Source organism: Lysinibacillus sp. NPDC098008, from assembly GCF_044760715.1.
GTDB lineage: Bacteria > Bacillota > Bacilli > Bacillales_A > Planococcaceae > Lysinibacillus.
Genome location: NZ_JBIWBA010000027.1, coordinates 1 through 42735, shown reverse-complemented (window position 1 = coordinate 42735; position 42735 = coordinate 1). Strand labels below are relative to the sequence as shown.

31 protein-coding genes, 5 pseudogenes and 3 riboswitches are annotated in these 42735 nt (G+C 35.2%); of the genes and pseudogenes, 28 read left to right on the top strand and 8 right to left on the bottom strand.

The window, feature by feature from the left end; all coding sequences use genetic code 11:
- Positions 1–81: 81 nt before the first annotated feature.
- On the bottom strand, positions 82–369 hold the full coding sequence (locus ACIQVU_RS17875; protein ID WP_402896574.1) for a MerR family transcriptional regulator: 288 nt from the start codon (positions 367–369) through the stop codon (positions 82–84).
- A 173-nt stretch (positions 370–542) separates the two neighbouring features.
- Positions 543–1028, bottom strand: a complete 486-nt coding sequence (locus tag ACIQVU_RS17870) for a hypothetical protein (RefSeq protein ID WP_402896572.1) — start codon at positions 1026–1028, stop codon at positions 543–545.
- 198 nt (positions 1029–1226) lie between these two features.
- On the opposite strand from ACIQVU_RS17870, the gene ACIQVU_RS17865 reads away from it, so the two are divergent.
- From ACIQVU_RS17865 to ACIQVU_RS17855, 3 genes are all read left to right on the top strand, one after another.
- A complete protein-coding gene (locus tag ACIQVU_RS17865) occupies positions 1227–1358 on the top strand; it encodes a hypothetical protein (RefSeq protein ID WP_340806473.1) in 132 nt (43 codons plus the stop codon).
- 151 nt (positions 1359–1509) lie between these two features.
- Positions 1510–3600: a methyl-accepting chemotaxis protein gene (locus ACIQVU_RS17860; protein WP_402896569.1), complete on the top strand. Its 2091-nt coding sequence runs from the start codon at positions 1510–1512 to the stop codon at positions 3598–3600.
- Between the two features lie 138 nt (positions 3601–3738).
- Positions 3739–5832: a methyl-accepting chemotaxis protein gene (locus ACIQVU_RS17855; RefSeq protein WP_402896567.1), complete on the top strand. Its 2094-nt coding sequence runs from the start codon at positions 3739–3741 to the stop codon at positions 5830–5832.
- A gap of 44 nt (positions 5833–5876) precedes the next feature.
- Here ACIQVU_RS17855 and ACIQVU_RS17850 read toward each other — a convergent pair whose 3' ends face one another.
- The 4 genes from ACIQVU_RS17850 to ACIQVU_RS17835 all read right to left on the bottom strand — a co-directional run bounded on the left by ACIQVU_RS17850 (position 5877) and on the right by ACIQVU_RS17835 (position 8593).
- Complete coding sequence (locus ACIQVU_RS17850; protein WP_340806468.1) at positions 5877–6449, bottom strand: 5' nucleotidase, NT5C type; 573 nt, start codon at positions 6447–6449, stop codon at positions 5877–5879.
- A gap of 13 nt (positions 6450–6462) precedes the next feature.
- Complete coding sequence (gene ispG, locus ACIQVU_RS17845; protein WP_402896564.1) at positions 6463–7578, bottom strand: flavodoxin-dependent (E)-4-hydroxy-3-methylbut-2-enyl-diphosphate synthase; 1116 nt, start codon at positions 7576–7578, stop codon at positions 6463–6465.
- A 96-nt stretch (positions 7579–7674) separates the two neighbouring features.
- Positions 7675–8022, bottom strand: coding sequence for a hypothetical protein (locus ACIQVU_RS17840; RefSeq protein WP_340806464.1), 348 nt, complete (start codon positions 8020–8022; stop codon positions 7675–7677).
- Between the two features lie 52 nt (positions 8023–8074).
- The gene (locus ACIQVU_RS17835; RefSeq protein WP_340806462.1) at positions 8075–8593 is read right to left on the bottom strand and encodes a DUF1189 family protein; all 519 of its coding nucleotides are present in this window, start codon (positions 8591–8593) and stop codon (positions 8075–8077) included.
- A 171-nt stretch (positions 8594–8764) separates the two neighbouring features.
- Between ACIQVU_RS17835 and ACIQVU_RS17830 the strand changes: the two genes are divergently transcribed.
- The 19 genes and pseudogenes from ACIQVU_RS17830 (at position 8765) to ACIQVU_RS17740 (ending at position 31384) form a co-directional block, all read left to right on the top strand.
- Positions 8765–10396 (top strand): Na/Pi cotransporter family protein, encoded by a 1632-nt coding sequence (locus tag ACIQVU_RS17830; RefSeq protein ID WP_340806461.1) that lies wholly within the window; start codon positions 8765–8767, stop codon positions 10394–10396.
- 67 nt (positions 10397–10463) lie between these two features.
- Positions 10464–10943: a DUF456 domain-containing protein gene (locus ACIQVU_RS17825; protein ID WP_340808587.1), complete on the top strand. Its 480-nt coding sequence runs from the start codon at positions 10464–10466 to the stop codon at positions 10941–10943.
- Positions 10944–11108: 165 nt separating this feature from the next.
- The gene (locus tag ACIQVU_RS17820) at positions 11109–11714 is read left to right on the top strand and encodes a superoxide dismutase (protein ID WP_340806460.1); all 606 of its coding nucleotides are present in this window, start codon (positions 11109–11111) and stop codon (positions 11712–11714) included.
- Positions 11715–12735: 1021 nt separating this feature from the next.
- Positions 12736–14049 carry a hypothetical protein gene (locus ACIQVU_RS17815; protein WP_402896561.1) on the top strand — a complete coding sequence of 438 codons (1314 nt, stop codon included), beginning with the start codon at positions 12736–12738 and terminating at the stop codon, positions 14047–14049.
- A gap of 87 nt (positions 14050–14136) precedes the next feature.
- Positions 14137–14400: a hypothetical protein gene (locus ACIQVU_RS17810; RefSeq protein WP_402896559.1), complete on the top strand. Its 264-nt coding sequence runs from the start codon at positions 14137–14139 to the stop codon at positions 14398–14400.
- A 29-nt stretch (positions 14401–14429) separates the two neighbouring features.
- The gene (locus ACIQVU_RS17805) at positions 14430–14738 is read left to right on the top strand and encodes an HNH endonuclease (RefSeq protein ID WP_402896557.1); all 309 of its coding nucleotides are present in this window, start codon (positions 14430–14432) and stop codon (positions 14736–14738) included.
- A gap of 52 nt (positions 14739–14790) precedes the next feature.
- Positions 14791–15207 (top strand): hypothetical protein, encoded by a 417-nt coding sequence (locus ACIQVU_RS17800; RefSeq protein WP_402896555.1) that lies wholly within the window; start codon positions 14791–14793, stop codon positions 15205–15207.
- A gap of 134 nt (positions 15208–15341) precedes the next feature.
- The gene (locus ACIQVU_RS17795) at positions 15342–15599 is read left to right on the top strand and encodes a hypothetical protein (RefSeq protein ID WP_402896553.1); all 258 of its coding nucleotides are present in this window, start codon (positions 15342–15344) and stop codon (positions 15597–15599) included.
- A 1638-nt stretch (positions 15600–17237) separates the two neighbouring features.
- Positions 17238–17366: pseudogene (locus tag ACIQVU_RS17790) on the top strand (PAS domain S-box protein); the annotation flags it as partial.
- A 27-nt stretch (positions 17367–17393) separates the two neighbouring features.
- Positions 17394–17792, top strand: a pseudogene (locus ACIQVU_RS17785) (PAS domain S-box protein); the annotation flags it as partial.
- 513 nt (positions 17793–18305) lie between these two features.
- Positions 18306–20021 carry a methyl-accepting chemotaxis protein gene (locus ACIQVU_RS17780; RefSeq protein ID WP_402896551.1) on the top strand — a complete coding sequence of 572 codons (1716 nt, stop codon included), beginning with the start codon at positions 18306–18308 and terminating at the stop codon, positions 20019–20021.
- Between the two features lie 130 nt (positions 20022–20151).
- Entirely contained in the window at positions 20152–20730 is a 579-nt protein-coding gene (locus tag ACIQVU_RS17775) for a DNA-binding protein (protein ID WP_402896549.1), read from the top strand.
- 2170 nt (positions 20731–22900) lie between these two features.
- Positions 22901–24841 carry an EAL domain-containing protein gene (locus ACIQVU_RS17770; protein WP_402896547.1) on the top strand — a complete coding sequence of 647 codons (1941 nt, stop codon included), beginning with the start codon at positions 22901–22903 and terminating at the stop codon, positions 24839–24841.
- Between the two features lie 111 nt (positions 24842–24952).
- Entirely contained in the window at positions 24953–25123 is a 171-nt protein-coding gene (locus ACIQVU_RS17765; RefSeq protein ID WP_402896545.1) for a hypothetical protein, read from the top strand.
- Positions 25124–25138: 15 nt separating this feature from the next.
- Positions 25139–25222, top strand: a riboswitch (cyclic di-GMP riboswitch).
- A gap of 15 nt (positions 25223–25237) precedes the next feature.
- The gene (locus tag ACIQVU_RS17760; RefSeq protein WP_402896544.1) at positions 25238–28009 is read left to right on the top strand and encodes a PAS domain S-box protein; all 2772 of its coding nucleotides are present in this window, start codon (positions 25238–25240) and stop codon (positions 28007–28009) included.
- Between the two features lie 12 nt (positions 28010–28021).
- Positions 28022–28107, top strand: a riboswitch (cyclic di-GMP riboswitch).
- Between the two features lie 308 nt (positions 28108–28415).
- A pseudogene (locus ACIQVU_RS17755) lies at positions 28416–28514 on the top strand (HAMP domain-containing protein); the annotation flags it as partial.
- A 12-nt stretch (positions 28515–28526) separates the two neighbouring features.
- Positions 28527–29210 carry a methyl-accepting chemotaxis protein gene (locus tag ACIQVU_RS17750; protein ID WP_402896542.1) on the top strand — a complete coding sequence of 228 codons (684 nt, stop codon included), beginning with the start codon at positions 28527–28529 and terminating at the stop codon, positions 29208–29210.
- Positions 29211–29732: 522 nt separating this feature from the next.
- A complete protein-coding gene (locus tag ACIQVU_RS17745; RefSeq protein ID WP_402896540.1) occupies positions 29733–31025 on the top strand; it encodes a methyl-accepting chemotaxis protein in 1293 nt (430 codons plus the stop codon).
- Positions 31026–31138: 113 nt separating this feature from the next.
- A complete protein-coding gene (locus ACIQVU_RS17740) occupies positions 31139–31384 on the top strand; it encodes an STAS domain-containing protein (protein WP_402896538.1) in 246 nt (81 codons plus the stop codon).
- Between the two features lie 43 nt (positions 31385–31427).
- On the opposite strand, the pseudogene ACIQVU_RS17735 reads toward ACIQVU_RS17740, so the two are convergent.
- A pseudogene (locus ACIQVU_RS17735) lies at positions 31428–31915 on the bottom strand (HD-GYP domain-containing protein).
- Between the two features lie 330 nt (positions 31916–32245).
- Positions 32246–32604: pseudogene (locus ACIQVU_RS17730) on the bottom strand (response regulator).
- A gap of 71 nt (positions 32605–32675) precedes the next feature.
- A riboswitch (cyclic di-GMP riboswitch) is annotated at positions 32676–32762 on the bottom strand.
- Between the two features lie 700 nt (positions 32763–33462).
- On the opposite strand from ACIQVU_RS17730, the gene ACIQVU_RS17725 reads away from it, so the two are divergent.
- The 6 genes from ACIQVU_RS17725 (at position 33463) to pglX (ending at position 42662) form a co-directional block, all read left to right on the top strand.
- Complete coding sequence (locus ACIQVU_RS17725) at positions 33463–35436, top strand: DEAD/DEAH box helicase (RefSeq protein ID WP_402896536.1); 1974 nt, start codon at positions 33463–33465, stop codon at positions 35434–35436.
- A gap of 383 nt (positions 35437–35819) precedes the next feature.
- Positions 35820–36074, top strand: coding sequence for a TIGR04540 family protein (locus tag ACIQVU_RS17720; RefSeq protein ID WP_402896534.1), 255 nt, complete (start codon positions 35820–35822; stop codon positions 36072–36074).
- Between the two features lie 13 nt (positions 36075–36087).
- Positions 36088–36684, top strand: a complete 597-nt coding sequence (locus ACIQVU_RS17715; RefSeq protein ID WP_402896532.1) for a DUF1819 family protein — start codon at positions 36088–36090, stop codon at positions 36682–36684.
- Positions 36685–36688: 4 nt separating this feature from the next.
- The gene (locus ACIQVU_RS17710) at positions 36689–37255 is read left to right on the top strand and encodes a DUF1788 domain-containing protein (RefSeq protein WP_402896530.1); all 567 of its coding nucleotides are present in this window, start codon (positions 36689–36691) and stop codon (positions 37253–37255) included.
- A gap of 14 nt (positions 37256–37269) precedes the next feature.
- Positions 37270–40851, top strand: coding sequence for a BREX system P-loop protein BrxC (brxC, locus tag ACIQVU_RS17705; RefSeq protein WP_402896528.1), 3582 nt, complete (start codon positions 37270–37272; stop codon positions 40849–40851).
- Positions 40852–40862: 11 nt separating this feature from the next.
- Positions 40863–42662 carry a BREX-1 system adenine-specific DNA-methyltransferase PglX gene (gene pglX / locus ACIQVU_RS17700; protein WP_402896526.1) on the top strand — a complete coding sequence of 600 codons (1800 nt, stop codon included), beginning with the start codon at positions 40863–40865 and terminating at the stop codon, positions 42660–42662.
- The last annotated feature ends 73 nt before the right edge of the window (positions 42663–42735 follow it).

Below are 42735 nucleotides of genomic sequence, written 5' to 3'. Positions count from 1 at the left end.
CTGTCCAAGGCTTTATCCAAATGATTAATCAAACACCTGAAAATACGGTGAATAGGCTGTGCTTGAAACTCTAATTTTCTTTCACCGTATATATAGCAGAGAAGCTACATCATGCTCTAGGTCTTGCATTTTTAAACGAAGCATTTGGACATCGATTTCTTCATATGGTGTGATATTTAATTCATGTTGAATTTCGACAAGTGAAAGCCCTTGTTGTTTACGTTGTTCAATAAAGTGTAATCGTTCAATCATCGTTGGATCATAATAGCGATAGTTTGTGACAGAACGCTCTGCATCCAACAATCCAATATTTGTATAATAATCGATTGTTCGTTTTGTAATGCCCGTTTTTTCTGCAAGCTCACCAATTTTTAATTTCTCTGTCCCAATACAAACACCTCCAAACCATCACGTGATACTTTTATTATAACGTGATGGTTTTTATTTATTCAAATAATCACTATAAATCTTTCAGAATTGTAAGACTTCGACCTAAAAAAATTGCGATTCTGCCATTATTGCTGACAGAATCGCGCAAGGATTTAAAAATGTAAAAAAGTATCGTAGAGATGATGAAGGGCTTCTTCGCCACTTTTTTCGAAAATAATTTCATGATTATAGCTTAATGTAATGATTGTATGTGCGCTATCGAGCGTATCATCTGCAATTTTGCATCGCACATGGACGATTCCTTCCTCAGCAAGTTTTTTTATCATCTGCTGATCCCATGCCTGATCTGAAAATAGCGGGGGTTGCCAAGTGCCTCTCACAGATAGCTCATTTTTTTCAAGGTCATAATCCCAGCGGATATCACGTAAAATAGTTTTAAATAGATCATTAACTGTAAAAGCTGTGTCTTGATAGTTAATGTCCATAGCGCGTATTGCATGAACATCTCGACTAACAGCATTTGCTGCGGAGTTTGCTGCTGTGTTGATGCCTGAAGCTGCATCTTTAATTTCAGACAATCGCTCACCACAGCCTGACAATAGTGTGCAGATGCATGTCATACAAGCTATCTTTATCATCCATTTCACAAGTAGTCCCTCCAGTTTGGCAAGTTGTTACTACTATCTTATCGAAAAGAAAAATACGAAGAAAGGGCATGAAGGCGGCAGATTGTGACGGTTTTGCAACGATGCGACCTCCACTCGATTGTTCGGTATTTGGGACGTATTAAAGACTGAAAATTTAGTAAAGTACAAGGAGAAAGGGTGCGGTTTGTGATGAAAATTAATGATGAAATTCTTGAGCGATTAGGAACATATTTTGTTTATCATAGTGTTTATGAAAATTATGGAATTACCTTTGAAAATTTTGTAGAGCGCTGGTTAAGAGGATTACTTGAGGTTCAGTAAATAATATAGAACTTTTATATCGGTATTATTTATCTAAAAAAAAGACATAAATCCCTCTATATTAGATACTATTATCATAATAACTGGTGGTATAATTAATTTAATTCACTGCTGGATTATTACTTTGTATCTAAAAGGGGGAGCTATACATATGAATTTATTGGCAAGAATTCTCACAACTGTTATTGGCACAATGCTTGTTGTATTAGCAGTGATAACGACCGTAAATGTTTATCAAACGAAAAATTTAACGGTTGGGGCAGCGCAAAAAATGGTGCAGGCTGAAACGTCTGACCATGCTTATCAGCTTCAAATTCAACTTGATTATGCGATGGATACGGCGCGCACGCTAGCTGCCAACTTAACAACAATGGTAGAGGAGAACAAGGCTGATCGTGCTTTAACAGATGCAATGTTTCAGCGTATTTTAGCGAGCAATGAGCAGTTTATGGGTGTATGGGCTGTATGGGAGCCAAATGCCTTTGATGGACAAGACGAACATTACGCAAATACAGAGCGACATGATGCAACAGGACGTTATTTACCATTTTGGACACGTGATGGTAGCATGATCGTTCATTCCCCTATTATAGATTATGATACAGCTGACTTTTATACGCTGCCTAAACAAAAAGGGCAGGAAATGATTTTAGAACCGTTTGTCTATCCTGTTGCTGGCAAGGATGTTTTATTAACATCTATCATTGTGCCAGTTATGATTGATCATGATTTTCAAGGCATTGTTGCTGTCGATATGAGCTTAGAAACATTAGCTGAATTAAGCCAACAAGTAAAATTATTTGATAGTGGTTTTGGCTCCATTATTTCGAATGAGGGGATGTTTGTGACACATCCAAATAATAATTATCTAACAATGCCACTAGCTGAGCATGAGCCTTATACGAATATGGGAGAGATACAGACTGCTATTCAACAAGGCAATGCTACTATTGTGGAGGATTTTTCAAATTATTTACAAGAGGATAGTTATATTGTTACCGCACCCATTCATATTGGAGAAACGGCAACACCTTGGTCATTACTTGCGACAGTACCAACTGGGGAAGTATTAGCACAAACAACAAAGCTAACATGGACAATGATTATGATAGGCATTGCTGGTATAATTTATCTTTCCATTGTTTTAACATGGCTTATTCGTCGTATTGTTAAACCTATTACATTAACAGTGGCACAGGTGCAAGAGATTGCAGCTGGCAATTTAGCTGTGGAGCCATTAGCGGAGGATAGAAAGGACGAGCTTGGTCAATTAGCACAGGCTGTTAATACAATGACAAGTCATACACGTACATTGATTCAAGAAGCCGCACAAATCTCTCATCAAGCTAATACATATAGTGATCAGCTAATGTCCTCGACAAATCATATGAGCGTGAATATTGAGCAAGTGCTGACAACAACAGGTGAGCTTGCAACAGGAGCCTCCGTACAGGCAGAGCAAGCAGCTTCTACATTGAGCGTTACACAAGAGGTTGAACAAAAGCTACAAGCGATTCAAGCAGCGATTAAGGAAATGACGCATCGTTCTCAGCAAACAACACAGGCATCCAAGCAAGGGTTAGCCCATGCAGAGCAGTCCATCCAGGGTATGGAGATGATGTCAGAGCAAGTTACATTAACAGCAAATGTCGTTCAGCAGCTTAGCAATCAGTCGACTGAAATTAATCGGATTTTACAAGTGATTGATGCAATTGCAGGCCAAACAGACTTACTAGCACTAAATGCAGCGATTGAAGCGGCTCGTGCAGGTGAACATGGCAAGGGCTTTTCAGTTGTCGCAGAGGAAGTACGCAAGCTTGCTGAAGAATCTGCGAAATCAACAAGTCAAATTGCAGCGATTATTGATACAGTCGTAAAAGAGGCTGTGAAGGCAAGTGATGCTATGCAACATGTTGTGGCTGCTGTACAGACAAATACCCAGTATATTGATGCCAATAAGCAGGCGCTTGATGCGATTTTACAGCATATCGTGGATACTGTTGCACAAATTGATGAGGTAACAAATGCCTCTCATTTAATTCAACAGGAAACTGTAGAAGTTGTACGAGCAGTTGAAAATATGACAGCAGTTAGTGAGCAATCCTCAGCAGGAACAGAGGAGTTGTTAGCAACGATGGAGCAGCAAAATAACGCTGTTCATGAGGTACAAAGCATGGCGAAAAATTTAACAGCTATGACTAATTCTTTACAACAAACATTAGCAAAATTTCATTACGAATAGAAAATAGCTGCCGTATATCATCTTACTTGCGAAAGTAGCATGATATACGGCTTTATCAAAAGCTTATATTTATAAAAAACTGAAAATTCTGTTTTTTGTTATAATAATATGATAGATAGGTAAGGAGCTGATTGAATTATGAAGTTATTATACAAAATCTTACTAACAATATTATCAACAATAATGATTGTTTTCGTGATTATTTTAAGTGTCAATATTGTAAAGACGAATACATTAGCAGTCTATGATGCACAGCAGCTTGCTCAATCGCGTGCCTCTGAAAGTGCCTATAAAATGCAGATGGAGCTTAATTATGCAATGGATACAACCAGAACATTAGCGACAACTCTCCAAACAATGGTGGCAAACAATAAGGGGGATCGTGATTTAGTAAACGATATGCTTCAGCAATTATTAGCACAAAATAACACCTTTCTTGGGGTATGGACGATTTGGGAGCCAAATGCCTTTGATGAACAAGATCACCTCTTTATCAATCAAGAGGGGCATGATGCAACAGGACGCTTCCTTCCTTATTGGGCACGGAGTAATAATAATATAACGGTTGCAGCGCTTGAAGATTATGAAACAAGTGATTATTATCTACTACCTAAAACGCTTAAGCAGGAGATTATTTTAGAACCGCTTGCTTATCCGATTGATGGCCATGAGGTGCTGATGACTTCAACAGCTATTCCGATTGAAATAGAGGGGCAGGTTGTTGGTGTTGTTGGGGTTGATATTAGCTTAGAAACTTTGATAGCTTTGAACAATGAAATTACCTTATACGATACAGGCTATAGTGCGGTTGTGTCCTATCAAGGGACATTTGTCGCACATCCATCCGCTGATTATATCAATCAACCAGTCACTAGCATGGAAAAATATGGAAAAACAGATAAAATTTTAAGTGCTATTGAACAAGGCAGCTCCTATATAGTAGAGGATTATGCTACTTATTTGCAAAAAGCCTCCTTTGTTGCAGTTGCTCCTATCCAAATTGGTCAAACAACGACCCCATGGGCATTGCAGGTTACAATTCCAGCGGATGAGGTTAAAGCAGGGGCAAATGAAACGATGTGGCTATCCATTTTATTAGCTGTTATCGGTATTATTATTTTAGTTGTAGCTATTATTTGGATTGCTAGACGTATTGTAAAGCCTATCATTCAGACGGCGGAGCAAGTAAAAATAATCGCTGCTGGCAATTTAGCAGTTGAGCCATTGCAAGTGCACTCAAAGGATGAAATTGGTGAGCTTGCACAAGCCATGAACCAGATGACAGATAATATGCGTGAGCTTATCCAAGCGGCTGCTGATATTTCCGACCAGGTGCAGCTCTATAGCGATGAGCTACAATCCTCTACGAATGAGATGGGCATAAGTATTGACCAAGTCGTAACAACAACGAGCGAACTTGCAACAGGTGTAACGTTACAGGCTGAGCAAGCAACAACAACATTGGGGGTTACACAGGAAGTCGAGCAAAAATTACAAACCATTCAGATGGCAATTGAAGAAATGCAGCAGCATTCTCAGCAAACAACCGAGTCTTCCAAGCAAGGATTGCTTCATGCAGAGCAATCTATTGAAGGGATGGGGACAATGTCAGCGCAAGTGACAGCAACGGCTAATGTTGTTCAGCGGCTAAGTGACCAGTCCACAGAAATTAATCGTATTTTACAGGTTATTGATGCGATTGCAAGCCAAACAGATTTATTGGCATTGAATGCAGCAATTGAGGCGGCTCGTGCTGGTGAGCATGGCAAAGGCTTCTCAATTGTGGCAGAGGAGGTGCGTAAGCTTGCGGAGGAATCTGCGCAAGCTACAAGTCAAATCGCAGTGATTATTGATATGGTTGTAAAAGAAGCAGTAACGGCAAGCGATGCTATGCAGCAGGTGGTCACGGCGATGCAAACAAATACCGAGTATATTGCTGCCAATAAACAGGCGCTTGATACGATTTTACAGCATATTGTTGATACGGTTGCACAAATTAATCATGTTACTGTCGCTGCTACTATGATTCAGCAGGAAACACAGGAGGCTGTGCGAGCAGTAGAGAATATGACAGCAGTGAGTGAGCAATCCTCAGCAGGCACTGAGGAGCTACTAGCAACGATGGAACAGCAAAATTTAGCGGTTCATGCAATTAATAGCAAGGCACAGCAATTGGCATCTATGGCTGATACCTTGCATTTAGCACTTGCTAAATTTCAATATGAAAAATAATAAAGAGCTGTGCAAAAAAGTGAAAATCTTTTTGCACAGCTCTGTTATTTGAAGTAATTTGTAATAAATTGATTGGCTTCCTGCCAGTTATAGACACGCACCACATTATCAGGTACGGCTAGACGATTATAAGGTGTATCAAATAAGACAACAGGTATTTTTAGCTCTTCTGCTAGCATAACGGCATTATCGTGCTTATCCTCAAAGAAGGCTTCCACCGCATATTTTTTAGCGGCTGCTAGCTTATCATGGCTACCAAGCAGCTCGATATGGTCGTAGGGAATTGCTTGTGTTTGAAACCAATCTACTGTAATATCTGCTACATTTTCGCCTCGTGCCGAAATATAGTAAAGCTCAAAATCATTTTTCCAAGCTGTTAAAATATTTTTGGCATCCTTTGCTACCTCTGACACTTTATACATATAAGGCTCATTTTCCTTAAACCATGTATTAAATGCACCTCGATCAACAGGATGTGGGAAGGCAGATAAAAAATCATACTCACAAACATCATCGAGTGTAATATTGACATTATACTCTTTATTAATATGTGGAATGAGTGTGCTTGGACATGTAACTGTTCCATCAATATCAATCCCAAAGCGGGGCTTTTGCATACGTAGCACCTCCTTAGGCATTTGCTTGTTGTGCCTCTTCAGCTGCTCGCTTTTCTGCCATTTCAGCCGCTAATTTGTCAATTTCTTTTTTCAATTCCTCTACCATTGTTTCTTCAGGTACTTTACGAACGGTTTTCCCCTTCATAAATAGCAGACCCTCGCCACGCGCGCCAGCAATTCCAATATCTGCTTCACGTGCTTCACCAGGACCGTTTACGGCACAGCCAAGCACGGCTACCTTTAATGGCACATTTAACGTTGAAATATATTCTTCCACTTCATTCGCAATCGAAATTAAGTCAATTTCAATACGCCCGCATGTTGGGCAGGAAATGAGTGTTGCCATATTAGAAGCTAGGCCAAAAGATTTGAGTAGCTCGCGCGCTACTTTTACTTCCTCTACAGGGTCAGCCGAAAGGGAGATACGCAATGTATTCCCAATACCTTTTGATAGAATCGCTCCAAGTCCTGCTGCTGATTTTACTGTACCAGCAAAAAGTGTACCTGATTCTGTAATGCCTAAATGCAGCGGATAATTAAAGGCTTTAGCTGCTTTTTCATAGGCTTCAATCGCAAGGTTTACATCAGATGCCTTCATCGACACAATAATATCATGGAAGTCCAAGTCTTCTAAAATTTTAATATGATGGAGGGCAGATTCTACCATACCATCGGCTGTAGGATAGCCATATTTCTCTAAAATATGACGCTCCAATGAACCAGCATTTACACCAATACGAATTGGGATACCTTTTGTTTTTGCTGCATTGACAACAGCCTCTACTTTTTCTTTACGACCAATATTCCCCGGGTTAATACGCACTTTATCAATACCATTTTCAATGGCCTTTAATGCTAATTTATAGTCAAAATGAATATCAGCTACTAATGGAATATGAATACGCTTTTTAATATCGGCAATTGCATTCGCTGCACGCTCATCTGGCACTGCAACACGAACAATTTGACAGCCCGCTTCCTCAAGGCGCAGAATTTCTGCAACCGTTGCTTCTACATCATGTGTCTTTGTTGTACACATACTTTGAATGAATAATTCATTACTACCACCAATTGTTAAGTTACCGACACGTACGGGACGTGTATTTGAACGGTGACAAATTTCACTCATTAACTTTCTCTCCTTTTCGGGCCACTATTTTCAGCCGTCACTGTCATTTATTTTAGCAGTGTAAGAAAATAAGGACAAGGAAGAAACGCTAACTTTTCATTTTCCGCAATGATTAGCCAATTCAAACGAGAGTGGAAGCTTAATATTTTCACCCGAACTGATTTCCTGTAATTGTAAATGAGGGTTTAATTGATAAAAAAGCTGTAAGCGTTCAGGAAAGGTCATGGGCACTTTTGCAGGGTGTAGGGCAAATAAGCTATGGATGGTATCTCCTTCAATTGTTTGTACAGTAATATAATTGGGCTCACGTTGTTTTTCACAAGGGCGTGTATCCTCTGTATTTTTAGTTTGTAGGTTTGTCAGCGGTATGGACCCTTCTGTTAAATCTACTTTTACAACAAAGGCGATAATAATAATAATGGCTGTTAGAATAAGTGCTCGCAAAAAATCCCCTCCTTTTCTACACTATATTGAGCAGAGAGGGGATTCATGCCTATTATTTTGCGGTTGGTTGTTTTGGATATTTTGTCAAAGCTATTATTAATAGAATAATTGTTACAAATACAGAAATCACAGAGATAATAACTTTATAAGCTGGTAGATATTCTGCCAGCATAGATAATAAAGTTGCCCATGTAATGGCAAAGGTTGTTGTTCGCCATAGATGACGATATTCTCCGCGACGTTTCGTGATTTTTAAGATAAATAAACCAGCTAATGCATAAATAGCAATTTGACCAAAAATAAGCATCGTCGTCACAATAAAAAGCATTAAGAAGGTAAAGGGGTATAAAAGCCATTTAATATTCTCTATATAGTCAGTTAAACCATGTAAGCTATCCATATCAAATGTATCCACAGACATTCCTGTAACAAATCGACCTAAAGAGAATACTGCGACAATGGTAATGAGTAGGAAGGTATATTGAATAACCTTTCCAATAGGTAGTAAACGATAGGCTGCTAGTTTTTTAGGGTGAATAAGGCTATCGATAAAAAGCTGTGAGTGTTTCATACTATCTCCTCCAAACGATATTTTAACATGTTCAAGGAGGACAAGATATGAAAGAAATAGATTCATGTTAAAATGTTAACATTATGTAAAGAAATGAAGGGATTTCTTTACTTTTTGTTTGTAATCCTTTAATGATTACAAATAGAGATGTAGGAATTGGAGCGAAAACAATTGACAATAGATTGGCAAAGTATACTTTTTCAGTTTTTAGGTGGGCTAGGCGTTTTTTTATTTTCCATTAAATTAATGGGAGATGGACTGCAAAAGTCAGCAGATGAGCGTTTACGTGAATGGTTAAATCGCTTTACAACCAACCCTATTATGGGCGTTTTAGTCGGTATATTTGTAACGGTTTGTATCCAATCGAGTTCTGCTACAACGGTTATTACAGTTGGCTTGGTAAGCGCAGGCTTTTTAACATTACGTCAAGCAATTGGTGTGATTATGGGTGCTAATATTGGTACAACGATAACAGCCTTTATTATTGGCATTAATGTAGGTATTTATTTTTATCCATTACTAGCGCTCGGTGCAGGCTGTATATTCTTCTTTAAAAAATCTATGTATCAGCACATTGGTCAAATTATGTTTGGCTTTGGAGGATTATTTTTAGGATTAGAGTTAATGAGTGTAAGTATGCAGTCCTTTCATAAATTAGCAGATGTGGCGGAATTAACCGTTCAACTAAGTCAACAGCCAATAATCGGTGTGTTTTTAGGAACATTATTAACATTGCTTGTACAAAGCTCAACCGCAACAGTTGGTGTGCTGCAAGGCTTATATGCTGAACAATTAATTGATTTAGATAGTGCATTACCGATTTTATTTGGTGAAAATATTGGCACGACCGTGACGGCTGTTTTAGCATCGCTTGGTGCTTCCATCTATGCCAAACGAGCAGCAGCTGTGCATGTTCTCTTTAATGTGATTGGTACAGTGATTTTTATGATATTTTTTACGCCCTTTCTGCACTATGTGCAATGGGTAAGCGAATTATTTCAGCTAGGGCCCCGTATGCAAATTGCTGTAGCACATGGCTCCTTCAATATATTTAATATGATGATTCAGCTTCCCTTTATCGCTGGCTTAGCTGCTTTAGTCACAAAATTGTTGCCAGGTTCTGATGGACATATTAATGTTACAACAAAGCATTTAGACCCCTCTTTTATCGACTCATCTCCAGCGATTGCACTTGGCCAAGCAAAGGAAGAAGTGTTACGCATGGGTGAGCATGCCCTGCGAGGATTAGAAGAAACATTCCTCTATATGAAAACAGGCGAGGCTGAGCATATTCCAACAGTTGTACAATTAGAGGCTGGGCTAAATCATTTAGATAATGAAATTACCAATTACTTGGTGATGGTGTCTAAGCAGCCGCTTTCTCGTGCAGACTCAGTAAGGCATCATACATTATTAACGAATGTCAGAGATTTTGAACGAATTGGCGATCATTTTGAAAATATTTTAGAGCTGCTACAATACAAGGCACATCATGAGGTCAGCTTAAGCAAATCAGCGCGACAAGATTTAATTGGAATGTTTAGCTTAGCAATAGAGGCGGTACGAAAAAGTATCGAGGCATTGGATACGGCAAGCTTAAGCTTAGCGCAAGAGGTGACGGAGCTAGAAAGCTTAATCGATGATATGGAAGATAAATTGCGCCAAAAGCATATTGCTAGATTAAATACTAATGAATGCAGTGGTGCAGCAGGGATGGTTTATATGGATATTGTTAGTAATTTAGAGCGTATTGGTGACCATGCTGTAAATATTGCAGACTCCATTTTAGGTATTCGTCATTAATAGAGTGAAACTTTTAGCTGGTAGCTTCCGTATAAAAGGCAATGCACAATAAAAGGAGAGAAACTTGATGGAAGTGATTGGCTGGATTTTAGTAATTGCCTGTTTTGTAATTTCATTTATTGGTTTAGTATATCCAATTATTCCAGGCGTACTGTTTTTACTTGGTGGATTTTTAGTATATGGCTTATTTTTCTCATTTGCAGAGCTAAGCTGGTGGTTCTGGGTAATTGAAATATTATTTGTCGTGCTGCTATTTGGCGCTGATACAATTGCAAATGCTGTTGGCATTAAAAAATTTGGTGGCTCTAATGCAGGTATGTGGGGCAGTACCATTGGTTTATTAATTGGCCCATTCGTTATTCCTGTGGCAGGTATTTTAGTTGGTCCATTTTTAGGGGCAGTCATTGCAGAGCTCATTGTGGAGAAAAGAACATTTAGCGAGGCTGTTAAAAGCGGTGTTGGCTCATTAATTGGATTTTTAACATCTACTCTTGCAAAGGCAGTTATTCAAATTGTAATGATTATTTTATTCTTCATTATGATTTAAAGAAGGTTTAATGTTAAAAGGAACAGGGTAGGATAGTAAACGTATCGGTTTTTCAGTCAAAAGGCTGAAATCGACAAATTGAAGCTTTTTTCGTTGAATGGTTTGACCAATTTTGATAATCTAATAATGTACTAATTATTTCTTATTTTAGGGAGGAACTTAACAATGGCTTATGAATTACCACAATTAACTTACGCTTATGACGCATTAGAACCACATATCGATGCAAAAACAATGGAAATCCATCACACAAAACACCACCAAACGTATATCACAAACGTGAATGCTGCACTAGAAGGTACAGAATTTGCAGATAAAGATGTGAATGAATTAATCGCAAACCTTGATGCACTTCCAGCTGATAAGCAAACGGCAGTACGTAACAATGGTGGCGGACATGCTAACCATACATTATTCTGGGAAGTAATCGCACCAGGCGGTTCAAATACGCCAGTTGGTGAAGTAGCAAAAGCAATCGATGCTAAATTCGGTTCTTTCGATGCTTTCAAAGAAGAATTTGCTAAAGCTGCTACAACTCGCTTCGGTTCAGGTTGGGCTTGGTTAATCGTTGATGGTGACTCAGTTGCTGTTACGTCTACTCCAAACCAAGACTCTCCAGTAATGGAAGGTAAAACGCCAATTTTAGGCTTAGACGTTTGGGAGCATGCATACTACTTAAACTACCAAAACCGTCGTCCAGATTACATCGGTGCATTCTGGAACGTAGTAAACTGGGATGTAGTAGAAGCGAAATTCCAAGCTGCAAAATAATTGTCTCCTCGTTTTTAAGTTCTTCCTTCTGTAACAAAGTTGGTATCTGCTGATATTAAGTTGGTACTTCAAGTAGGAAGAAATGCGGGAGCAGACAATAGAATTAGTTTGAAAAGGAATCAGGAACGTACCATCGGTACGCTTTCCTGGTTCTTTTTGTTATGCCTGAAAAAAGCTGATGTACAAAGGGTTTGTTGCTACAAAGCCTGATAAAAATGTTCGAAGAAAAGCCTGATAAAAACGCCTGAGAGCCATTCCTATCCTCTTAAACCTTATCTCTATTCAGTTCCAACTTATTTACATTTTACGCTCGATCAAATACCTGAAAAAGAGCCTGAAAAGGCGTAAAACAGGGAAGAACTTAATATCAGATTTGGAGTAAGGAAAAAGGGGGGGAAGTGGGGAAAAGGCAGGTGGGAGAAGGGATTGAGGGGGAGAGAGGGTGAGGGAAGAACTTAATAACGGGAAGACATAGTAGAGGGTAAGGTAGTGAGTTTTAACGAAAAAAGTGTAGACAACATAGTTAGTACGTGGACATTCGTATAACGAAACCCATCGGTAAAGAAAACCCTCATGCAAATCGAAGTGTGTTAAAAATAGGCAAGGGATTACATACATGGATTTATAGATACAATCGTGAATGGTACAACGAAAATAGTAGAGATAAACATATCAAGGGACTAATAATGACAATATTAAACGAATAGAGACAGTTAAAACGGATATCCAAAAAATCGGACTATCCGTTTATTTTTCGCTAATAACTTCTAACCCTATGACATCAAAATGCTATAGAATATTAGTATATAATGGAAATGCGGGAGGAGAGCCAAGTACAATTTACATAATAGAACTGTTTCCCCTGTAATAACAATTAGTATTTAAAAGCAATGATAGTCAATAGAATTTGGTCAGATGATTGAAGGAGGATGGACAAAGCGAATATCGTTACCTATGTAAAAAAATATAGAATGTAGAAGTAATGATATATATAAACCAATCTAATAGGAGATGAAGATGTATGCAAATTTATTTTGAATCATGGATTAAGTCACAAGATATTTCTGAGGATGCTGAGCTATTATTCGAAGAAGCAATAAAGTGCTATAGAGTTGGGGCATATCGAGCATCGTTTTTAATGTCATACTTAGGCTTTATGAAAGCATTAAGGGATAGGTTACTTAGAAGTGATAAGCCAGATTTAGTACATGAAGAGGATTGGAAAAAGACAAGAAATGACTTGAGAGATGACAAGGTTTGGGAAGATACAGTTTATAAAACTACTCAAGAGAAAAAAGACAAACAAAGTAAAGTTTATCTAATTAGTAGTGACTTGATAGAAGAAATCCCATATTGGAGAAAAAAGAGAAATGAATCAGCACATGCAAAAGATACTATTATAGGATACAGTCATGTAGAAACATTCTGGCTATTCCTTCAGTCAAATCTTTCAAAATTTGTTGTAAATGGAGGGAAAAAAGCATTATTAGATAAGATTGAAAAGCACTTTGATAAAAAATATACAGAGCCAGGTACAGACTTTATCCATCTAATTAATGAAATTCCGTTGGTAGTAAAAGAGTATGAGATTCCTGACCTATTAAAAGAGATAAATGATGATTATGTTACATTGCATTTTTCTGAAGATAGACAAGAGTATATGTTTTGGAAAGAAATTGCTTACTCAACAAATAGCAATATAAATAAATCATTTATAGAATACATCACATCGGATTACGAAGTATTTGCGGAATTTATGGAAGTTTTCCCAGACAGGCTTCTCTTGTGTACACATAAGCCTGAGCTTATCAGAATCTTTTGGACAGAGATACTATTTAATAAGATAGGCACGTATAATAGCTCGTTTTGGGAACTTAGCTTAATATTATTAAGAAATAATTTAATTCCATCTTCAGAAATACCTCAATTTGTAAGGAGATTAGCTGGAAAAATTAATTCAGGTAGACTACCAAATGAGGAACAGACAATAATCCTTAAAACATATGGTCTATTTGATGTCATTAAGGAGGCTGTCTTTTTAAGTGGAGACTTAAATAGAGCATATGTTGGATACCAAAATGCTAATAACTATGCAACAAAAATTATCTATTATTTAAAAAACTGTCCTCTTGAATTAGATGTGGTAAGAGAATTAAATGCATTATTTCATACTTATAGCTTTGGAAGTTTATATGATTTACTGGATAGACATATTGAAAAAAACCCTAATTTCAAATATGAGTTTAAAGAAATTGCTGAAAAAAATGGATTAAAGTTAGCTGAGTTCTTTAATATAACAGTGGAAGAAGAGAATAAAGAAGATACAAAGGAATAGAAACTCGGATATTTCTATGTTTATTCGGCTACAAATGATAGTTTCATACGTCTATTAATATGGATTAAAAATTAAGGGGATGATTTTATGTCAGAAATTACTTACAAACCTATCGTTGAATCTGAAGTAAAAGTGTCTGAAACGTATTCAATTTGTATTGACAAGTGCATAAAGATTGAAGGTGGAGAAGAAAAATGCGAGCAGGTTGTAATGAGATACAAAAAGAATGGTATGAGGGTTCCAAGACAACCAGCTTTTGATGAGTTAAATGTTACTAAAGCGATTATTAATGCATATAAACAAGGAGTCTTTTCAAGAGAAGCCTTGGATCTTTTGAAGAAAGAAATATAACCCTTCTATCAGGTGAAGTTATTCATGGGGTGTTCCCAGATTTTGAAGAGGAGTACACCGTTACAATGCCAGAGTCAATGTATCTTGAAAGTGATATTACTCATTTTTCATACGCAAACCATGCATTAGCGGAACATATAAATCAAAATCCAGAGTCTGCTTCAAATTTTTCAAACTCACAGATTGAGCAGATTTATTCAAATCAAACTCCTGATGGTTTTACGTGGCATCACAGTGAAGAACCTGGAAAATTAGAATTGGTAAATGAAGAAGTACATGAAAAAACTGCTCATACAGGTGGAAGAGAGATATGGGGTGGAGGAAGTGAAAACCGTTAATAACAGAAATGTTAAATCTAAGTTGCGAGGAAAAAATTAGGGGGGAAATATATTGAAGTCAAAATTGTTATCTGTGATTAAAAAACAATCTTATAAAAATGAAACTATAAGTGAAGGTTTGTCTGTTCAATTGAAAAATTCACAGGAGGATATGGAAATAAATTCCGCAAATAATAAACTTGTAGATATCATGATTGATAAAACTGTTGATGTAACAATTGGAAAGGTTGGAGAACAAGTTGGACAGAAAATTGGAGGAATTGTTGGCGGAATTACATATGGTAAAATAGGAGCCATATCGGGAAATGCTATGGCAGGTTCTTTAGGGGAGTTTGTAGTAGGTAAGGCAGGGAAAATTGTAGGGAAAGAAATTGGTAAACAACAAGGTGCGAAAATAGGAAAAGAGTTATGTGGAGAAAAAGGTAAGGAACTTGTTAAAGATAAATTAAGAAATAAATTTAGTAAATGAAAATAAGACTAATATGTTTAGGGGTTTGTTATTCAGAAGTTAAGGAACATTATATTATATCTCTATAAAAATATGAAAACCTTTGGATAACTTACCAAAGGGAATCTCAATTTTTTGTATATGGGGGGAGTACCTTGATTGGTGGAGTTACCTTTACTTACGGAAACCATATAATTAAATATGAAGACCATCATAAAAGGGGAATGAGGTTACTAATAGACGGAGTTGAACATGCAAAAGCAACAGTTTGTCCAATTTTAATTGGTTCAAACTTAAAGGGGAAAATAGGAAATAAATCAGTTAGAGTTTTTTGTAAAAATTTTGCTATCTATTATTCCGTTGAACTTTATATTGATGAGGTTCTTGTCGAAAAAAAGAAATACTTAGTCTAATCTATTAAAAATTATATAAGGTTCGGGTTTCCACTTTTAGAAAAAAAGCATACATGGAAAGAAAAAGTATTAAAGAAAATTAGGCGTTGTCTTTACTTTAATCCTTATTTGTTACTATGTAACTAAAAAATAGTCATCCTACATCGTTAAAATAAACTTTATACAAAATTCATCAACAGTTGGAATAAAGTTTGTACAAAAAAAGCGAAAGAAAAACGACTGTTATTCCTCGCATATCAACAATCGTGAAAAAAGTGTGTGGGAAAGGTTTATCCCAACTCAATAAAAAACATGAAAAAAGCTCGAATAAACGTGATGTTTTTATGAAAAAATGAGCAAAAGCGGGAGAAAAGGAAAGATTTAATTTTAACAGCGTACGAAGGAATGCGGGGTGGAGCAGTGTAAAAATGTAGGAGTTTATTTTTACTTAGTAGCAAACACAAAAAAATGCTTAAACTTTTTCTCTTTTTGTTAAGGTGTCTTCACCCAATAAACTCGCTCCTAACCAAAAAAAGTCGGTAGAGTAGAAACAAGGGTTAAGGAAGAAATAGGGAATTAAAGAGCAAGATTAATATTGAAAAAATCCAGAAGGAATAAGGGTTTTCGAGCCTTTATTCCTTTTCTTTTCCTCTAAAACCTCATCCCTTCCATCTATTCTGGAGTGACTTTTTTAATCCAAAATAGTTGTAAAATCTGAATGAAAATTAGATGGATGTGGGGAAAATGCAGGAACGACTTTATTAGGTGGGGAATATTGGAAAAGGCTTGAGGCGTTGGGGGAGTAAGAGTTGGTAAGGTTTGAGGGAACGAGTTTTTGGGTGGATACATAGTAGAGCGTGAAGGGAAAAGGTTTAAGGATTAATTTGTGTGTTCAAAAAATTTCAATTAGTTATTTGCAAAGATAATCAATTTCAGATATATTGAAAATGAAAGTTGTCTCGAACATTGACACCATAGATTAAACAGTAACAGTTCGATACGGCAATAAGTAGATCTATGTGAGGAATCGCCCCGCTTACCAGGCTTCGGGGTGGTTCTATTTTTTTGCCTAATGTTTATTGAAGTTAAGATTGTAACTATAATAGATAAAAGGAAGTAGGGAAAATTGAGTCCTACTTCTTGCAATTGATTAATAAAGAAAGAATTTAATTTGAACAAATGTCTTCACCCAAAAAACTCGGTTCTCTACAAAAAAGGTAGGATCAAGGTCAAAGGAAAACCAGAAAAAAATTTCTGGTAACCGTCGGTCTTTTTTGTTTGGAATTGAATTAGAATTAGTTTATATTATATTATATAGGTTAATAGTATGATGTTAGATAAGATTCTTTTGCACTATAAAAAGGGTAGTGTAATATGATTAGATTTTTGTAATGTGATTCGTATATTGGGTTTGATCATACTACATTATACTACATCTGGGATTTGCCTTTTAGGTGTGAGTGGTCAAATAATATCACTGAATAGTGTGTTTGAGGAACTTTTTGGTTTAAGAAGTATGGAGATTCTGGGTAATGGAAGGTTTATTTATACCTTATGTGATGGAGATTTACTGCATCGTATGAATCTGATACCTGAGCAAGTTATCGGAAGGGGAGTACAAGATAACGTTTACAACAAGGTAAAGCGAACGATTTAGAAGTTATGGAGCATAAAATGATTCGACATGACGGAGATATCATTTATATAGAAGTAACAGCGATGCAAATTACCTATGAAGGAGAGTTAGCTTCTCAATCCATTTTTCGGGATGTTACATCGAAAAAATAGGCAGAAGAAGCTCTTCGTCAAAGCGAAGAAAAATACCGCCCTATTGCGGAAAATATGCAAGATTTAATTGGAGTATTTGATACAAATGGAGTGATTCAATATGCTTCGCCATCTCACGAAAAGTTATTAGGCTTTCCTCTCAATAGATATGAGGGGAATGTAGCGTTTAAAATGGTTCATCTTGACGATGTTACTTATATAAAACAACAATATATCAATATGGTTTTCTCGAGAATACCTTGTTCTGTGGAATTCCGTTATAAACACGCTAATGCTGAATGGATTTATGTAGAAGCAGTTGGAACTCCTGTGTTGGATGAAAAGAATGAAGTAAAACATCTTGTGGTGGTAGCTCGTGATATTTCCGAGAGGAAGAAAGAGGAAGACTTGATACGGAAATCAGAAAAACTATCAGTGGTAGGATAATTTGTCGATGGTGTGCCACATGAAATCTGAAATTCTCTTACTTCGCTTAAAGGATTTGTTCATTTATTAGAAAGCTCTAAATCCATTATTGAAGAAAAACTAACGTCATTTTATCAGTAGAGAGAAATATGATGATTTATAGTTCAGTGGGATAATATTTTATTTTAGAAACTACACCTAAAAATGGAAAAATATGATTGGGTATGTATTTAAATGTCCCATGAATATGTAGAATAATGTTATATTTTGTCTATAATTATATTTTGAATAGATGATTTGTGTGTATTTAGTCTTAGTAAAAAGGTTATATAGTTTGTGAATAACTCATAAATAGATAGATTTCAGAGAAATATTTCTTAAAGTCAAGAAGGCAGGGTTAATTGTCTAATTAAACCCGAAGTAGAAGGTCGGCTTCTCTCGTAGGAAACGTAAGTTGTGTCTGAAATTTAAAAAAAGTCTTTTGATAAAAACAAACTATTATTTAAGTAAGAATCCCAAAAGGAGGTAGTTAGTTTGAAAGGTCTGCAAAATTTAAAAATCTCGCATAAACTGATTGGAGGGTTTATTGCTACATCATTAGTAGTTGGAATTGTCGGTGGAGTTGGTGTTTATAGCATGAATATGTTTAATGAAAACTCCAAACAAATTTCAGATAAAATCTTACCAGAGGTTCAAGCCATGACAGGAATTCGTTATACCTTCGTGGAAAATAAAGCCAATATTCATGAATTATTAAATGAAAAAAATAAATATCAAATAAATGAAATTATCAACAACATTAGTGAAACTTCGAAATTAACTGATGAATATATTAAACAATATGAGTCTACGAGAATAACAGGAGAAGATAAAGCATTATTTGAAGACTTTAAATCGAGCATACAAGAATATAGACAAGCCCGAAATGCAGTTGTGGATGCAGTTAAACAAGGAGATTATGAGGAAGCCTACAAAATAGAAGAATCAGAATATAATGTAAAAAGAGATAGTATTATAAATGGATTAAACAAAGAAATTGAAGAAGTTAATAAAATCAGTCAGGAAATTAATACACAAAATAAAGACACATACGATACCTCTAAAAACATAATGCTCTTTGTTATGGTGATTGGATTTCTTGGTTCACTTGCATTAGGAATCGTTTTATCTCAACATTTAATCAAACGTATTGGAAGGATAAAAGAATTAGCAGAACAATTAGGAGAAGGAGACGTTACGCATACCGTTTCCGATGATGGAAAAGATGAACTTGGACAAATGGCACAATCTCTTAATAAAGCAGTTGAAAATATTCATGAATTGGTTTCGGAATTGGTTACAGGAACACAAGATATATCCTCTACAACAGAAGAATTATCAGCGACAATGGAAGAGATTTCAGCAAATATGGAAAGTGTAAAAGAAACTACGAGTCAAACAAGTGCAGGAATTGAGGAATTAACAGCTTCTACTGAAGAGATTTCCACTTCGACAGAAGAAATTGACCATTCGGTTTCTGATTTATCAGTAAGAGTAGTAGAAACTGAACAAAAGGCACAAGAAATTATGGAACGTGCCAACGGAGTAAAAGTAAGGGCAATTGATTCTTCTAAAAAGGCAAATGAAATTTATGATGAAAAGCAAGTCCGAATCCAACAAGCGATTGAACAGGCAAAAGTCGTATCTGAAATTGGTTTGTTAGCTGATACAATAGGAGAAATTGCGAATCAAACGAATTTGTTAGCTTTAAATGCGAGTATTGAGGCTGCTCGTGCTGGTGAGGCTGGTCATGGTTTCGCAGTCGTAGCCGATGAAGTACGCAATTTAGCAGAGCAATCAAATGCCTCTGTAGCTGATATAAGAAGAGTAATTATGGATGTAAAGAGAGCTTTTGAAGATATGACTAACCTTTCGATAGAGGTTATGGAGTTTATTAATAATCAAGTAAAACCTGATTATAAACAATTAGTTGAAATTGGAGAACAATATCAAAAAGATTCTGAATATGTACAAGATATGTCAAATAAAATTGCAAATTCTTCAAGGGCGATTACGGATTCGATTTCGGAAGTAAGTGCTTCGATTCAAAATCTTTCCGCTGTAGCGGAAGAAAATAATGCGGGTGCAGAAACGGTACTAAGCAGTATTTCAATGGCAACCGATGCGGTAACGGAAGTTGCAATAGCAGTTCAGGAACAAGCGAAATTGGCAGAAAAGCTCTCTAATATGGCTCGAAAATTCAGAGTGTAAGAATGTAAAAATCAAAATCGGGTTTTAGTCCAGAATTTATAAAACACCAATAAATTGGGGAATTCAAAATTATTTAATTTTAATATAACTTAGACAACAATAAGAGGCAAAAGAATAGAAAGTGTAAAATATGGCTAAAATTTGGAATTCAGAAGAAGTCAACTATTTATATGAGAATGTAGGAGAGGTTAATTTAAATACAATTGCTAAAAATTTGAACAGACCTGTTCAGGGAGTTCAACTTAAAATGAAACGATTAAAAATAGGGGATACGAAAGAACAACTCGGTTTGTTCACAATGGGTTCATTAGCCCAAGTTTTAAACGTAGACGGAACAACTGTTAAACATTGGGTAACGAATTGTGGTTTACCTGTTACTAAGAAACGAACGTGTAAAACCAGAATGTTTTATTTTATAGACCCTAATCAATTTTGGATTTGGGCGTTTGACCATCAAGACCGTATTGACTTTTCTAAAATGGAAGTTAATGCGATTCCACCTGAGCCAGAATGGGTAGATGCATTACGATATCAAAAAAGAAAAATAAGAGGAAATCATTATCGCTCATGGACAACCAACGAGGAAAAAATGCTTTTAGAACTTAGAAGTCAAGGTCAGACCTATAAGTCTATCGGTGAAATTCTTGAAAGAACTCCGATTAGCATCGAAAGAAAATATAAAAGATTGATTAAAAATGAACGCGTATAAACGTGAATCTTAATGTAGTACTATTTTTATGATTCTTACAAAAAAACAGGGAAAAAAAGGAGCGGATTAGGGAACAACCGATTTACCTACAGAAATTGGGGAAATGGAGAAATGGGGAAAAAGCAGGAATGGCAAGGGTTTAGGAGAAGGGGGGATGGAATGTTTATTTTTGACGACTACAAGTTGTTGTCTTCCCCAAATTAAGTTCTCTCTCGTAATTCAAGTTCGTACCTGCGGTAATTAAGTTGGTATCTGAATGGGGAGAAAACGGGAGCAAACATTATATATAAAACCTATAAAAGAATTGGGAGTCGTACCGTTGGTTCGTTTTCTCGGTTCTTTTTTGCTTGATCAAACGATTGATTAAAGCGAGAAAAAGCCTGTCAGTAAAGGGATTTGAAGCTGATTGAACCAGAGAGAAGAGCGGGAAGAAAAGCCTGAAAAAGAGCAAGAATAATCATTCCTTTACCCTTCATCCTTACCACTAATATGGAAGAACTTAATTACAGAATAGGGGTAAGGAATTAGGGCGTTAGGGCTTGGAAATTGGTGAAAATGGGGCGAATTGGGAAGAACTTTATTACAGAGAATAGAGGTAAGGGAGTAGGGAGAAATGGGTTGGAAGCCTTGGGGGAGAAGGGTTTGAGTGGGATTGGGAGTTGAGGAAGGGCGGGGAAGAACTAAATTACGTTGAGTCAAAGTAGAAGAAAGGAAAATAGGTTTTAGAAATAAAAGCAGAATTAAATTTCAATTATATAAGCGAAAAAGTTTACATAGCCTTGCGAGATTGGATTAGATTGGTTATATTGAGGATAAGTATGATATTGCGAACTGTGATGGTTCGATACGGCAATAAGTAGATCTATGTGAGGAATCGCCCCGCTTACCAGGCTTCGGGATGGTTCTATTTTTTTGCCTAATGTTTATTGAAGTTAAGATTGTAACTATAATAGATAAAAGGCAGTAGGAAAAATTGAGTCTTACTTCTTGTCAATTGATTAATAAAGAAAGAATTTAATTTGAACAAATGTCTTCACCCAAAAAACTCGGTTATCTACAAAAAAGGTAGGATCAAGGTCGAAGGAAAGCCAGGAAAAAATTCTCGTAACCGTAGGTCTTTTTTATTTGGAATTGATTTGGAATTAGTTTATACTATTTAGGTAGATAGTCTGATATTAGATATGATTCTTTTGTATTATAAAAAGGCGGTGTAATATGATTAGATTTTTGGAATGTGATTCGTATATTGGGTTTGATCATACTACATCTGGGATTTGCATTTTAGATGTGAGTGGTCAAGTTATATCAGCTAATAGGTGTTTGAGGAATTTTTTGGTTTAAGAAGTATGAGGTTCTGGGTAAGAGAGAAAATTTTCTACCACATGTACCTATGGAGTTAAGATTTCAAGCGAATAGATACTTAAAGCAATCTTTAACTGAATATAAATCAGTTCAATTTAGAACGGTTAGAAAGGGAAAAAATAACATCGAAATGTATGTGGATGTAAAAATTTCTCCATTTACTGGATATAGAGAAATGACAAATGGTTTGCTTTGTGAGTATCGTTTTAACTCAGTATATGTTCCTGAAAGTAAATTAAGCTATTGTTACTCTTCTTAATTATCAATAAAATCTAATGTGTTGTCTCCCCCAACTATCTTCTTTCACGAAGTTTGAATTGGAAATTAATGTGATAAAAGTGTTTCGATGTACGGTATTATTCCTTTTTCACCGTTTAGACTGAATAAGGTCACCAAAGGATAATACATGTTTAATCTGGTGCAAATTAAGGAAGATTATTCGTCTTATTGTTGTTTATTACCTGTAAGCTTTAATAATAATAATTCTAAAATAATAAATAGCTTATTTGTTTCGTGTCATGAGTTGAACTGGTTTTTGAACCTAATTTTGCTCGTGTTTTTTATAGAGAAGAAGTTAGGTGCAGTGGTTGCTGGTGGCAAATTTTAAAGTTGATATAAATAGTACATCTTAAAACGTGTTTAGGACATTTGGAGAAAAATGTATTGAATTTTTATTTTCTTTAATTAAAATTAATCAGTTGACTTGAATTAAAAATAATAATCTATGAAATTCGACATTAAAAATAGTAAAACAAGAAAGTAGAAAAACAATGAATCTAATTAGAATAGCAATAAAAAAGATTAATTGATGGGGGTGGTTGCAATAAACACATCAAGTATGGAATTGAGTCTAAAAAAAGCTATGGAAAAAAATGAATTTGTTCTTTATTTTCAGCCCCAACTTAATCTGGAGACAGGAAAAATCATTGGAACAGAAGCACTAATACGTTGGAAACATCCAGATAAGGGGCTTGTACCTCCTTATGAATTTATTCCTTTTGCAGAAGAGTCAGGTTTAATTCTTCCAATTGGAGAATGGGTATTACGTACCGCTTGTAAACAAAACAAAGAATGGCAAGAAGCGGGTTTTTCGCCCATGAAAGTATCGGTTAACCTGTCTGCTCGTCAATTTTATCAATCGAACTTGGTTGAAGTGGTTCAGCAGATTTTAGAAGAGACGGGTCTTGAACCAGAATTTCTTGAGTTGGAAATTACGGAGAGCATGTTAATGGATGTTCACAACGCTCTTACTATTTTGGAGGATTTGAAAAAGCTTGGTATCCAACTTAGTTTGGATGATTTTGGAACGGGATATAGTTCTTTATATTATTTAAAAGAGCTTCCAATAGATATTATCAAAATTGACCAATCCTTTGTTCGCAATTGTACAGTGGATACAAAGGATGCCACGATTGTCAAAACGATTATTGCTATGGCTCATCAATTAAAATTGGAAGTCATAGCAGAAGGAATTGAATCGAAAGACCATTTGATTTTTCTACAGGAAAATCTTTGTAATACAGGACAAGGGTATTTGTTTAGTAAACCGTTACCTGTAGAGGAATTTGAGCAACAGTTTTTTGAAATAGGAGAAGTGATTCAAAGGGAAGGGATTCCACAAGAAACAAGTAGACAAAAATGGTTGGAAGAAGAATTGGAAAATTCTCGTCAAGAACTGAGAGATACTGTTAGAAATCAACAAGGGATGATTTTTAAGTTTGTTGAGAAAAATGGAAAATTCATTCATACCTTATGTGATGGCGAGTTATTATATCGACTGGGTCTTTCCTCAGAACATATAGTTGGGAAGGAGTTATTTGATTTTCTTCCCAAAACAGATGCTGAACAAAAATTAACTTATTATCGAAGAGCTTGGGAAGGTGAAGAAAACGTTACGTATGAAAGATATGATAATGGTATTTGGTATCTTGCCTCTCTTCGCCCAGTCCGCAGAGGAGGACAAGTTGTAGAGGTTATTGGTTCTTGCGTAAATATAACAAAACGAAAAGAAAGTGAAGAACGTTATCAAAAAGTCGTAGAATATTCTCCTAAAGGGATTTTAATTCATCGAGATGGAATCATTCTTTATGCCAACCCTACAGCTTTGGAAATTGCAAAAGAGGATGATTTAATAGGAAAATCCATCTTCTCGTATGTGCATCCCGATTACTATGACATTACACATCAGATGATTTCTCAACTCAATCAAGGGATAGAATGTCCGTTAACCGAAATAAAAATAATACGAAAAGATGGAAAAGTTATAGACATCGAGGTTGTGTCTGTACCTATTCCTTATGATGGTAGTCCTGCGATAATGGTCGTGTATAGCGATATAACAGAGCGGAAGCAGACAGAACAGGCTTTAGCCGATAGTAGAGAGCGTTATAAACAATTGATGAATTTCTCACCTGAACCGATGGTGGTACACCAAAATGGAATGATCCAATATATGAATGATGCGGGTGTGAAGATTCTTGGCTTTAACGACCACAATGAAGTGATTGGAAAATCTTTTTTAGACTTTTTCCATCCCGATTCTCGAAAAAAAGCGGTGGAACGGATACAAATAATCGAACAGGGGGATGAAAGTCACACTCATTTTATGGAATATAAAATGATTCGGCAAGATGGCACAATCTTCTATATCGAAGGAACAGGAGTTAGTATACAGTATAATGGAAAGTTAGCTATCCAAGCCATTTTTCGGGATGTTACTACAAGAAAAGAGGCAGAAAGAGCCTTTTGACAGTATAAGTAAAAATATTGGTTTATCGCCTAAAATATCCAGTGATTAATTGGGATATTAGATACATATTCATATTTTAGTACAAAAGAATAGGGAACAGATTAGGGTCTAATGATAGATCAAAAAACTGATAAAGAAAATAATGGTATGTTTCAAATCAAAAGTAAAATAAATGAAGTCACAATAGTTGAAGTTATTTTGCCTCTTCAGCATAAAAAAGAACGAACCAAATCTTATGTGAAAAATGGAAAGTTTATTCCAAAAGTAATAGTTGATAAATAAAATCATTCAGGAACAAACCGATAAAGGCAAATCTGTACGAAAGTCAGAGACGCAAAGCCACAGGTCTAAGGTGAATGCTATGACGGCTGGGTTGCCGAAGGAGGAAATGGAAAGATGAGTTTACGATTAAAAGAAATGTCCATAGAAAGCTATAAATCTATCATTGAATATAATCCTGATGCTATCTTTATCTTATCGGTAGATGGCATGATTATGGAAGTAAATCAAATAACAAGCAAAATTCTTGGATTTTCAAAAGAAGAACTTCAAGAAAAACATTATGAAGAAATTTTAGTACCAGAATACAAGGAATTTACTTATCAACAATATCAAGCGGTTTTAAAAGGAAAATCACCAGAGTATGAAACACAATTGTTCCATAAAAATGGGGATAAGATTTATTTACAAGTAAAAAATATTCCTTTATGGGATAACGGGGAAGTTGTCGGGATTTTTGGAATCGGTAAAGATGTAACCGAACTTCATAATACAAGAGCTACCTTAAATGAAATGGAAAAACGCATGAAAGCCTTGTTTTATTCCACAATGGATGCTATTGATTTCTTAGACTTGGATGGAAATGTTTTGGATGTGAATCCTGCTTTTGAAAAGCTGTATGGTTGGAAAAGAGAAGAGATCATTGGTAAAAAGCTACCGATTATTCCTGAATACCGAAATCATCAACAAGAGGAGCTACTTGAAAAGGCAAAACTTCGCAAACAAATAACAACAATGGAAACCACTTGCATAAAAAAGGATGGGTCACCTGTTGAAATCAGTTTAACATTTTCTCCTCTTTTAGATAAGAGGGGTAACCTTTTAGGAACTGCAGGGATTACAAGAGATATTTCGGAGCGTAAACAATTAGAGAAATTATTAAGAGAAAGTGAAGAGCGATATCGTAAGGTAGTAGAGCTTTCTCCAAAAGGAATCGTGATTCATCGTGATGGTACGATTGTGTATGCGAACCCATCTGCTTTAAAGATGCTAAAAGAAGATAATGCTATCGGAAAAACTATTGATACCTATCTCCATCCTGATTTTAAAGAAGTTTCAAAGAAAAGACTATCAATGGCTAAATCGGGAGAAGAATTGCCATTTGTTGAAATGAAAATGAACTGCTCTGATGGAGATACCATATATGCAGAGATTACTTCAGTACCATTTAATTATGATGGAAATCCTGCTATCTTAACCATGCTTCGTGATGTAACCGAAAGAAAAAATACAGAACAGAAGTTGGAAGAAAGTAAAAAAAGATACGAGAGATTGGTTCATTATTCTCCTGAACCAATTGTTGTACACCAAAAAGGAATTATTCAATATATCAATCAAGCTGGTGTTCAGTTATTTGGGGGTACGCATTTTAGCGAAATCGTTGGAAAATCCATATTAAACTTTATATCTCCTGAAGTTCGAGAGATCGCAACGGAACGGATTGAATACATGCAACAAGCAGAGGGGAATACTCTTGAAATGATGGAGCATAAAATGATTCGTTTGGATGGCACTCCGTTTTATATCGAGTATACAGGAGTAGGGATTTTGTATGAGGGGGAAATAGCTGTACAATTGTTGTTTCGTGATATTACAGCCAGAAAACAGGCCGAAGAAGCCCTTCTCAAAAGTGAACACCAATATCGTTTAATCGCAGATAATATGACGGACTTGGTTGCTGTATTGGACACGAAAGGGGAAGTCAAGTATGCCTCACCTTCTCATGGACTTGTATTAGGTCTTTCTGTTGAAGCATATGAAGGTAGTTTAGCTCATGATATCGTTCACCCTGAAGATGTAGATAAATTTGCCCGATTTTTTGAAGAAATGATGGCTACGAAAGAAAGCGTAACTGTAGAATTTCGTGTGCAAAATCAAAAGAAAGAATGGTTATGGTTCGAAGCGACAGGAAGCCCTGTTTATGACGAAAATGGAAATCTCCTTCACTTTTTGAAAGTGGCAAGAGATATAACAGAAAGAAGGCAGGGAGAAGAAGATCTTCGTCAAAGTGAAGAACTATATCGGTTAATTGCAGAAAACATGACCGATCTTGTATGCGTGATAGATGAAGATGTTAATGTTAAATATGCGTCTCCTTCGCATATAACAGTGTTGGGATATCCTTCTAATGATTATGAAGGAAAGTGTGCTTTAGATTGGGTTTATGAAGCTGATGCAGAGGGTGTTAAGAATCAGTTAGAATCTATTTTAGAGAGCAGAGAAAGTGGCAATATTGAATATCGTTTTAAACATATAAATGGAAATTGGATTTGGTTTGAAGCAAACATTACACCAATATTTACTGAAGATGGACAATTTGAACACTTTCTATCTGTATCCAGGGAAATTACAGAACGAATAATGTATGAGGAAAAACTAACATATTTAGCCTTTCATGATACGCTAACAGGACTTCCTAACCGAAGACTTTTTAAAGAAAGATTAGAGCAATCCTTAAGTGAAGCAGAGCGTTATGAACGGAAAATGGCAGTAATATTTATGGATTTAGACAAATTCAAACTGATTAATGATACATTAGGTCATGATGTAGGGGATGAACTCCTTCAACAATTTTCCAAAAGAGTACAGAAATGTCTTCGTGATAGTGATACTTTATCGAGACAGGGTGGCGATGAATTTACCATTCTTCTCCCTGAAATCCAAGATGAGAAAGACGCCATAAGTATTGCTAAACGTATCCTTGACTCTCTCCAGCAACCTTGGGAAATTGGAGAACAAGTTTTTTATACAACATCCAGTATTGGAATTTCTCTTTATCCTAAGGATGGGGTAACAAAACATGAACTGATGAAACATGCAGATGAAGCACTATATCAGGCAAAAGAGGATGGAAGGAACAATTTTAAAACATATTCAAGTTTAACATAAGTTAAATTGAAACCAAGATAAAGGCAAACCTGTACGAAAGGCAGGGAGTCAAAGTCAACAAGTCTAAGACAAATAACTATGATGGCTGGATTACCGAAAGGAAGAAATAAATGGAAAAACAAAATATGAATGTTGGAAAGAATGATATCTTTTCAAACGTCTCACAATTGCTAAGTATTCCGAAAGTGAAGAGGGAATTGGATTAAAAATGGTAGGGGCAATTATTTTGAGCTTACTCATTAGCTCCCCTATTTCAGCGTATATTAACGCTTTTATCAAAAATTACTTTACAGGATCATTTGGAGTTTATATCAATACCTTTGTCTCACTGATTGTAACAACTATACTAATTCTACTTTTTGTTCGGTATATTATTATTCGCCCTTTGAATATGGTTGAATAAGCTATACGAAAAGCATCTGAAGGTAATTTAGTTGTTTCAATTCTTTATAAATCAAAAGATGAAATTGGTAGATTATCCAATACATTTAATCATATGATTAGTAATCTCCGAGAATTGATTGATAAGTCTCATCAAACGGCATCACAAGTAACAAGCTACTCAGATCAACTAACTACAATTGCAAGTGAAAATAGTAAAGCGATTGAACAAATTTCATTTTCAATACAAGAAATTTCTTCGGGAGCAGAAGGGCAAACACAAAACACAACGGTATTAGTACGTTCAGCAAACGGAATTTCAGAGGGGATGAAACAATCGGCTTCTTCCATTCAAGTTGTTGCCAATACATCTAATTCTACGAGCAAAAAAGCTGAAACTGGTTATAAACTGGTTAGCAGTACAATGAACCAGATGAATGAAATTCAAAAGGCTGTTGGATCAATTGCTGAAGTAGTTCAATCGCTTGAAAATAAATCTGAAAAAATTGTAGAGATTGTAGAAATCATTACTCAAATTGCAAAACAAACAAACTTGTTAGCTCTGAATGCTTCGATAGAGGCCGCAAGAGCAGGTGAACATGGCAAAGGCTTTGCCATAGTTGCAGATGAAGTAAGAAAATTAGCAGAACAATCAACAAGTGCTGGAGAAAATATACGAGGAATCATTGATGATATTCAGCAAGAAACGAATAGAGCTGTATTATCAATGGATCAAGGAAAAGAATTTGTGGAGAACGATATAATAATTGTAAGGAAAATAGGTGAAAACTTACTTCACTTAATTAGACTACAATATTAAGATTAACCGTGTAAAGAATATATATTCCAAACTATATAAAGACACTAAAGATGAAAAGTATAAAAAACATATAACAAAAGTAAGCGGGATGATTCAACCATTTATTAATTTTATTAAGCATAATCCTTTGTATCTCCTAAGAGATATAATTATTTAGATTCTAATTTACGAAAAAGGCTAAATACAAAATCTTTTGTCCTAATTCTTGACAAATGTTTATCATGAAGATTCTAATTTTACCCTTTATTTTAAAGTCTTAATTTAGTAGAATCTAACTGTGACTTTTTAACATAGTGATATTTGTCGATAAATATCGAAGTTTACAGGTTGATTTAAAAAATATGACCTGTCTCATTTGTATCACCGTTTGGAACTTTCTTTTAATTTTTTTAGGTCATATTCTTTGCTGAAGAAAAGTGAAGTTATAAAAATGCTAATTTAATAATAATTCAACCTAATAGTAACTCAGAGATAAATATATGGGGAAGTCTGACAATTAAATTGAATATTTAGGAGGAGAGGATGAATAGTAATAAAAGTAAGATAAGTAAAATTCGATTTGGTCTTCAAGTTAAACTCACAATAATGATTGTGGTTTTAATGTTTTTTATTATTTCTCTTAGAGCAACAGCTTTGGGGATTTCTGATAAATACCTTGACAATATTCTTATGCTAAACATTATATCTGCATTGGTAAGCATTCTGTTAGGGGCCGTTGGGGCATATATTATTATTCGCTTTTTCATTAAAAAACCATTATCTAAATTAACTGAATTAGCCCATCATCTGTCAGAAAATGATTTTACAAAGCGAATTAATTTAAAATCAGGAGATGAATTTGAACAATTAAGTCAAGTTTTCAATGGAATGGCTGATAAGATACAGGGATTAATTAAAGAGATTCAACAATCAAGTAATGATTTAAAGAGTCAGACGAATGGGGTTAAAAGGGCTTCAAAGGAGACACAAGAAGCGTCTGAACAAATTGCAACCAGTGTGGAGGAGATATCAAGTGGTAATGAGCAAATTGAAAGCGATATAAACATTATTGTTGATACTGCAAAAGATATATCTTCATCCAGTCAACAAGTTGTGATCAGTGTTCAAAGGGTTGACGAAAATGCATCAAAAGTAAATACATTGGTTAAGACAGGGAAAAATGCAGTTGTTAATTCCATTGAAAAATCGAAAGCAGTAAAAATAAAAATGAATGAAACCGTATCAAATGTAAACAGTTTAAATAAACATTCCGATGAAATCGGCAAAATAATAGATGTTATAAGCGATATTGCTGAGCAAACAAATTTATTAGCTTTAAATGCGGCTATAGAGGCCGCAAGAGCGGGAGAGTCAGGTAAAGGTTTTGCAGTTGTTGCAGATGAGGTGAGAAAACTTGCTTCTCAATCCAGTAACTCAACGTCAACGATACAAAATTTAATTGATACAGTTCAAGGTGGTATAAAGCAAATTGTTGAAGATATGAAAGTAAGTGAAGTTGAAATCAATGGTTTGATAAATTCTATAAATGATGTGGAGAAGAATATAAATGACATTAATCAATCTACATTCGGAATAAAACAACAGATAGAGCATATTAGTTCTGAAATGCAAGAATTATCTTCAATGAATCAGCAGATTGTAGAAGCTACAACGAATACTGCAGGGGTTATAGAGGAATCAAAAGCTGGTTCAGAGGAAGTAGCATCATCTGCTCAACAGCAAAGTGCTACAATGCAAGAATTATCTGCTATGTGTGACTCATTACAATCATTAGCCAATCAATTAGATGGTCTGATTCATAAGTTTAAAGTTTAGTCACACCTTTGAAACAGCAAAGGACATTCCACCTTGAAAGCTATTAGGGGAATAATAAACAGGACAATTAATTAAAGGAGTGATTTGTTATCAACGGTGAAAAGATAGTTGAAATGCCTAAAATACTTTCAAATAATCTTAATGTGATAAAAGACGAAGTCAAAGAGAGTATAGTCCAGCAATCGTCTTACTTTTCTAAATTAGATATTGATTTTAGTAAGGTTGAATCGGTTGATCTACAAGGACTTGTTGCTTTAAATGAGATTATTAAGCTACTACAATATAGAAAGTTGGATTATAAGTTTTGGCATGCCTCAGATGAAATAAAGGAAGTCTTAGACATAGTAGGTTTAATGTAATCGAATAAAAAATAAAAAACTTGGTAATATGGGGGGCAAAATTCTATTTTACCTCATAGACCCTTCGTTTAGAAGTCATGGCATCAAATGTGTCAGCAATTGCTACTATACGAGCAAATAATGGTATTTGATTCCATTTCAACCCAGAAGGATAACCTTTCCCATCAAAACGTTCGTGGTGATAAAGTACAATTTCTATTCCAGTTTTATGAAAACCTTTAACGTGTTTTATCATTTCATACCCGATTTGTGGGTGTTTTTTATTAACTCAAATTCATCATTCGTTAATTTCTCAGGTTTAGTTAATACGTTTTCGGGAATACCAATCTTTCCGATATCGTGTAGTAAACCTCCAATGCGAATCACATTGCATGATTCCTTAGATAATTTCATTTTTTCAGCAATTGCTACAGCATACTTTGCAATATTTTCGGAATGATTCAATGTATATGTATCTCTGGAATCTAAAGCATTCGCCAGAGCTTTTGTTAACTCTATATTATCTTCTTTGACTTTTTGAGCATTCTTCATTAATCCAACCGATATGAAGGTTATGACAAGATATGTGAGTAAACAAATAATAAAACTCATGGCATCATCTGATGGTTCAGGTATTAGGAAGAATCTATATGTAACGACTAACGTAGTAAAAAAGATTAAAAACCAAAGGGATTTGTTGTAAAAACCGTAAAAAAATGACAGTAAAAATATAAAGTATAAAATAATTGCTCTCATTTTGAAGAAAAAACTATTTAAAAGGACACTTAAAATCAATAGGATAAAGAAACCGAAGCGAAAGTAGGTATGATTGTTCAACCAATTATTGAGCATTTTTCTATTCAGTCTCCTGACTAATCCTTTTTAATAATGAATGTAAACTATGGAAATTCGGCTTTCGATGATATCTTTCATTCCAATTTGTATTACTTCTTGAACTATTGATTGTTGTCCCCCTGTTGCTGTACACATAATAACTTTTGCTTTAGGGTCGAATTTTATTATCTCTTTTAAGGCATCAACACCATCCAATAAAGGCATAGTAATATCCATTATTACGATATCAGGTGAATAGAGTAATAGAGTTTGTACATTTCGATTGCTTGTACACCGTTTTCTGCCTCTATTATATTATCAACGTTTGCTTTTAATAGAATGTTCTTCAAATGAGTCCTCATAAAGAGAGAATCATCCACAATTAGAATGTCTTTCAATAGAAACATTTCCTTTCAATAAATTTAAGGCAATTTAGGAAAGTTAAATCTAAGATGTATGAAAAATATACAGGAATATTCCTGGCAACCAGGCTACCATGACGAAAATACGTTTTAGGCCCTTGGCTTTGCGTCTTTTACTTTCATAAAATTTGCCCTTGCCAATTTTACCACAACTAATGATGTCGATAAATTCCGAAATTTGTAAATAAATAATTGTTATGTAATAAAACAATTCTTACATTTCTATGATTACTTATACATGGTTGAGTAAATAGTGCAATGCCTTTATTATAATGAGAGTAGGATACTCTCATTATCCTTACCTTTTTCAAATAGCTGAGCTTTAGAGGTACGGCAATAAGTAGATCCATGTTAGAACCACTCCGTTTTCCAGGCTACGGGGTGGTTATTTTTTATATGATTTAATCAATAGAGTTGCAACCATAACGCTAATGGATTTTTTTTGGATATTTTTTTAAAAAATCTATTGACTAAATGAAACAAGTCATTATATTATGACTACAGATAATTTTTTATATATTTTTTGATATTTAAAGCTAATTTTACTTAGATTTTCAATTCAATACGTTTAACTTTCATGTTTCCAAGGGGTAAGTATGTCCTTTTTTTGGAAAAGAGGTTAGGTGTTGTATTGATGTCTAAGTAAGATTAGCTTTTTTTGTTCCTTGAAAACTCCATACCTGTCTTATTTATTCTTCGTTCCTCTTACATAGTTGAAGTCTGTCGATGAAGAACGGACTTCAACAAGATGTTAAAGGAGTGATTTCCCATGAGAAATTGTGTTAGTTGAACCCTAAGAGAATTGCTGTATTTTCCAATCTGATAAAAAGGAGAAGATGACAAATGAAAACTTTAGTAAAAAGAAAACACTCAGGGATAATCAATGTAAAGAGCGAAAATGATCAAACTGAACTATATTTGCACCAACTGGAAGCTATGAATGCAATGGATAATAAAATACTCGCAACAGATAAATTTGCAGGATTAGTTGTTTTGCCAACAGGTGGGGGCAAGACAACGACAGCAGTTCGATGGGCATTGGAGAGATTTATAAACTATGGAAAGAAGGTATTATGGATTGCTCATCGTCATGCTTTATTAGAACAAGCCCTATCGGATTTTAAGTCAAATGCATATTCAAACATAGTAAATAATAGAGCAGGATTTAGATATAGAATTGTCTCAGGACAACATGACAGACCTGCCAACATTAAAAAAGATGATGATATTTTAGTTGCGAGTAAAGACAGCCTGTATAGAGGTATTCACCATTTAGTGAACAATTGGCTGAAATATAATGATGATGTATTACTTGTGATAGATGAGGCACATCATGCTACGGCAAAAACTTATAGGGAAATTATAGAGATTGTGAATAAAAAAACAAGAAGGTCAAAGATATTGGGACTGACTGCCACCCCGTTTCGAACTGCAGAAAAGGAAAGAGGCTTACTAAAAAAAGTTTTTGTGGATGATATCATCTACGAAGTCAGTCTGAGAACACTTATTTCAAGAGGTATTTTAGCAAGACCTATATTCGAAAAAATACAAACACACATTCCAATAGGTAAACTAAATGGCGAAGATTTGAAAAGCATTGAGATCTTTAACAGTATTCCTCCAAAAATTTCCTCTCACATTGCAACAAACAAAATTAGAAACAACAGAATAGTTGAATCTTATGTGAAAAATAAAGAGGAATATGGAAAGTTGCTTGTGTTTGCTATCAATAAAACTCATGCAATAACTCTGAATACATTGTTTAGGGAAAAAGGAATTTTGTCCGATTATGTAATATCGGAAGGTTCCGATATGCAAACAGAAGTAGATTTGTCTCCAAGGGCAATTAAAGAAAAGATTAGAAGATTTAAAAATGGTGAATTAGAAGTGTTAATTAATGTAAATATCTGTACTGAGGGAACAGATATACCAGCAGTACAAACTGTATTTTTAACAAGAGAGACTACTTCGAACATTTTAATGACTCAAATGATTGGAAGGGCTTTGAGAGGACCAAGAGCTGGTGGGACAGAAAAAGCATACATCGTTAGCTTTGTTGATGACTGGCAAGACAAAATTGCTTGGGTTAATCCTTCTCAACTTTACAGGGGAGGGGGTGATTTTGAAGAACAAGAGAGTTCTACACCAGCAAAGATTTCGAGGTATGTATCAATAAAGAGCATTGAGGAATTTGTAAAAGTTGCAGATAGTTTAATAAAGACAGAAGAATTGGCAAAATTAGAGTTTGGTAAGTCAATTCCAGTCGGCATTTATTCGTTCTCATTAAAGAAGAAATTAGAAGAGGGTGAAGAGAATGAAGAAAATTGTGAAATATTAGTTTATGATAGCACTCAACAGGCGTATAACAAATTTATAGAAAATTTACCAATTATCTATTCAGACGACGAATTAAGAGAAAAAGGATATTTGAATGCTGATAGAATGATTGGTTTAGCACGATATGTTGCTTGTGAGTTCTTTTCAAATATTGAACTAATTCCTGGCGATTTAACGTCAGATATTATAGATATTCTTAGTTATTATCGAACAACAGGTCAAAAGCCAGTCTTTTTAAAATTCAATGATAGGGAAAAATACGATATATCCAAAGTCGCCCGTCATATTTATGTAAATGAATTAGGGGGGAAGAGAAAGAAAGATTATATTGATGAAGTATGGGAGAGTGAAGAAACGTTCTTTAAAATCTACTTTAATGGAAACAAATTATATTTCAGAAAATGTATTGATATGGAATTGTTAAAATTAGAAGAGCCAGAGATGTTTGATAATAAACAGAAACTTTCGATGCCTGCATAAATTTGAAGGTAAATAGGGTTGTCCTTTTTGGAGGATGACCTCTATTTTTTTATACTATTCCATAACTTCCGCAAAAATTTCGTTATCAAAATCCTCTTCCTATCTATGATATATAGATCATTACGATCATAAAACAGGATTTCCATTTTGGAAAACGTAAAAAAGGAGAGGATTGTTTTGAGTAAGGAGCAACAACAAATGAAAGATGATTTTGGGAAAATGTTAAAAAGGTTGAGGGTAGAAGCACGCCTCTTTTTTATTTTCAATAAAGTTATCAGATAGAATTGAAACCGATAACAAACAAAGTTAGAATAAGAATTGAGTAAGAAAAAAATAATAAATTAGTTAGAATTGAATAACAATTTTGTCAATGGGGTGAGCTTTTGGAGCTAAAGCGTTTTTATCGAACTCAAAGGGAATTAGCTGTTGCATTAAACCAATTAATCGATAGTTATTGGGCAGATCAGTTGAAGGAAGACGAGCTGGATGCGTATGTTAAAAAATTATATGAAAATAATAACGACAAACTACTTAAAAATAATGAATATACAAAAGTCGTCATACAGCAATGTGGTAAACGACGATTAGCGATTGTTAGTAAAATTTTGGATATTTCAAGGGAAAACAGTATTGTCTGAAAGTGAGGAATGTATGACAATGGAATTAGAGTATTCTTCTGTCTTAACAGGTGCTGGATTTATGCTTTACGAGGTGAAACAAATCGCAAAATTAAAAGAGCAAGGTTTTTCGGATAAGGAGATTCGGCAGAAAGTTTTAGAGGAGAATATTTTTCAATACGACAAATTATCAAGCGTGAAAAGAGCAATGCCTTATATTTTAAAGCGCGTAGATTTGTTAGATGATACGTTGCGCCAGCTTCTTATCGAAGAGTCATTTGAAGTCGGGAAAGTTATTAACTTATACGCCATTATGAAGTTTGATCGTTTGTTTTTTGAGTTTATGCAAGAAGTCATTCAAGAGAAGCTTTCGAATAATAACTACTATTTAGATAAAGTAGATGTGAATTCATTTTTTGAGCAAAAAATGGAGCAAAGTGAATTTATGAGTTCCTGGTCGGAAACAACTGTTGCAAAGCTTAAGCAAGTGTTTAAAAAAATCTTGCTACAAGTAGGTATGCTAAAAGATTTAAAGTCAGGCGAATTAAATCGCATGCTGATTGATGATCGAATTAATGAGCACCTCCACCTAATAGGCGATAAAAATTATTTAAGAGCGATGGGGGAGTGAGAATATGGCAACTTTAAATGAACGATTAAGCTTAATTAGCAAACGTATTAAAGAGGATAAATTTATCGAAGGTCGAGGCTTAGGTAATGAAATTAGCTTCTACATTTTCGACTATGATCCAAAAGATGAATTAATCGTACGTGACCATGTAGCAAATCTTCATAAAGAATTTAAGGGCGGACTGTACGATCGAAGAATGATTGAATTTGATTTGTATAAAATGCTCATTGAAATTACGAAAGAGAAACGAATTTTTGATCGCATTCCAGAAATGGAAGCAAGACAGGGTAAAGATGCGCTCTTTAAAGCAATGACAACCTTTGCAAAGCCTGATATGTTTTTAGCAAAAATTAAAGAGCAAATCGGTGACCACAATGTTGTGTTATTAACAGGCGTTGGGAAAGTATACCCATTCGTCCGTTCACATAACATTTTAAACAATTTACAAGAAGTGTTAGATAAAACGCCTGTCATAATGTTTTTCCCAGGTGAATACGATGGCCAATCATTACAGCTATTCAGCAAATTTAAGGACGATAATTATTACCGTGCGTTTCGTTTAGTCGACTAATTGGAGGGATACAAATGCAGTTAAAGCAAATGTTTTTAAAAGATATTGAACGCGATATTCGTGGCGTTATTAAAGTCGGACAAAAAAATGAAGAAGATATTTATCAAGAGTTAGATGAGTACGTTGTAACCAAAGAATTACATGGTCACTTCTCAAAGTTTTATGAAAACTATTTAAAAGGTATTCATGGTAATACAGATAAAATGGGCGTATGGATTTCAGGCTTCTTCGGTTCGGGTAAATCGCACTTTTTAAAAATTCTGGCTTACCTTTTAGAAAATAGTCCAGTGCAAGGGAAAAAGCCTGTCGATTTCTTTAGCGACAAAATTAAAGATTCACTTGTTTATGCCAATATGGAGCGTACTGCTGATGTTGAAACAGAAGTTATTTTATTCAATATCGATTCGAAAAGCGCTTTAGATAATAAGTCAAAAGAAGATGCCATTTTGCGTGTGTTCATGAAGGTGTTTTATGAGCACAGAGGCTATTACGGGGACATCCCAGGTGTAGCAGAGATGGAGAAGTATTTAGACGAACAGGGCGTATACGATACATTCAAGGCAGAATTTGAAGCACTTGCAGGCGAGTCATGGGAAGAGCGTCGTAACAGCTTCTACTTCGACCGTGATTATGTGATCGGTGCTTTAGTGAAAGCAAATAATATGACAGAGGAATCAGCTGGCAACTGGTTTGACAACGGTGTCAACAACTTTGAAATTAGCATTGAAAAGTTTGCGAAGGACGTCAAATCGTACATTGATTCTAAGGGCTCTAACTTTCATTTAGTATTCCTTGTAGACGAGATTGGGCAATACATTGGTGACAACCGCAATTTGATGCTTAACTTACAAACGCTTACAGAAGATTTGGGGACGTATGCACAAGGTAAAGTGTGGATTATGGTTACTTCTCAGGAAAGCATCGATTCAATTATTAAAGTAAAAGGGGACGACTTCTCACGTATTCAAGGACGTTTTGATACGCGTCTGTCGTTATCATCGATTTCAGTAGACGAGGTTATTAAAAAGCGTATTTTAGAAAAACAACCGCATATTCACGATCGCTTACGTGCGGATTTCCCGAATAAAAGTGCTGTTTTGAAAAACTTAATTAGTTTTAAAGAAAGTACAGCCGACCTACGTGGCTATGCAGATGATGTGGAATTTGCGGAAGTGTATCCGTTTGTACCATATCAATTCAAATTATTACAAAATGTATTTGAGCAAGTGCGTAAACATGGTTCATCTGGTAAGCATTTATCAGAAGGTGAGCGCTCAATGCTGTCAGCGTTCAAGGAAGCAGGCTTGCAGTTCAAAGATGCTGAGGAAGGGGCTTTAATTCCGTTCTATGCCTTTTACGACACGATTAAAGAGTTTTTAAATCCAACAATTACGCGTGTAATTGAAGGGGCAAAAGTAAACCCAGCGCTTGCTGACGATGACTTTAATACAGACCTTTTAAAAGTCCTGTTCATGATTAAGTACATTAAAGAGCTTCCAGCAAACATTGATAATATTGCAACGTTAATGGTGACACATATCGATGAAGATAAGCTGGAGCTAAAAGAAAAAATTCAACGTGCATTAAGAAAGCTAATCGGTCAAACGTTAATCGGACAAAACGGCGATCACTTCATTTTCTTAACGGATGACGAACAAGATATTAACCGAGAAATCAAGCAAATTACGATTGATGAAGAAGTAGTGAAGCGTGAATTAGCACAATATATTTTCCAAGATTTATATGAGGAAAAGCGTTTTGCATATTCGAAGCAATATACATTTGCATACAACCAAATGATGGATGAAAAAGCTTATGGCTCACAATCTGCATCGATTGGGCTACAAGTATTATCTCCGCTGTCAGATCACTATCAAAAGAGTGATCAGGAGCTTATGATGATGTCTTCGCGTCAGGATGAATTGATCGTCAAACTGGGTGGCAATGAGGCGTATGTCGAGGAAATTGAGGAAGCGCTTCGCATTGAAGAATACCGTAAGAAAAAGAACATTACACAACTCGCCGAAAACATTCAAAATATTTTAAACAATAAACAGGCAGAAGTGCGCGAAAGAAGACGTCGTGTACGTGAACTGTTAGAGGATGCCATTAAAGACGGGGCATTTTATGTGAACGGTGAAAAGTTAGATGTGAAAGGTTCTTCGGTAAAAGAAAAAATTAACACAGCCTTTAAGCATTTAGTAGATAACACGTATACAAAATTGGCGTATGTCAAAGAGTTTATCGAGCAGGAACGTGAACTCATTTCGATTCTTTCAGCAGACGAGCAACAAGTGACATTTGATGAACAAATGAATGGCAGTCCAAATGCGTTAGCGAAAAGCGAAGTAATGGAATATATCAACTTCCAAGAAGAGTTACAAAAGCAAGTACGCGTGAAATTAATTTATGACCGCTTTACAGATAAACCTTTCGGATGGAAACAGTTAGATATTGCAGGGTTAATTGCTCAGCTATTAAAAGAGCAAAAAATTCGCATTCGCTACAATTCGGAGTATTTAGAGCCAGGGCAAGATACGAATAAGTTAGTGACGGTGTTCGGCAAAACAGCGGAAGCGGATAAAGGCATCATTACAAAGCGTGTTAAAGTAGATGAAGCATTATTGCGAAGAGCGAAGAGTATTTGTCGAGAAATTTTCCCGCCAATGGATTTACCAGATGATGAAGATGGCTTAATCCATGCAATTCGTAACGCGATCCGTGACCAAGTTGCAGAAATCAATCAGTATAAAGCGAACTATGCAACGAAAGTAAAATATCCAGGGCTTAGCTTATTAGACAAAGGCTTAGAATATTTCGGGCAGTTTACACAGCAATTGGATAATGTTTCGTTCCTAACGAAATTAAAAAATATGGAAGACGATTTAGCGGATTGGAAAGACGATGTCAGCCTTGTGAAAAGCTTCTTCAGTACGAATCAAAAAGATTTATTTGAACAAGGCGTAAATGCACTTGCCAAATATGAAGAAAATAAACCTTATTTAGCAAGCACTGAAGTAGAGGAAGCGATGAATGCACTTCGTGACATTGTACAAGATCCAATCCCTTACAAAAAAATTAAAGATATTTCAACTTATGTACATGTATTGAACAATGAAATGGTCGCTATATTAGCTGATAAAAAAGCATTAGCACAACAGAAATTAAAAGCAGACTACGATGAATGCACGCTTCACGCAAAGCAGTACGGTGTATCACAGGGAACGAAGCAACGAATTGAAGGCTACTATGATGGTTTACATGCAAACCTTGCTCAATTTGAGGACATTTTTAAAGTAGATGCTACGATTTCACAAAGCGCGAACTTTAAAGAGCAGACGTTAAAATCGATTCACCGAGAAATTGAGGAATGGAAGCGCCAAAAGGCATTAGACCAGGTGGTTGCAGGCGATACTGGTGTAGAGCCACCAACTGTCACTGAAGATGAAATCCAAAAAGAAGTAGTCGATGTGAAGCGTTTAGTAGCGATTAAAACATTAGCTACAGAAGAAGACGTGGATGCGTACATTAATACGTTATCATCTAAGTTAAAAGCAATTATTAAGCAAAATAAGCAAATTGAGTTCGAAGATTAGGAGTGAGTGAAGTGAATAAAAGCGCACTAAAAAAGTTCGCAATAGAAGCACGTAAAGAGCTGTTAGAACGTGTTGAGCTTCAAGCGAGAAAAATTGGGATAACTGCTGACTCCAATCAGAAAGCAACAGTTGAAAGTTCGGATGCCGTCTTTATCGACGGCAAACAGCTTTCAGATGTTGAAAGACGCCAGCGTAATAAGTTAATCAAACGAATTGAAGAAATCGGCTTTGACCGTGTGATGGAGGAAACAGCATATACATGGTTTAACCGTTTCATCGCACTACGCTTTATGGAAGTAAATGATTACTTACCAACGAAAGTACGTGTTTTATCATCATATAATGTGGACAGTGCAGAGCCAGATATGATGAAAGAAGCACTATCGCTTGATTTAGAATTAGACAAAGAACTTGTTTATGAACTGAAAATGGCGAATAAGACGGATGAACTGTTTAAGTATTTAATTAAAGTGCATTGTAACGATTTAAACCGCTATATGCCGTTTATGTTTGAAACAATTGAAGATTACAAAGAAATCCTATTCCCAGAAGGGTTACTTGGAACAGACTCATTTGTACGTCAAATGACAAATCCTAATGTGATTGCTGAAAGTGATTGGGAAAGTGTTGAGATTATTGGATGGTTGTATCAGTATTATATTTCTGAAGAAAAAGACGAAGTATTTGCTAACTTGAAAAAGAATATTAAAATTTCCAAAGAAAAGCTTCCAGCGGCCACACAATTGTTTACTCCAAATTGGATTGTGCGTTATATGGTTGAAAATTCATTAGGGCGAATTTGGATGGAAAGTTACCCAGAGAGTTCACTAAAAGAACAATGGAAATATTATTTAGATGAAGCTGAACAAGAAGAAGCAGTGAAAAAACAACTTGAAGAAATTCGCTATAATAATGTAAATCCAGAAGAAATTACATTCCTTGATCCTTGTTGTGGAAGTGGACATATCCTTGTATATGCATTTGATGTATTTTACGAGATGTATCTTGAAAAAGGATATGTGGAAAATGAAATCCCACATTTAATTTTAAGCAAAAATTTATTTGGTTTAGATGTAGATGACCGTGCAGTGCAATTAGCCTCGTTTGCATTGATGATGAAGGCAAGAGGAAAATCTCGCAGAGTATTTAGAAATGCTATAAAGCCGAATATTTATGTGATACAAGAAAGCAATTGGTTAACTGAGGAAATGATTCGAGCTATTGCTAATAATGATGATTCAGATAGTATTTTAAGAGCTATCAAAGATACTTTCATGAACGCTAAAGAATACGGTTCTCTAATAGATATTGAATTTATTGATTTGGATATTTTAGAACATGCACTTGAAAAGTATAAGTTTGAAGAGGTAAACCTTTTCGAATTCGCAGATAAAGAAGTTGTAGTAGAAAGATTACCAATGATAATAAATCAATTGAAATTATTAACTCAAAAATATGATGTTGTATGCACAAATCCACCGTATATGGGGAGAAATGGAATGAATGCGAATATAGTAAAGTTTCTTGATGGTAAATTTCCTGATTCAAAAAGCGATTTATTCGCCACCTTCATTGAAAGAGGATTTGAATTATTAAAAACATCTGGTTTTAATAGCATTGTTACAATGCAATCTTGGATGTTTTTACCAAGTTACGAGAGATTAAGAAAGAAAATTATAGATAAAAAAACAATTACAGCTTTATTGCATATGGATAATATGGTAATGGGAATAGCTTTTGGAACATCTGCTACAGTTTTTAGGAATGCTCAAATTAATAGATATAAGGGCACTAGCGTCGCATTAAAATAATCCAACGCGTTTAATTAAACTGAAATTTCTGTCATCTATTCCAAGCATAAAAAAATCCTTTATACTGGTTGGT

Coding starts and splice junctions, on each gene's coding strand:
- ACIQVU_RS17870 (WP_402896572.1), bottom strand. CDS start 1,028: ATGATAAAGATAGCTTGTATGACATGCATCTGCACACTATTGTCAGGC.
- ACIQVU_RS17865 (WP_340806473.1), top strand. CDS start 1,227: ATGAAAATTAATGATGAAATTCTTGAGCGATTAGGAACATATTTTGTT.
- ACIQVU_RS17860 (WP_402896569.1), top strand. CDS start 1,510: ATGAATTTATTGGCAAGAATTCTCACAACTGTTATTGGCACAATGCTT.
- ACIQVU_RS17855 (WP_402896567.1), top strand. CDS start 3,739: ATGAAGTTATTATACAAAATCTTACTAACAATATTATCAACAATAATG.
- ACIQVU_RS17850 (WP_340806468.1), bottom strand. CDS start 6,449: ATGCAAAAGCCCCGCTTTGGGATTGATATTGATGGAACAGTTACATGT.
- ispG (WP_402896564.1), bottom strand. CDS start 7,578: ATGAGTGAAATTTGTCACCGTTCAAATACACGTCCCGTACGTGTCGGT.
- ACIQVU_RS17835 (WP_340806462.1), bottom strand. CDS start 8,593: ATGAAACACTCACAGCTTTTTATCGATAGCCTTATTCACCCTAAAAAA.
- ACIQVU_RS17825 (WP_340808587.1), top strand. CDS start 10,464: ATGGAAGTGATTGGCTGGATTTTAGTAATTGCCTGTTTTGTAATTTCA.
- ACIQVU_RS17820 (WP_340806460.1), top strand. CDS start 11,109: ATGGCTTATGAATTACCACAATTAACTTACGCTTATGACGCATTAGAA.
- ACIQVU_RS17815 (WP_402896561.1), top strand. CDS start 12,736: ATGCAAATTTATTTTGAATCATGGATTAAGTCACAAGATATTTCTGAG.
- ACIQVU_RS17810 (WP_402896559.1), top strand. CDS start 14,137: ATGTCAGAAATTACTTACAAACCTATCGTTGAATCTGAAGTAAAAGTG.
- ACIQVU_RS17775 (WP_402896549.1), top strand. CDS start 20,152: ATGGCTAAAATTTGGAATTCAGAAGAAGTCAACTATTTATATGAGAAT.
- ACIQVU_RS17770 (WP_402896547.1), top strand. CDS start 22,901: ATGGGGGTGGTTGCAATAAACACATCAAGTATGGAATTGAGTCTAAAA.
- ACIQVU_RS17765 (WP_402896545.1), top strand. CDS start 24,953: ATGATAGATCAAAAAACTGATAAAGAAAATAATGGTATGTTTCAAATC.
- ACIQVU_RS17760 (WP_402896544.1), top strand. CDS start 25,238: ATGAGTTTACGATTAAAAGAAATGTCCATAGAAAGCTATAAATCTATC.
- ACIQVU_RS17745 (WP_402896540.1), top strand. CDS start 29,733: ATGAATAGTAATAAAAGTAAGATAAGTAAAATTCGATTTGGTCTTCAA.
- ACIQVU_RS17740 (WP_402896538.1), top strand. CDS start 31,139: ATGCCTAAAATACTTTCAAATAATCTTAATGTGATAAAAGACGAAGTC.
- ACIQVU_RS17725 (WP_402896536.1), top strand. CDS start 33,463: ATGAAAACTTTAGTAAAAAGAAAACACTCAGGGATAATCAATGTAAAG.
- ACIQVU_RS17715 (WP_402896532.1), top strand. CDS start 36,088: ATGACAATGGAATTAGAGTATTCTTCTGTCTTAACAGGTGCTGGATTT.
- ACIQVU_RS17710 (WP_402896530.1), top strand. CDS start 36,689: ATGGCAACTTTAAATGAACGATTAAGCTTAATTAGCAAACGTATTAAA.
- brxC (WP_402896528.1), top strand. CDS start 37,270: ATGCAGTTAAAGCAAATGTTTTTAAAAGATATTGAACGCGATATTCGT.